Below are 57671 nucleotides of genomic sequence, written 5' to 3' on the forward strand. Positions count from 1 at the left end.
CGATTGGCGCGAGACGCAATTGATTGATAAATGAAAATTAGATTATAAATTTTAAGAAAATTGATGGTGTGTATATGCGATAACTAAAATCATAACCAAAAAATGAATGATGCCGCATTATGGGTAATTAATCATCATCATAAAGTATATAAACATATAAAAAATAAGGATTTAAAAGTGAAATCCATTCTGACAGCATTAGAAGCTGATATTGGACAAACTTCATTGCGTGACCAGTGGTTTTTGAATAAACGACTCCGCGGTGTGACAAAAATACACGATGAAAAATCACGTCAGGCCGTTCTTGAAGTAATAAAAACGGAGATTGAAACGGCAAAACAAAAAATTAGTATGAAACGGTTAAATCCGCCAAAAATTGTTTATCCTGAAAATCTACCTGTAAGTCAGAAAAAGCAAGCCATCCTTGAAGCAATTAAACAGCACCAAGTTGTTATTATTGCGGGCGAGACAGGTTCAGGTAAAACGACGCAAATTCCTAAAATTTGTCTTGAATTAGGATGTGGAATTCAAGGGTTTATTGGTCACACACAACCACGACGTTTGGCAGCTCGATCGGTTGCTGCACGTTTAGCCCAAGAGCTAGAGTGTGAAATCGGAACAAATGTAGGTTATAAGGTTCGCTTTAGTGATCATGTTGGTGAGAATACTCAAGTCAAATTGATGACTGATGGTATTTTGTTGGCAGAGCTACAAAATGATAAATTACTCCTGCAATACGATACTATTATTATCGATGAAGCTCATGAAAGAAGTTTGAATATTGATTTTATATTAGGATATTTGCGTCAATTATTACCTAAAAGACCTGATTTAAAAATTATTATTACCTCTGCAACTATTGATCCTGAACGTTTCTCTCGTCACTTTAATAGTGCGCCTATTGTTGAGGTCTCTGGTCGTACTTATCCGGTAGAGGTTCGTTATCGTCCTATCATGGGGGATGATAACGATAGCGAGCGTGATCAAATTGATGGAATTGTTGATGCCGTCAATGAACTTACGCTTGAAGGACCGGGTGACATTTTGATTTTTATGAGTGGTGAGCGTGAAATTCGTGATACTGCTGATGCACTTGCTAAATTACAGCTTCGTCATACAGAGGTTTTACCTTTGTTTGCGAGACTTTCAAATAGCGAGCAAAATCGGATTTTCAATCCTCATGGTGGCCGTCGAATTATTTTGGCCACAAACGTTGCTGAAACATCTTTAACAGTACCCGGTATCAAATATGTGATTGATACCGGTTATGCAAGAATAAGTCGTTATAGTTATCGAACTAAAGTACAACGATTACCTGTAGAAGCAATATCACAAGCATCTGCAAATCAACGGAAAGGGCGTTGTGGCCGCGTATCTGATGGTATTTGTATTCGTTTATATTCCGAAGAAGATTTTTTATCACGAACTGAATTTACAGATCCCGAAATTTTAAGAACTAATTTAGCTTCTGTTATCTTGCAAATGACCTCCATTGGGTTAGGTGACATTGCTGGATTTCCATTTGTTGAGGCACCAGATAAACGTAATATTCAAGATGGTGTAAAACTATTAGAAGAATTAGGGGCTGTTAAATCTCACCAAGATGTCAGTCGTGGTTATCAACTTACAGAAATAGGTCGTCAGTTAGCGCAGCTTCCAGTGGATCCTCGACTTGCTAGAATGGTGATTGAAGCAAGAAAACATGGTGCAGTGCGTGAAACTATGGTGATTGTTGCGGCGCTATCTATTCAAGATCCGCGAGAAAGGCCGCTTGATAAGCAACAGGCATCCGATGAAAAACATCGTCGTTTTCATGATAAACAGTCTGATTTTCTTGCGTTTTTAAACTTGTGGGATTATTTGAAAGATCAACAAAAAGAACTTTCAAATGCTCAATTTAGAAAAATGTGCCGCCAAGACTTTATCAATTACCTTCGTATTCGAGAATGGCAAGATTTATATACTCAACTTAGACAAGTCGTGAAAGAACAAGGCTTTGCGATTAACAGCATAGAAGCTGATTTTCGGAGTGTGCATGTTTCTTTGCTGGCGGGTTTATTGTCCCATATTGGGCAAAAAGATGCGGATAAACCTGAGTTTACAGGTGCAAGAAATGCACGTTTTACTATCTTTCCAGGCTCCGGTTTATTTAAAAAACCACCTAAGTGGGCAATGGTGGCTGAATTGGTTGAAACATCAAAACTTTGGGGCCGTATCGCTGCATCGATCGATCCTGAATGGATTGAACCGTTAGCAGAACATTTAACTAAGCATAATTACAGTGAGCCGCATTGGTCTAAATCTGAGGGTGCAGTAATGGCCTCTGAAAAGGTTACTTTATACGGTTTGGCTATTGTTGCGGCTCGTCAGGTTAATTTTGGTAATATTGACCCTTTGTTATGTCGCGAATTATTTATTCGACATGCGTTAGTGGAAGGTGATTGGGCTACTCGTCATGCCTTTTTTAAGGAAAACCTAAAGCTATTATCAGAAATTGAAGATTTAGAACATAAATCAAGACGTCGAGATATCTTAGTTGATGATGAAACACTATTTGCTTTTTATGATCAACGTATACCGAATGATGTTATTTCATCACGACATTTTGATCATTGGTGGAAATCAGCATCAAAAGAAAAGCCTGACCTGCTTAGTTTTGAAAAAAATATGCTCATTAAAGAGGATGCGGCGAATGTATCAGCACTCGATTACCCAAATTACTGGTATCAAGGTGATTTAAAATTTCGTCTGAGTTATCAATTTGAGCCGGGAACTGATGCGGATGGCGTCACTGTTCATATTCCATTGGCGGTATTAAATCAGGTACAAAATATTGGTTTTGATTGGCAGGTTCCGGGATTACGAGAGGAGCTGATTATTGCACTGATTAAGTCACTACCAAAACCAATTAGGCGAAATTTTGTTCCAGCGCCGAACTATGCATCTGCATTTTTGGAGCGAGTGCCTGCACCTGAAGGAAGCGTGCTGGATAAACTAGAGCGTGAATTACGTCGAATGACTGGTGTAACTGTCGATCGGGCATCATGGCAATTAGACCAACTGCCTGTACATTTGAAAATGACTTATCGTGTTATTGGCGATAAAAATAAAACAATCGCAGAAGGGTATGATCTTGATGCGCTAAAAAGTAGTTTGAAAGAAAAAGTGCAAGAAACTCTTTCTGAAGTTGTCGATGATGGTATTGAGCAAAGTGGTTTACATATTTGGAGTTTTGGTGAATTACCTCAACGTTATGAACAAAAACGAGGTGGATATTCAGTTAAAGCTTATCCTGCACTAGTTGATGAAAAAAGTAGTGTTGGTATTCGTGTATTTGAAACGGAATTTGAACAGCAGCAAGCTATGTGGGCAGGTGTACGCAGATTATTATTACTTAATATTCCATCACCAATTAAATATTTACATGAAAAACTACCAAATAAATCTAAACTTGGTCTTTACTTTAATCCTTATGGCAAAGTTCTAGAGTTAATTGATGATTGCATTGCTTGTGGTATCGACCAGTTGATTGCAAATCATGGTGGGGCCGTTTGGAATGAAGAACAATTTGAGCACTTAAAAGAGCTTGCCCGTGCAGAACTAAATGATGTTGTGGTTAATATCGCAAAGCAAGTTGAGCAAATTTTGACGACTGTATTTGCAATCAACAAACGATTAAAAGGGCGTGTCGATTTATCTATGGCATTGGCTTTATCTGACCTAAAAGCACAAATGTCAGGGTTAGCTTTCAAAGGATTTGTAACGGCTCATGGCTGGAAACGCTTACCTGATGTTCTGCGCTATTTAAATGGCATTGAACGTCGATTGGAAAAATTGGCTATTGACCCAAATAGAGATCGAGCTCAAATGAGCCGAGTTGAGCATGTGCAAAATATGCATCAACAATGGCTGTCAAAATTGACTCCAGTACAGAAAATGTTACCTGAAGTATTGGAGGTTCGTTGGATGATAGAAGAGTTGAGAGTAAGCTTATTCGCACAACAATTAGGCACTCCATATCCCATCTCAGACAAGCGAATTATCCAGACGATGGAAAGCATCGCACAACGATTATAATTTGTTGTGTAAGTAGTGTTATTTTAAATATCAGGCTCCTATCTTTTATAAAGGTAGGGGCCTTTTTTATAACATTACTATAAATTAAGGTTTTTTAGTTACAACATACTGTTGGTGTTCATAGAGATAAATAAACATCTGAGTTGCTTTTTATATCAAAAAGCTAAAAATGAAAAAAGAGGTAGGTTGTTAAATAAAGCAGATGGAATAGGGCGGAGGAATAAGTAAAAGAGCACTAAATTTAATCAAATTTAGTGCATATCCACATAGGCTTATTAAGCCATTAAATAATAAAGTGCTGGTATTGAGGTAATTGCTATGGCAAAAGCGGCAACTTTCTCAACTAATTTTAATGGTGATTTTGCTGTTTGCTGGGAGCGTGCATACAAGAAAACTAAAATACCAGGGGCGTATAGCACAACAGATAGCAGCAAATTGATTAAGCCGGAAGCATATAATAACCATAAACCATAAACACTGGCGACTAAGCCTACCGCTAATAATGGCTTATTGTGACGCTCAAAGGCAACCTTCATTAAAAATGCACCTACTAAAAAATAAGGTACTAATATCATCTCAGAAGCAATAGTAAGCAACGTGTTGTAATTGCTACCACTAAGCCAGATTAATACTAAAGAAAGCTGTACCGCGCTATTGGTTAACCATAGTGACGATGATGGTGCATCATTAGCGTTAAGTTTATTAAATATTTTTGGAAATGACTTATACTGTGCGGCGATGTATGGAACCTCTGCGGCCATTATAGTCCAACTTAAATAGGCGCCACAGACAGAGATGATGAGTCCTGCGGCGATGATAATATTGCCACTTGTACCAATTAAATTCACCATTAATGTTGCCATTGACGGGTTTTTAATATCAGCAAGTTCAGCCTGAGACATTAAGCCTAACGATAGTAACGTGACTAAAATATAGATTATTAATGCAGAACAGACTGCAAATACCGTAGCTAAACCAACATCACGACGATTTCTAGCTCTAGCTGAAACGACTACTGCGCCTTCAATACCAATAAATACCCATAAGGTAATTAGCATAGTGTCTTTAACTTGTTGCCAAACAGGGACACCAAGCTCAATACCACTAAAATCGGCATTAAAAATATCTAATTTGAACGCGATGAAAGCAAGAACAATGAATAATCCAAGTGGAACCAGCTTCGCCATTGTTGCTAATTTATTAATACCAGCAGCAGTTTGCACACCTTGTAAGACTAAATAATGAACAAACCAGAGTAGAATAGATTCACCAATTAAGGCCTGCCATGTATTACCATCACCAAAAATAATATTATCAGGAGTATCAGTAAAAAAGCTTATTGCAGCAAAAACAATCACTAAATAGGAAACATTGGCGACGACAGCGCATAGCCAATAACCCCAAGCGGAACAAAAGCCAACAAATTCACCAAATCCAACTTTTGCATAAGTAAATATCCCACCATCTAAATCCGGTCGGATTCTTGATAATAATAACAGTGAAAAGGCTAAAAAAAGGATACCAACACCGGTAATGCACCATCCAATAATCAGTGCCATTGGACTGGCCACTTCAGCCATATTTTGTGGAAGACTAAATACACCTGCGCCTACCATAGAGCTAAGCACTAAAGCGGTTAGGGCAGTGAGGCTTAATGTATTTTTCAATGTATATCCTGGTTGTTCTGCAATCAAAAGTTAAAATGACGTTAAAATAATCATTGTTATGAGTAATTAATCTATTCTGCCTTAAAATGGCAGTTAAATTGACTATCAAAAATTAAGAGTGGATTCTACGAATGAAATGGTTGAGATGCAATGGAAAAATATGCAGTTAATTAGCTATTTTATGCATATTAACGTTGTAATATTAATTTAGATTAAGTTTGTTAACTAAGTCATTGAATTGATAGCATGAGATTAATAAATACAAGCGCTAAAGAGTGGGTAGTGTAGGAAAATAGCGGGGGTTATTATATATGGAATTAGAAGGTAAAAAAAAACCAGTTTTTATAAACTGGTTTTTCATAGGTTATTGATTTATTATTTGAATAAATCCGCGCTAATGGTAACGCTGCCACCATTAGACTGCCATTCTCTTGTTATATGGAAATATTTAGCACCTTTAGCTTCAGCACGCTTTGCAATTTGATAACGTACTTCTGGTGTATTGGTGTAATAACCTGAGAAAGTAATTGAATCGTATGGCACCATTTGTGCCGCCGCAGTTTTGTTGATTTCTTCGATAACATAGCCGTTTGGTAGGGTTACACTTGTGCGGCCCGGTTGGCTACTTGATGTCTCAAAGAAACGGCCAACAGCAACTGTCGGTTCTTCAGAAGATGCAACACCTGGAATACGTACTTTCTTAGCAGCTTCGCCACCTTCAGCAAGTAACGCACGGCCTGCATCAGAGTCCGCAGGAATAACTGCTTCATCTAATTGAACTTGGCGCTTAGGTGCATCTTTTTTGTATATATAAGCAGTTGCTAATGTGTTACCACCATCATTCATCGCAATATTACGAACGACGTAGAATGATGCAGCATCTTTCTCTTTAGCTTTCTTAGCGATTGCTTCATAGAGGTCAGGTTGAGAAGGGTAAAAACCGCTTACACTGACAGTATCAAAAGGTTCATACTGGGCAGCATCGGTTTTTGACATTTCTTCAACACCACCGAATATACGGCGATTTGATTCTTCAAATTTAGGTGCGTCTTTTGCAAAAACATCAGCAACAACACGCATGTTGCCACTATCACCTATATCATCAAGGCTTTGAATGTAAAAGGCATACGCCCCCATTTTATCAGCCCTACGGGAGACCGCGTCAGATGCTTCATAAATAGCATTAAAGCGTCCAGTGACCGTTATACGCTCATAAGGTTTTAATTCTTCGGCCTGTTTTGGCGTTAACTCAACAGCTGCCTGACTAGCAGTAATACTAGATAATGATAACACCGCGGCTGCGATGACCGTAGTTTTCAGCTTCATACAAAATCCTTCCGCCTTGCGCAATTTATTATAAACGTGCTGAATCTTATTTGTACCACATGTCCATGATTATTACACGTAACTGTTCTTGTTGTCTCATGATTTTCTTTTTATGAGAAATAAATAATGATTGACTAGTCAAATTTACCAGTTATTTCAAAGTATCCAGTGTTTTATTGACCTAAAACTAAGATTTTCACTGCGAATTCCATTTACTGTTTAATAATCGTGATCAATTATGGATCAATAACGTTATTTTCAGTAGGTTATTAGCACATTTTAAAACTGTTTTATGCAGAAAATAGGACTTTTCCAAGAAAATGGTCATTTTTTTTGCAAACACCCTACATACAACATTACTTTAGGCTATAAAAGGGAACATTATGCGTATTGGTATACCAAGAGAACGACTTGCCAATGAAGCGCGTGTTGCTGCTACACCTTCAACAGTGACTCAACTTTTAAAGTTGGGTTTTTCTGTTTGTGTAGAGAAAAACGCGGGACATTTGGCCAGTTTTGATGATGCAGCATATGAGGCTGTTGGTGCAGAAATAGTTGATCGTGATGCTGCATTTGCAGCGGATATCGTTTTTAAAGTGAATGCGCCACTAGATGATGAAATTCCTTTATTTAAGGAAGGTTCGACGTTGGTAAGCTTTATTTGGCCAGCTCAAAATGCTGAACTAATGGAAGCGTTAAAAACACGCAATATTACTGTTATGGCAATGGATGCGGTACCTCGTATCTCACGTGCGCAGTCACTTGATGCATTAAGCTCAATGGCAAATATTGCAGGTTATCGGGCAATAGTTGAAGCCGCACATGAATTTGGCCGCTTTTTTACTGGACAAATTACAGCCGCCGGTAAAGTGCCACCAGCAAAAGTCATGGTGATTGGTGCAGGTGTAGCAGGTTTAGCAGCTGTCGGTGCTGCGGGTAGCTTAGGCGCAATAGTTCGCGCATTTGATACTCGTCCGGAAGTAAAAGAACAAGTACAAAGTATGGGCGCTGAATTTCTTGAACTTGATTTCAAGGAAGAAGCGGGCAGTGGTGACGGTTATGCCAAAGTCATGTCAGAAGCGTTTATTAAAGCTGAAATGGCATTGTTTGCTGCGCAGGCCAAAGATGTTGATATTATTGTAACTACTGCGTTAATTCCTGGCAGACCAGCACCTAAGCTTATTACTAAAGAAATGGTTGAGTCGATGAAACCGGGGAGCGTCATTGTTGATTTGGCGGCTCAAACTGGAGGTAACTGCGAACTGACACAAGCAGATAAACTCGTTGTCACTGATAATGGCGTGAAAATTATCGGCTACACTGATTTACCAAGCCGTTTACCAACTCAGTCTTCTCAATTATATGGTACTAACCTTGTTAATTTGATGAAGCTGCTATGCAAAGAGAAAGATGGTGAAATTGTCATTGATTTTGATGATTTAGTCATTCGTGGTGTTACTGTGATTAAACAAGGTGAAATTACTTGGCCAGCACCACCAATTCAAGTTTCTGCACAGCCACAAGTCAAACCTAAAGCAATAGAACGCGTCAAAGCTCCCGAGAAAAAAATGTCTCCAGCGGCTAAATATAGCTTGATGGCACTGGCTATTATTTTATTTGGTTGGTTTGCAAATTCGGCGCCAAAAGATTTTCTATCTCACTTTACTGTTTTTGCACTTGCGTGTGTTGTGGGTTATTACGTAGTTTGGAACGTCACTCATGCTCTGCATACACCATTAATGTCTGTCACTAATGCGATTTCAGGAATTATTGTTGTTGGTGCAGTTTTACAGATTGGTAGTGGTGGTTGGGTAAGTTTCTTATCCTTTGTTGCTATATTGATCGCAAGTATCAACATTTTCGGTGGATTTACAGTTACTCACCGTATGTTAAAAATGTTTCGTAAAGGGTAAGGGGTAACTTATGTTGTCGAGTGGAATTGTGACTGCAGCATATATTGTTGCTGCTATCCTATTTATTTTCAGCCTAGCAGGGCTATCGCGCCATGAAAGTTCTCAAAGAGGGAACGCTTATGGCATCGCAGGGATGGCAATTGCATTAATTGCTACCATACTTGGACCAGATAGTAGCAACATTAGCTGGATGATCATTGCAATGGTTATCGGTGCCGTTATTGGTATTCGATTAGCCAAAAAAGTTGAAATGACTGAAATGCCAGAGCTGGTGGCTATTTTACATAGTTTCGTCGGTTTGGCTGCTGTATTAGTAGGATTCAATAGCTTTATTGCTAGTGAAGGCCATGCTGATGCGGTTATGGAAAATATTCACCTAACTGAAGTCTTTTTAGGTATTTTCATCGGCGCGATCACTTTTACGGGGTCAATTGTCGCTTATGGTAAATTATCTGGAAAAATATCATCTAAGCCGATGATGTTACCAAATAAACATAAGCTCAACTTAGCTGGACTTATTATTTCATTCATTCTGTTAGTTATTTTTGTTAAAACAGAGAGTGTTGGTCTGCAAGTATTTGTTATGTTGATCATGACATTGATCGCATTAGCATTTGGTTGGCATCTTGTTTCATCAATTGGTGGTGCGGATATGCCAGTTGTTGTATCAATGCTAAACTCATACTCAGGTTGGGCTGCCGCCGCCGCTGGTTTCATGTTAAGTAATGACTTACTGATTGTCACGGGTGCGTTGGTGGGGTCTTCAGGGGCAATTTTGTCCTATATTATGTGTAAGGCGATGAATCGCTCATTCTTTAGCGTTATTGCGGGTGGTTTCGGTACTGATGGTACAGCATCAAGTTCTGACGAAGAGATGGGGGAGTATCGCGAAACATCGGCAGAAGACGTTGCTGAAATGTTGAAGAACTCAACATCAGTTATTATCACTCCAGGTTATGGATTGGCAGTAGCGCAAGCTCAGTATCCAGTACATGATATAACGGCTAAATTACGTGAACGTGGTATTAATGTTCGATTTGGTATTCATCCAGTTGCTGGACGTTTACCAGGTCATATGAACGTATTACTAGCTGAAGCGAAAGTACCTTATGACATCGTGCTAGAAATGGATGAAATCAATGATGATTTCGCTAATACAGATACAGTGTTGGTTATTGGTGCTAATGATACGGTTAATCCTGCGGCATTAGAGGATCCTAATAGCCCAATTGCTGGAATGCCAGTACTAGAAGTTTGGAAAGCGAATAACGTTATTGTATTTAAACGCTCAATGAATACGGGATATGCAGGTGTACAAAATCCATTATTCTTTAAAGAAAATACACAGATGTTATTTGGTGATGCTAAAGATAGTGTAGATGCTATTTTACGTGCACTCTAAAACTCAAAGGTGTTAACAGAAGGCTCTGCATGTAAATGCAGAGCCTTTTTTAGAGTGAAAACTGAACGAAATGTATGTAAATGTGAGTATTAGGCAGTCATGTAACTAAAATAAAGTGCTCGGACTTCGCTGCTATTCATCTGTTGGATTAATCGGGCATACAAATCCATCAGGTTTAATTGCCAGTAAATCACATTTTAGTTTATCAATGATGTGTTCGGCGGTATTACCGAGAAAAGCAGCTGAGATCCCCGTGCGCCCTAATATTCCTAGAACAACAACACCTGCTTCTAATTCTTCACACATATCGGGAATGATTTTTTCAGGTAGACCCTCGCGAACATGTGTGAATTTTTCATCGATACAGAATTTCTGCCGTAGTTCTTTCATTGCTATCAGATGTTGTCCACGTAATGCATTGTTATATAAGCTAGGGTCAAAATCAGGTAATTCAATTGCAATATTCATTGGTGCGACAGGATAGGCACTTACTAAATGAATATCTTGATCTTTCATAATCCGTTGAGCTAAATCTTTTGTTTTCTCGACCAGCTTAATATTAAGGTCGTCATGATAAGATTCTTCATTAGATAAATTAACAGCGACAACAGCTGAGCCATGGTCGGGCCAAATTTTATCTTTCACCATCCAAACAGGACATGGACATTTTCTTAATAAATGCCAATCAAGTGGTGTAAATATGATTGATTCAAAATTATCAGTTTGATGGGCCATTTTCAGTAATAAGTCATGTTCTCCGCCAATGACTTCCTGAATAATGGCTTCATAAGGCTTATTATGCCAAATGACTTTAATTTCAATATCAATTCCAGCTTCTAAATAAAAGTGTGCTTGTTGCTTTATCCATGCGGTTTTTTGGCTGATAACGCCTTTTCTCATTGCATGGCGTTCTTCAGGAGAGAGCAGCGTTGTCATATCGTAGGAAAGGTCATAGATAGGTAAAAACGCTTTTATCCGTCCACCATTACGCTGCACAATGTAGACAGCACGTCTCAATGCAGGTTGATCATCCTGATTTGGGTCGATCGCAACTAGGAGATTTTTGTAGTTTGCCATATTGAAATCCTCTCAACGTACGGATAGTTCCATAAGGATAAATTAAGTTATTGAGAAGAAATAGGCAAGAAAACTGAGGAAAAAAACAAAACCGAACCACAGAGATTGTGATCCGGTTTAGGATATTAGTTAGTAATAGCGGAAACTTTACCTGCGATATCAGTAAGTTTGGTCATATCTTCGATGGTAATATATTTACCTTTAACACTGAGCATACCACTTTTTTGGAAACGACCTAAAAGGCGGCTAATGGTTTCAACTGTTAAACCAAGGTAATTACCAATATCGCCACGCGTCATTGTTAACCTGAATTCTCTAGGTGAAAAACCACGCTCTGCAAAACGGTGTGATAGATTAAGAATAAATGCAGCTAATCTTTCTTCCGCATTTTTCTTGGATAAAAGGAGGATCATTTCTTGATCTCCTTTAATCTCTCCACTCATTAAGCGCATAATTTGTTGACGTAGATTAGGCATTTTGCCAGACAAATCATCGAGTGTTTCAAAAGGTATTTCACAAACCATTGAGGTTTCAAGTGCCTGAGCAAAACTTGGGTGCTGTGTATGAATAATTGCGTCAAAGCCAACTAAATCACCAGCAAGGTGGAAGCCTGTGATTTGCTCATCACCTTCCTCAGTAATAGTATAGCTTTTTATAGTTCCTGAGCGAATGGCATACAATGAACGTAGTTCATCGCCAGCCTTAAATAAGGCTTGCCCTTTTTGAATTGGTTTTTTACGCTCAATAATATTATCAAGTTGATCCAGTTCATGTTCATTCAGTGTGAAAGGAATGCAAAGTTGGCTAATACTACAGTCCTGGCAATGAATAGCACAACCACCAGACTGGATGCGACGAACAACTCTTTTTTCTGGGATCATATTAAATGCTCAATCAAGTTAGAATTATTGATATGAGTCAATTTTAACATAAGATAACGCGACTGGTAAGTAGTAATATAAAACAGAATTGACTTATTAAATAAAAAAGCAATAGATGTCAAAAGTAATAAGTTAATGAATTTAGAGGTAAATGCTTAATTAAGTAATATTATTAAATAATAAACTGGCTGTATATTAAATATAAAATGGCAAAAAATGAAAAAATGCTTTTAGTGTGTATTAAAATGTATTCATAAATTTAGGATTCAACCCATGTATACGTTAAACTAATTAGCATTAAATTAACACAAAAATAAACATATAAATATCAATTTTTTAAATAAACCCACAAAGGAAATCATAATGACAAACAATCAATTGCTCTTGCCTACTACAATGCAATTTGTCGATATTATAGAACCTGGGGGGGCGGATAAATTGCAATTAAAAGTAAAAGCATTGCCTCAGCTAGCTCCAGGTTATTTACTTGTCAAAGTTGAGGCTATTGGTGTTAATCGCCCTGATATTTTTCAAAGAATGGGTTCTTATCCGCCACCCGCAGATGCTTCGCCTATAATGGGGCTAGAAATTTCAGGAAGTGTTGTTGCTAAAGCTGATGACGTCACTGAATGGCAACTTGGCGATAAATTATGCGGTTTAGTTGAGGGCGGTGGTTATGCTGAATATTGTTTAGTGCACAAAAATATTGCGTTGCCATTAGGTCATTTATCTTTTATTCAAGGTGCCGCTATTCCAGAAAATTTTTTTACGGTGTGGGCAAATGTTTTTCAAATTGGAAAACTTAAAAAGAATGAAACAGTGCTGATTCATGGAGGCACCTCTGGAATTGGGAGTGTCGCGATTATGTTAGCGAAAGCCTTTGGTGCAACAGTTATTACCACCGTAGGTTCAGAAGAGAAAGTGAAAGCGGCGGAGTTATTAGGTGCAGATTGTGTGATTAATTACCATACAGATGATTTTGTTCAAGTCTCATTAGATTATACCTCATCTCGTGGCGTTGATATGGTTGTTGATATTATTGGTGGTGATTATGTCGCTAAAAATTATCTTGCAGCGGGGAAGTTTGGGCGAATTATTCAAATTGGCATGATGAAAGGAAATCCAATAAGTTTGAATATGATGCCATTAATGGTTAAGCGATTAATTTATACTGGTTCAACAATGCGATCTCGTACAATTGAAGAAAAAAGCCAGATTGCCGCTGAATTAAAGCAACAGGTATGGGGTATGTTGCAAAATAGTGAAATAAAACCAATTATTAACAAAGTCTATAAGTTAGAACAGGTTGCGGATGCCCACCGTCATATGGAATCAGGTGACCTTATTGGTAAAATTGTATTATTAAACAATTAATTAATTTTATTTCTTATGTGACTAATTAGTTGCAATATATTTTTATTTTGAGTGATCTTAATTTTTATTTATAACAAATTATTTACATTATCAAGTCTTTTTGGCGTAAATATCTCTTTATAGCTGACTAAATTTTGATTTTTTGTGCCTGACCACAAATCCGAATGAAATTATGCTGAGTTTATTAATATTTTAATGAATATAGATTATATCTATAGGCAAGTTGGTTTCTTAGCGGCTTGTCTATCAGTATTTAATTGAGGATTGATATTAAGAATAACAATGTTATTTAATAAGTTGTTGTCTTATAAAGACATATGTCCGTTATTGCACTTTCCAATGATAATAAGTTAATAAACTTAAAAGCAACTGACTTGGGTCAATTGTGAATCGAAGGTGTAGTGATAATGAATAATTTTAAAAATTCAAATATGAATGTGGATGCATTATTTCTTGGGCCAAAATCTGAAAATGCTGTTTTTTTCAAAGAAATGATGGAGTATGCCGTTTCTGAACACATGCATTGGCGTTCAGGCTATCACCCAGAAGATCCAGAGCTTATCTCAACCGTCGATAGGTATGCCCCCGAATATAGGGATACATTGTATCGTACAGAAGGCATCCTTAATCAGCTTTCTTCTAAGCTTAAAACAACATCCGTTCCTTGGTTTTCGCCTCGTTATATGGGCCACATGAATGCAGATACCTTTATGATATCTAATCTCGCTTATGTGATGGCAATGCTGTACAACCCAAATAATTGTGCACAAGAATCATCTCCCACGACCACAGTACTTGAAATAGAAGCAGGGCTCGATTTATGTGCAATGTTTGGTTATGACACACAACAAGCATGGGGTCACATTACGTCAGGTGGTACGGTTGCTAACTATGAGGGGTTATGGGTTGCTCGAAATATTAAAACACTGCCTTTAGCAATGGCGAAACATCCACAAGCACAACACTTATTAAAAGATAAGACAGCGCAAAGTTTACTGAATATGTCCACTGATGCAGTGCTTGATTTAATGGATGAGCTAAAAAAACAAGGTTTATTTGAACAGATCCGAGAAATGAGCTGTCGAGGTGAGGGAGTTGAACAGGGGCAATTAGGACAATTATTAGTCCCTCAATCTAAACATTATTCGTGGTTGAAGGCGATGGATATTTTGGGATTAGGTCAACAAAATATAACGCAATTACCTGTCGATGCTCATTATCGTACTGATATAGCAAAAATGCGTCAGATTGTATTTTCATTAATAGAGCAAGGTGAGCCAATATTAGCGGTTGTTGCGGTTGTTGGCACAACTGAAACAGGGGCGATTGATAATGTCGCTGAAGTTATCAAACTACGTCAAGAATGTGAAGAACGCTTTGGCGTTTCATTTTATGTGCATATAGATGCAGCTTATGCGGGATATGCATGTGCGATGTTCCGAGATGAAAATAATCAATTTCTTGATTATGAAATATTAATACAACGCTTCCATAGCGAAGGTGTTTTTCCAACAGATATTATTTGGCCACAACCTGATGTTTATGAAAGTTTTAAAGCACTGAGCCAAGCAGATTCAATCACAGTTGATCCCCATAAAGTTGGTTTTATTCCTTATGCGGCGGGGGCCATTTGTATGAAAGATAGGCGTATTGTTGATTTAATTTCCTATCATGCTGCTTATGTTTTCGAAGAAGTAGAGGAAAAAAACCGCAAATCGGAAAAACAGCATAATGTTTTATTAGGTTCTTCAATAATGGAAGGTTCCAAAGCGGGTGCCACAGCTGCTGCAATATGGGCTGCCCACCGACTTGTTCCTTTAAATCTTTTAGGTTATGGCAAGGTTATCGCTGCTGGGATCACCACGGCTAATTGGATGATTGAAAAAATTAATACCAGCAAACCTTATATTATTGATGGTCGAGAATTTCAAATTACCGTGATGCCGTCACCCGATTTTCACATGATAAATTTTATGTTTAGGGAGTGTGGAAATATATCGTTAGCTAAACAAAACCAACTTAATAAGCGTATATATGAATTATGTTCATATGCAGCAGGGCGCACGTATACTAATGATTTTTTAACATCATCGACTTCTCTGACTTATGAAGAATACGGTAATAGCCCACTGGAACTCTGTCGGAATGCAGGATTTACTGATGATGAATGGCATAAAGTGCGTTCAATCTATGTATTAAGAGCTGCAATCATGACGCATTGCCTACGTGATAAACAACATTTTGAGCGTTATTGGGTTGAATTGAGAAATATTTTTGAAGATAAATTACAACAGCTTATCGATGAAGAAAATAAACTTACTCATATTAATCAAAAGGTTTGTATTTAATTTTATTGGCTAGGATCTCAATATGAAAAATCGCACGCTAGGTAGTGTTTTTATTGTTGCTGGTACGACAATCGGTGCTGGTATGTTAGCAATGCCAATTGCAGCGGCTGGTAACGGCTTTATGGTGAGTTTGGCGATGCTGTTAGGTTTGTGGGCATTGATGTGCTATACCGCGCTATTACTCGTTGAGGTTTATCAGCATGAATCTCATGAAACAGGGATAGGTAGTGTAGCTGAGCGATATTTAGGCTCAGGCGGTAAATTTATCACCGGTTTTAGTATGATGTTTTTGATGTATGCTTTAACAGCAGCTTATGTCAGCGGTGCAGGGGAAATTATTACCTCTAATTTAAAGAGTAGTTTTGCAATTGATTTAGCTGATTGGCTAGGTATTGTTATTTTTACTGTTATTGGTGGTGGCGTTGTTTGTTTCGGTACGTCATCAGTGGATTTTATTAATCGTATTTTATTTGCTGCAAAAATTGTTTTTTTAGTGATGATATTGGCACTAATGATGCCGCATGTTGAGCAACAAAATTTATTATCCGCACCGACAGAAAAAATATTAATTTTATCTGCGATACCTGTTTTTTTTACATCATTCGGTTTTCATGGCAGCGTGCCCAGTATTGTGAAATATATGGGCGGAGATGTTAGAAAGCTACGCATAATATTCATTATTGGTAGTTCTATTCCGCTAGTCGCTTATATTTTATGGCAAATTGCCACATTAGGCAGTATTGGCACCACGACATTTGTAGGCATTTTATCTGAAAATGTCGGATTAAATGGGTTGTTAGATGCCATTAAAGACGTTGCTCAGTCGGGTAAAACAGAATTAATTGCTCAAATGTTTATGAGCCTAGCTTTAGCGACATCATTTCTTGGTGTGGCTTTAGGGTTATTCGATTTTTTAGCTGATCTATTTAAAAGACAAGATAATGCATCAGGACGACTACAAACGGGATTACTCACGTTTTTACCTCCGCTCATATTTGCTTTATTTTATCCTAAAGGCTTTATTATGGCGTTGGGCTTTGCGGCAATTGCCTTATCGATTCTGGCATTATTACTACCGAGCGCGATGGCTTTTAAATCAAGAAATATTAATTCACGTAAGTATCAGGTATTAGGTGGTAGTACTGCATTATTGATTGTGTTCCTTTGTGGCATAATTGTTATTGGTGTACAGCTCGGGATAGCGTTTAAAATATTACCTAATGTTGGTTAATTAACTGTCATTTGTTTTAGTCTTAGAAAGCCAGCCATTATAGGTTTTATCTGAATAATGGTTGGCTTTATTGTTTCTTTTTATCCTCTACTTAATAATGATTATCATTAGCACTTTATGCAAAAAACCGATATATCTAAAGCTGGTGTTTTCTGTAGAATATACTATTATATTAGATATATCGGTTTACTGTAGTAAAAACAATGCCAGAGAGTGTTAATGAACAGTATGCAACAGCCTGAAACATGCCTATGTAATGGCAAAAGTGTAAGGCGAATGTTTAATCCCAAACAACTACGTATCTACATTTTACACTTGCTTGCGGATGGGACCAATTACGGATACGAATTGATCAAAAAAATAAGTCAGGGTACTGCGGGTTTTTATTGTCCGAGTCCTGGTGTTATTTACCCAACGTTGACACTTTTAGAAGAATTAGGCTTTATTATTACAGGTAAAGATAGTGGGAAGGGGCGTAAATGTTATGCTATAACCCCAGAGGGCCGGTGCTTTTTATTACTAAAAGCAGATATCTTTGCTGAAGTTAAAATGAAATTAAATTATGCACAAGAACTTAAAGCAGGAAATCAATTTGCGAATGAGATTGAGTGTGCAGTAGATAAATTTAAATCGTTATTGAGGCATAAAATTGTTTTGCAGCAACTAACGACAGAAGAAACTGAAAAAGTGATTGAAATCATTAACAGAGCAGTTGATAGGATTGAACAGGTTAATGCCGTATTAGTGGCAGAGGATAAATAAGATGGCAAAAACTCATGATATTATTCAAGTGAAAGAGCATTTATATATGAACGAAATAATCAAACCAGTACAGAATAATTCAGCAGAAGAAACTAATGCTGAACAAGCAAAAAAAACAGCTACAGATGCTAAATTTAAAGAGGTTGTTTGCCCTAAGGTGCCGACATCTTATTTTAAGCGAGCAAAAAAACAAAAGGCTTAATATTAGAATTGATGGTTTACAAAATCTTTATTCATAAAGTGATTATCTCTAATGCATTAGAGGGAATTATTTAATGCGTTATAGAAAAACTTATCATTATTCAATGTTTATTTTAGCGATGAACTGCGTTTCTCATGAAATAAAGTGTCTGAAATATACGGACGAAAATGGAAGTGTTAAGTGTCATACGTATAGCTATTTTGTAAATTAAGTTAAATATCATTTACTAAATAATATCAAGTTTTCACTATAATTTCCCAACATTTGTAATCCCCTGACTACGCAAGGTAATCAGGGGCTATTTAAAAATCCAAATTATAAATCTAATTGTGATTGAATTTTAGCTATTTCATCAATCCACTGTTGTTGCAATTGTGGTTTTTGATGTGCCAACTTACGTAGTTTATCTGTCTGTAATTTTTCTTCTAATATCAATAGTTGTTCTAATAATTCATCTTCATGAGAAACATGGCTTTCACTTATTTCTGTAATTAAGTTAAGCGAATTATCTGCAATGAGAATATTATTCGATTGATGAGATTGTTGCTCAATTTGCTGATATATATCATCAAGATTGAGATACTCTTCCAAGCGATTATTATGGATATACCAAAATCGCTGACAACTATTTTCTATTAACCATTTATCATGACTGACGACTAATAAAGCCCCAGAAAACTGAGTAATTTGCTCACTTAGCGCTTCTTTACCTTCAAGATCAAGGTGGTTTGTCGGTTCATCGAGTAAGATCAATTCATATTGAGCAAGGCTGAGTCCAATAAAAAGTAATCTGGCGCGTTCACCGCCACTTAAAGTTGAGACTTTTTGCAGATGCCTGATATAGGGAAACCCTGCGCCAATTAAGGCCATTTTCCGTTGATCATCGGTTAATGGTGCAAAATTTCGCAATGCATCAAGTAAATTGTCATTGTCATTAAGCTGCGCTAATTGTTGGTCATAATAACCCGCACTAATTGCAGGATGAAATTTCAGTTGAGAACTATAACGTAGTTCTTGCTGATAATTTTGCCAAATTAATCGTAATAATGTTGATTTTCCACACCCATTAGCGCCAATAATAGCGATGTGATCGCCACTTTTTACTTGATGAAAACTTGTTGAAAATAAAGGTGTAGCATCAGGCGTTTTAATGCGTGCGTTATCGAATTCAAGCACTCTATTGGCGGGTATTGATTTGCCATTTAGCGCAAGTTTCCATTGATAACCCTCTGAAAGTTCAGTTTGTGCATCCTTCAAACGGTCAACTTGTTTTTCCATTTGCTTGGCTTTACTCGCCAGCCCTTCATTGTCATACACGCGTCCCCAAATAGCTAAACGCTTTGCACTTGAGGCGACACGATCTATTTCTTTTTGCTCTGCTTGGTGACGATGCTCGTCAGCAGCATCTTTTTCAATTAATGCTTTACGAGCAGCACTGCAAGGCAGCCGATAAAAATGCAATGTTTTATCACGTAATATCCAAGTACAGTTTGTGACTTTATCGAGTAACGATTGGTCATGAGAAACAAGGACAAAGCTGCCTTTCCATGACTGTAGGAAATTACCTAACCAAATCAGCGTTGGTAAATCCAAGTGATTACTGGGTTCATCAAGTAACAATAAATCTGGTTGAGAAATCAATGCACGGCCCAGTAACAAGCGGGTGTGTTGACCTCCACTGATTTCATTGGCTTTTTGTAACCATTGGTCAGAAGTAAAACCTAATTCAGATAACAGAACTTCAGCTCGCCAACGCTCTGATATCTTATCTTGTTCAGGCAATTTTTGTACTAATGCTTCAATTAATGTTAATCCAATAATATCATCAGGTAAGTGCTGTTCAATATAGGCAGTTACACAATGGTTGGCATAGGTAATGCTGCCACTATTTGGTAATAATTGATGAGTGATTAATTTTAAGAGAGTGCTTTTTCCGCTCCCGTTATGGCCAATTAAACCAATGCGATCACCTTGTTGCAAAGTGAATGTCATATCGTTTAATAGTGAACGAGTGGAAGTATCATAGTTCAATGATTTTACAGATAATAATGTGCTCATAGCTTACTCAAATTTTAGGCATAAAAATGCCAAGGTATCGTAATAACGATAACCCAGTAAGCTGAGGAAGTTTCCTTTAGTTAGTGTCTTCGCTCAGGCAGGATTATCGCAGTATAAAACTGTGAAAGCCTGAGCTTTGACGATTGCCAAAGAAGTGTGAATATTCAATTAGATCACACAACAGCATAGTTTAGCCTCCTTATTTTTAGGTTAAGTTGAACACTATTCTTATCATAGCAAATGATATCTTTTTAATGCAATAGCTATAATTGCGTTGTTTATTATTGGTTTATTGATTGCTATAACTAATTCTAATAATGGATATATTTAAATGAATTATATTTCTACTGCTAGTGAAATCGATGATAGCTATTTAAAATTGGCGCTCAAACTACAAGAGATCAAAAAATGAATATCGAAATAAAACCCGCTACTCTCGAAAATGCCACGTTAATTTTGGAGATGATTATCGAGCTTGCTGATTATGAAAAAGCGCGCCATGAAGTAAAAGCAACGGTTACGGACATTGAAAACTCACTGTTTGGCCCGAATTCAAAAACGGAAGCATTAATGTGCTATGTGGATGGGAAACCAGCCGGATACGCTGTTTTTTTTACAAGCTATTCAACATGGCTTGGTAATAATGGTATTTATTTAGAAGATTTATATATTTCTCCTGACTTTCGTGGAACGGGAGCAGGAAAGACATTATTAAAACATATAGCAATACTAGCCTGTGAAAGAAAATGTCAGCGACTCGAATGGAGTGTATTGGATTGGAATCAACCTGCTATTGATTTCTACAAGAGCATTGGTGCAGAACCACAGGATGAATGGGTTCGTTATCGTATGGATGAAAAAACAATTATTAGTTTTGCAAGTTAGTTATCACTTGAAATAAAGTCGACAAAGTTGGTTTATAATTCATACTAAATAGAGACCAAAATTTAGATGAAGCCACTAATTTTATAATAATTAGTGGCTTTGTTTTTTGTTTCTCCCTTTAAATCTATACAATTAATGCCTTATATACTCTTTTATATTTTTAATTTATTTTTTGTGATACATGCACTGTTACACCTAAGCAAAATTTTGATAAAATATCATTAAATTAGATAGATAGCTTTCTAGTAGCCTATAGGTGTTTTATTTTCAGGTTTGTGAAGAAAAATAATAATAATAAAAATTTCGAATTAAGTGATTATCCGTATCTATTTCATGCATAAACAGTCGTGTGGGTTTATTAATTCATCAGGTTAATAGTCAAAACTATTTTGTTCGTTATTTTCTTCGTTGAATGGAAAAGGAATAGTATGAAAATTAATAAGCAAAAAATATCTTTTTACATAGTTTTAATTTTAATTATTGGTGCGGGTGGTTTTTATTACTGGAATGCCAATTCAGGAGGATTACCTTCCGGTTTTGCACAAAGTAACGGGCGAATCGAAGCCACTGAGATAGATATTGCAACTAAAACTGCCGGTCGAATTGAAGTTATTACCGTAAAAGAAGGTGATTTTGTTAAAGAAGGGCAAGAACTTGCTCGAATGGATACTAGAGCCTTACAAGAGCAGTTACATGAGGTTCAAGCTCAGTTACGTCAAGCTATTAGTGCGGTGGTCACCGCAGAATCCAGTCTTATGCAACGAAAAAGCGAGAAATTAGCTGCACAAGCCGTTGTTCGCCAACGAGAAGCGGAGCTTGATGCCGCACAAAAAAGGCTCAATCGTTCAAAAATACTGGTGAGAACTAATGCAGTGTCACAGCAACAGGTTGATGATGACACTGCACAAATGTTAGGTGCAAAAGCTGCATTAGAAGCATCTAAAGCTCAAGTTGCGGCATCGACAGCGGCAATTGATTCTGCAAACGCGGGTATCGTACAAGCTAAAACTCGTGTTGAAGCCGCAACTGCAACCGAAAGACGTATTATTGCCGACTTAGAGGATAGCGTACTAAAAGCTCCGAGAAATGGGCGTATACAATATCGTGTAGCGGAGCCAGGTGAAGTGCTAGGCTCAGGTGGTCGGGTGCTTAATATGGTTGATTTAAGCGATGTCTATATGACGTTTTTCTTACCTACAGAAGATGCAGGGAAGGTTGCTCTAGGGAGTGATGTACATATTATTTTAGATGCAGCGCCTAATATTGTGATCCCAGCGAAAGCGACTTTTGTAGCAAGTGTTGCACAATTTACCCCTAAAACTGTTGAAACACAGAATGAACGCTTAAAATTGATGTTCCGTGTTCGTGCGCGGATCTCTCCTGAATTATTAGAACAACACCTTGAATATGTTAAAACGGGTTTACCGGGAAAGGCGTATATCCGTTTAGACGCCAATGAACCATGGCCTGCTGACCTTGAGGTGAGATTACCACAATGACCAACAAACTGATGGATGATGTGATAGTAGATATAAAGCATGTCAGCCAACATTATGGTGATAATTGTGCGTTGGATGACATTGTACTTTCTATTCCTGCTAAAAAAATGGTTGGGTTAATTGGGCCTGATGGCGTGGGTAAATCTAGCCTAATTTCACTTATTGCAGGTGCTAGAGCTATTCAACAAGGTAGTGTGATTGTTCTCGATGGGGATATGAAGGATGAGGAGCATCGTCGAGCTGTTTGCCCCCGTATCGCCTATATGCCCCAAGGTTTGGGTAAAAATCTTTACCATACGTTATCTGTTTATGAAAACGTAGATTTCTTTGGGCGATTATTTGGTCAATCCAAAGAAGAACGTGAATATCGGATACAGGATTTATTAGAGAGCACCGGCCTAGCGCCTTTTAAAGATAGACCGGCGGGCAAGCTTTCTGGTGGTATGAAACAAAAGCTCGGGTTATGTTGTGCCTTAATTCATGATCCGGATTTATTAATTTTAGATGAACCCACTACCGGTGTTGACCCACTATCTCGTGCGCAATTTTGGGATTTAATTGACCGAATTCGTGAACGTCAAACCAATATGAGTGTATTGGTGGCAACAGCTTATATGGAAGAAGCTGAGCGCTTTGATTGGTTAGTCGCGATGGATGATGGAAAAATTTTAGCGACGGGGCACGCCTCAGAGCTTAAAGCTCAAACTGCTTGTGACGATCTTGAAGCTGCTTTTATTGCGCTATTGCCTGAAGAAAAACGTAGTGGCCATAAAGAAGTCGTTATTCCGCCTCGTGATACCTCAAAAGATGATGTTATTGCCATTGAAGCGCAAGATTTAACTATGCGCTTTGGACAATTCGTGGCGGTTGATCACGTTAATTTTAAAATCCCGAAAGGGGAAATATTTGGTTTTCTTGGTTCTAACGGTTGTGGTAAATCAACCACCATGAAGATGTTAACGGGCCTTTTGCCTGCAAGTGAAGGGCAAGCCTGGTTATTTGGTCAAGAAATTGACCCAAAAGATATCGAAACACGCAAACGCGTAGGTTATATGTCACAGGCGTTTTCGCTTTATAGCGAATTAACTGTTGAGCAAAACCTTGAATTGCATGCGAAACTTTTTCACATTCCAGAAGCGCAAATAAAACAACGTTTAGATGAAATGTGTCAGCGATTCGAACTTAATGACGTACGCGATACAATGCCTGATGACCTGCCATTAGGTATTCGCCAGCGTTTATCTCTCGCCGTTGCCGTGATCCATAAACCCGAAATGTTAATTCTTGATGAGCCAACATCTGGGGTAGACCCCGTAGCGCGGGATATGTTCTGGAATTTAATGGTTGATTTATCAAGAAGTGACGGTGTCACAATTTTTATATCAACCCACTTTATGAACGAAGCGGAGCGCTGTGACCGTATTTCATTGATGCATGCAGGGAAAGTACTCGATTGTGATACCCCTGATAATTTGATTAAAAAACGGGGGCTTGAAACACTTGAAGATACCTTTATTGCTTACCTACAAGATGCTGTTGGTGATGCGGGTGCAGTGCAAGATAGTGCACCAGAGTTTCATGTTGACCCTGCATTAAAAGATAATGCCACGGAAGCATTAAAAAAACGGTTCAGTTTCCGCCGTCTGTTTAGCTATACAATCCGAGAAGGTATGGAATTACGTCGTGACCCTGTGCGTTCGACGCTTGCATTGCTCGGTACCGTTATTCTGATGTTTATTATGGGGTATGGTATTAGCATGGACGTGGAAAATTTACGATTCGCTGTGCTCGACCGTGACCAAACGGGACTTAGTCAAGGCTATACCCTTAATCTTGCGGGTTCTCGTTATTTTATCGAGCAACCACCAATTCAAGATTACGAGCAATTAGAATCAGGCATGCGCAGTGGACAGATTACTGTTGCCATTGAAATTCCACCTAACTTTGCTCGTGATGTTGCAAGAGGAACGCCAGTTAAAATCGGGGTTTGGATTGATGGTGCGATGCCAAATCGTGCAGAAACTGTTCGTGGTTATGTGCAGGCGATGCATCTGGCATGGTTAAGTACCATGGCGGCCCGTCAGCCTGCGGGCGTTGCGGGTACACCTGTCATTGATATTGAAACCCGTTATCGTTATAACCCAGATGTGCGAAGCCTACCTGCTATTGTACCTGCGGTTATACCGTTGTTGTTAATGATGATCCCTGCGATGCTTAGTGCTCTCAGTGTAGTGCGTGAAAAAGAGCTCGGCTCTATTATTAACTTATATGTAACCCCGATCACCAAATTAGAGTTTTTACTTGGAAAACAATTACCTTACATTGTGCTTGGAATGTTTAACTTTGTCCTACTATGTATTCTCTCGGTCTATTTTTTTGGTGTTGAATTTAAAGGTAGCTTTTTAACTTTATCGCTAGCCGCATTTCTTTATATCACTATAGCAACAGGAATTGGCTTGTTGATTTCATGTTTTATGAAAAGCCAAATTGCAGCAATATTCGGGACATCAATTATTACTTTGATCCCTGCAACTCAGTTCTCAGGAATGATTGATCCGGTATCATCACTTGAGGGTATTGGTAGATGGGTTGGTATGATATATCCGACATCCCATTTTTTAACTATCACAAGAGGTACTTTCTCAAAAGGTCTCAATTTATTTGATCTACAGGCATCGTTTATTCCACTATTGATTACGATCCCACTTGTGATAGGCCTGAGTGTTTACTTCCTGAAAAAACAGGAGTCTTAGTGATGATGCGTAAAATACAAAATATTTTAAATCTGGGTATTAAGGAATTACGTAGTTTGGGACGAGATAAAGCCATGTTAGGGCTGATTGTATTTGCTTTCACGGTTTCTATTTACTCATCAGCAACGGTGACGCCAGGCTCGTTGCATAATGCACCTATCGCGATTGCTGATCAGGATAAGTCTCAGTTATCGAATCGAATTATTAATAGTTTTTATGCACCTTATTTTTTACCTCCCGCGGATATTACGCCTAATCAAATTGATGAATTGCTTAATAGCGGTACTTATACTTTTGCACTTGATATTCCGCCCAATTTTCAACGAGATGTATTAGCTGGGCGTCATCCTGCAATACAAGTAAATATTGATGCAACGCGGATGAGTCAGGCATTTTTAGGCAATAGCTATATTCAAAACATTACGTTAGGTGAAGTAAATGAATTTTTAGCCAAGTCGCGCAGTAATGCCAGTTTGCCTGTTGATCTTGAGGTTCGTATGCGTTTCAATCCAAACCTAACGCAGTCTTGGTTTGGATCAGTGATGGCCATCATCAATAATATCACCATGCTTTCTATTGTACTGACGGGGGCTGCGTTAATTCGTGAGCGTGAGCACGGTACAGTTGAACACTTGATGGTAATGCCTTTGACACCTTTTGAAATCATGATGTCTAAAATTTGGTCGATGGGATTAGTGGTATTAGTCGCTTCGGGAGTTTCATTACTTTTAGTTGTGAAAACTTTACTTCAAGTGCCAATCGAAGGCTCAATACTATTGTTTATGTGTGGTGTGGCATTAAGTTTATTTGCTACAACATCTATCGGTATTTTTATGGGAACCATTGCACGCTCAATGCCACAGTTTGGTTTATTAATGATACTGGTATTGTTACCATTAAATATGCTTTCCGGTGGAATGACCGCTCGTGAAAGTATGCCGCAGCTAGTGCAAGATATTATGCAAACAATGCCAACGACCCACTTTGTTAGTTTGGCGCAAGCTATATTGTATCGAGGCGCTGGTTTTCAAATCGTGTGGCCCCAGTTTATTGTTCTGATGGTTATTGGTAGTGTGTTTTTTGGTCTTGCATTGATTCGCTTCCGAAAAACTATCGCAACTATGGCTTAGTAAAAATTAAAAAGCGCTTGCTGAATGTTACTGTAAGCGCTTTACCTTCGCATATAATATTAATATAAAACCTATCAATTAATATTTATTGATTCGGTTCTACCTATCAAATCAATAGTACCTACTGATTGGATTAAGATGCTTATAAACAGTAACTTAATAGGCAACCCAACAGGAGGACTTCAAATGTCACTAATTAATACAAAAATCAAACCATTCTCAAACCAAGCATTTAAAAATGGTGAATTCATTTCAGTTACTGAAAAAGATATTGAAGGTAAATGGAGTGTGTTTTTCTTTTATCCAGCTGATTTTACCTTTGTCTGCCCGACAGAACTTGGTGATGTTGCTGATCATTATGATGAATTACAAAAATTAGGTGTTGATGTTTATTCTGTATCTACTGATACCCATTTTACTCATAAAGCATGGCATTCAAGCTCAGACACTATCGGTAAAATCAAATATGCAATGATCGGAGACCCAACAGGCGCATTAACACGTAATTTTGAAAACATGCGTGAAGGTGAGGGCCTAGCTGACCGTGCTACTTTCGTTGTTGACCCAAAAGGTATTATTCAAGCAATCGAAGTCACAGCTGAAGGCATTGGTCGTGATGCATCAGATTTACTGCGTAAAATAAAAGCAGCTCAATATGTTGCAAGCCACCCAGGCGAAGTTTGTCCTGCTAAATGGAAGGAAGGTGAAGCGACTCTGTCTCCATCTTTAGATTTAGTCGGTAAAATCTAATTCGTTGATAAATCTATTCATAGATTAGTAATACGATAATGCAAATTGTAGGTAAGTGATAGTGATTATTAAGACACCTGCAATTTGCTATCTGACGGGTATATGTACCCGATTTTATCATTAAAAAGGGAATTACATGCTCGATAATAATTTACAGGCTCAATTGAAAGTCTATTTAGAAAAACTCACTAAGCCATTAGAGTTAGTTGCCAATTTAGATGACAGCAATAAATCAAATGAAATAAAACAATTAATTGAACAAATTGCAGCGTTATCAGACAAAATTAGTGTACGCATTGAACACAATAATTCATTAAGAATGCCATCTTTCTTAATTACCAACCCAGGTGTAGACCGCGGTGTACGTTTTGCCGGCTCGCCATTAGGACACGAATTTACATCTCTTGTGCTCGCATTATTGCAAGTGGGTGGACATCCATCTAAAGAAGCACAAGAGTTATTGGAACAAATTGAAGCCCTCGAGGGTGAGTTCCATTTTGAAACATACTATTCATTATCATGTCATAATTGCCCAGATGTTGTACAAGCTCTTAATTTAATGGCTATTTTGAATCCCAAGATCAGCCATACGGCTATCGATGGCGGGCTTTTTCAAAATGAAATTGAAGAGCGAAATGTGATGGGTGTACCAGCTGTTTACTTAAATGGTAAGGAGTTTGGTCAAGGCCGTATGACTTTAAGTGAGATTGTGAGTAAAGTTGATACTAATGCTGATTTACGTGCAGCTAAATCATTGACTGAACGTGAGCCATATGAAGTTCTGATCATCGGGAGTGGCCCTGCTGGCGCATCAGCGGCAATTTATACGGCACGTAAAGGTATTCGCACCGGTGTTATTGGTGAGCGTTTCGGTGGTCAAGTCATGGATACCGTTGATATCGAAAATTATATTTCTGTGATTAAAACAGAAGGTGCAACATTTGCGGGAGCGCTTAAAAATCACGTTGATAACTATGATGTGGATATTATTGATGGCCAGTCGGTGACTAAATTAATACCGGCAGAGAAAGAAGGCGGTTTACATCAAATAGAAACGGCTTCTGGCGGAGTTTTAAAATCACGCAGCATTATTATTTCAACGGGTGCACGCTGGAGAAATATGGGTGTACCGGGCGAACAAGAATATCGTACCAAAGGGATCACATTCTGCCCGCATTGTGATGGCCCATTATTTAAAGGTAAACGTGTTGCTGTTATTGGCGGTGGTAACTCAGGAATTGAAGCCGCTATCGATTTAGCAGGTATTGTTGAGCACGTGACAGTATTAGAATTTGCACCTGAACTTAAAGCTGATGCTGTTTTACAGCACAAAGCCCGCAGCATGAAAAATGTAGAGATCATCTTGAATGCACAGACCTTAGAAGTAAAGGGTGATGGTAGCAAGATGACGAGTTTAGAATATAAAAATCGTGCAGATGAAAGTGTTCATTCTTTAGCGGTCGCAGGTGCATTTGTACAAATCGGTTTATTGCCAAATACCAATTGGTTAGGTGATACGATTACTCGTAACCGTATGGGCGAAATTGAAGTTGATGCTCGCGGTGAAACGAATATCAAAGGTATTTTTGCCGCTGGCGACTGTACCACTGTGCCTTACAAACAAATCATTATTTCAGCCGGAGAAGGTGCAAAAGCCGCACTTAGCGCATTTGACTACCTAATCCGCACAAGTACCAGAACCGCTGAATAGTAGTATTTATCTATAAATTCAGTAGGTTATAGTCTAAAGGCACTCGGGGGCGAGTGCCTTTTTTTTGTGTGTATTTTAATCAAAAAAAAGGCTCAAAAGTGCACTTTAGTTAAAAGTCATTAATGAATATCTTCATGGCTTCTATAAATAAGTGACAATTCAGGGTGGTGCCATAAGCTGGCAGGAGTGACTGTCGTGCGTTCCCATGGGATCTGACCGATAAACCAGAATTTCCAGAAATTTAATTTTGCATTCGGATTTTTGCCTAATAATTCTTGAAAAGTTTCTTTTTTACCAACTTGAATATTGAGTGCAGTATCATAGAGTTCAAATACAAATTTTGAACAAAATTGTCTTGATGAATCATAATCAAAGCCCGTGTGGTAAAGCTTATTGAGTCTTGTAGGGACTTGAGATACTAATGCTAATTTTTGTTCTGTAGTCAGTGGTGTGGCTAAACGACGGATCCCATAACGGTTATTATTAGAACGTGAAATAAAACGTGAAAGGGTAGTTGTGGTGGATAATGGTATACGACTTTCTGCAATTAAATAATCTTCGCCATTATGCCCAATAATCATGCCAACGTGATTGCTCCAACATAATGAAGCAGATGCAATTTGGCGAAATAACTCGTTACCAATACTGGTAAAAATGATATCCCCGACTTCTAGGTCATAAGGGTAATTAATCTTTGTCATCAACACACCTCAAGGTGATTTAAAAAGCTGCATTGAGGTTATGTTATAAACAATTGGTGAATTGTCGCAATCAGAAAAAGGCTTAAAATAGCCCTATGTTTATATAGGGTATATGTTCCGTAATTTTTCGCTGAGTGCTTGAATACTATTTGTAATCTTTAATTCTGTGTGGGCAGCGTAACCAAATAAAATGGCATTATTTTTACTCTTGATGCAATATCTAGCTAGGGGTTGGGCACCAAAATTTAATAGGCGACACTGTTCTAAAATAACATGAAGGTCATAACCTTGTTTGATCCAACATACCGTATGGATCCCTGAATCTGTCATTTCTACATCAAATATATCGGGTAAATATAAGTTAATTGCCTTAAAAAAAGCATTTTGGCGTTCATAACATATTTTCCGTATTTTTCTGACATGCCGTGCGTAATGGCCTTCTTGAATAAATTGAGCTAAAGCGGCTTGTTCTAAATAACTACACTGACTGTCACTGTAATATTTCATCATAGTAAATGCATCACTTAGCATTCGTGGCACAATTAAAAATCCTAAGCGAAAACCGGGGTACATCATTTTTGAAAAAGTACCTGCATAAATAACCCGCTGATGATTATCGAGTCCTTGTAGTGCTTGAATAGGCTTAGATAAAAAACGAAACTCACTGTTGTAATCATCCTCAAAAATCCATGCATTATTTTTTTGAGCCCAGTCAAGTAAGGCTAAACGGCGGGGTAAACTTAATGTGCCACCAAGTGGAAATTGATGGGATGGTGTCGTATAAATAAGTTTAGCTTCAGGATGATGTGTTGCTCCATAGGCAATATTCATTCCTTCTTGGTCAGAGAATATTGGGGCTACTTCAGCACCTAAACCCGTTAAAATCGCCTTTGCACTATCATAACCTGGGTCATCAAGCCAAACTTTGTCTCCTTGTTTTAACAATACTCTGGCGGCTAAATTTATTGCTTGTTGTGTGCCATTTACAATAATAATCTGTTCTTCTGAACAGTGTACGCCACGGGTTGAAAGAACATAGTCGACCAATAGTTTTTTAAGAGGGGTATAGCCATCAGGGTGATTGTAAAGAGTAATGGCATGTTTTGATTTTCGCCAAACACGGCCTAATAATCGACCCCAAAGTTCATGCGGAAATTGATCAACGCAACCAATACCAATATTAAACATTTGGTGTTTATCCGTACACGGTCGTGATTGAACCCACGAATTGGTGAGATTATCGACAGTCGGACTAAGATTTAGTGCATGATATTTAGGTTTATCGAGGGCGTGTAGGCGATTATTGGTTTTGACTAACTCGTCAGGCAGGTTATTTGAAATATAAGTTCCAGAACCTTGCTTAGAATATAAATACCCTTCATCTGATAATCGTTCAAATCCTGCGATAACAGAATTACGTGAAATGGACATCATTTCAGCCAATGCTCTGGTTGACGGTAGTTTAATTCCTGCATTTAATCGCCCATCAAGAATAGCGTTACGGATAGTGTGATATACACTTTCTTTGATATTCCCTTCTTTTAGTAATCTTTCCTCTAAAAGTAGTAATGGAAACTGCGCTTGTGGTTTACGCCGCATAAAAGTGGACCCTATTTAAATGCTAAAAGTGTGTCTTATACAGTACCAAATTGATATGTACTATAACGTCATTATCTAATATGTCTACTAAAGGAAGGGTTATTATGAATAATGCAGCATTGCCTGTAACAGTTGAGTTTGCGTCACAAGAACATTATCCACAATGGTTAGTTTATTGGTTAAAGTATCAAGAATTCTATAAAGTAGATTTAGATGAAGATGTTACATTGAAAGCGTGGGAACGATTTTTTGATAATAATGAACCTATGTATTGTGCTGTTGCTCTTGATGGCGATAAAGTCGTTGGTTTTGTTAACTACACATATCATCGCTCAACATGGGCAAAAAATAATTTTTGTTACTTAGAAGACCTTTATGTAACGCCAGAAGTGAGAGGAAAGCATGTAGGCAAGCAGCTAATTGAATTTGTTCATGAACAAGCTCAACAACAAGAGTGTGGAAGATTGTATTGGCACACACAAGAAACTAATTTACGTGGACAAAAATTATATAATTGGGTGGCTGAAAAACCGGGTGTTATTGAGTATCGAATGCCACTGTAAGTATATAAAGTTAGTCGTTCTACCTACATTTCAGTATTTATTTTACTGACCCGTTGTTTAGGCTAACAACGGGCTTTTCGTTATTTGTTGGCTAGAAAGAATTTACTGTACCTCATTCATTATAGGACTTTACTTAAAAACTCGGCGGTACGTGGATTTTTCGGTGAAGTGAATAATTGTTGAGGTGTGCCTTCTTCTTGGATAATACCTTGGTCAATGAAAATAACACGGTCGGCAACCTCTTTAGCAAATCCCATTTCATGAGTGACGATAACCATGGTCATCCCTTCGGTTGCAAGGATTTTCATTACGGCAAGTACTTCACCTACCAGTTCAGGATCTAGCGCTGAAGTGGGTTCATCAAACAATAAAATAGACGGTTGCATTGCAAGTGCTCGAGCTATTGCCACACGTTGTTGTTGTCCCCCAGAGAGACTCGCAGGCCATGCGTCTATTTTATCCAATAAACCCACTTTGATTAAAAGTTGTTCTGCTTTTTCCAATGCTTGTGATTTCTTTAATCCTTTAACTGAGATAGGTGCCATAGTTAAATTATCAAGCACAGTCATATGAGGAAATAAATTAAAGCGCTGGAAAACCATCCCGATATTTTCACGCATCTTATTAAGGTCAGTTTTAGGATCATGAACATCAAAGCCATTGACTCGAATTTCACCGCCATCAGGTCTTTCTAAGGCATTTAAGCAGCGTAAAAAAGTACTTTTACCTGAACCTGAAGGGCCTATTACGCAGATAACTTCTTGAGGTTTAATCTCACAGGAAATTCCTCTTAATACGTGGGTTTCACCAAATTTTTTCTGTAAATTATTAACGTAGATCACTGCGGCCCAACCTTCTTTCCATATATTGCACGAGCTGAGCAAGGATAAATGTCAGCACCCAGTAAATTACTGAAATTGTTAAGTATGGTTCCCAATAAGTTGCATAAGCTCCTGATACTGTTCTTGCTGCGTAGGCTAAATCTGCTAAACCGATGGCAGAAGCTAAAGAAGAATCTTTAACAATAGCAATTGCATTATTTCCAAGTGGAGGAAGGATCCGGCGGAAGGCTTGCGGTAAAATGACTTTGCGCATTGTCTTCGCCCAGCTCATACCCAATGCACGAGAGGCTTCCATTTGCCCTTTATCAATAGATTGAATACCAGCACGAAAAATTTCAGAGACGTAAGCGCCTGAATTTAAAGTAATAGCAACAATACATGATAAAAACGCACCGTAATCGGAACGCAACATACGTGCTGTATCGACAGACATGAGTCCTGAAGTTACAAAAATTCCATCACGAGGATTGATAAATAAAGGAACTAATGCAAAGTGAACAACCATTATTTGTACGAATAGCGGGGTACCGCGAAAGGCGCTGACATAGAAACGAACGGGCCATTGAACACAATAACGTAAAATAGGTTTCCATACTCCTTGTTCTGCTTTGGCTGTACGTCCTAAACCAAGCGTTAATCCCCAAAGTGAACCTAAAATAACGCAAATAATCGTACATTTGATTGTCATCATTGCGCCCTCAACAAATAGCGGGGCGTATTCTTCAATTATTTCCCAACGAAAAGCAGACATCTTAATGGTCACCCTGATATAAACGAGAAAAAGCCACCCTTAGATGGCTTGAAACTAAATATGGTTATTGTTTTGGTAATTCAGGGACGTTTTCATCAAACCATTTTTGGTAGATTTTATTATAAGTACCATTTTCAACAATTTTATCTAGCCCATTATTTATTTTTTGTTGCAGCTCAGTATTTCCTTTTGCAACCGCGATACCAAAATATTGCTTCTCAAATTGGTTGTCGTAAACTAATTTGAATTTTTTTTCTGGGTGAGTCTTGATGTAATATTTAATGACACCGACATCTCCAACCGCGGCATCAATACCATCCTCGTACAATTCTTGTAATAGTAATGGAGTATTATCAAAACGTTTTATTGATGTGCTATTTTTGCCAATAACGTCAGAAACGACAATATCGCCTGTACTTGAATTGACCACACCAACATTTAATTTTTTCAAACTATTTAAATCAGTTACCGTAGACATTTCACCGATGACAATAGCTTGTTCCGCAGGGAAATAGGGTTTAGAAAAATCTACCATATTTTTACGTTTATCTGTGATCGTAATACCTGAGATTATAATATCTCTGTCACCGGTGGATAATGTGGCAAAAATACCCTCCCAAGGGGTATTAATGAGTTTGACATCAAAGCCCTCGACGTCAGCAATAGCCTTAATAATATCGATATCAAAGCCTTCGAGCTGTTTTTGACTATTTTCAAATTCAAATGGACGATAAGTTCCACCAGAACCTACGGTATAGCTCTCTTTAGCGTAAACATTCCCTGAGAATGCGGCGAGTGTCATACATCCCGCAAAAACTAATTTCTTAAACATACAAACCTCTTTTTTATGCATTTATAGTGAATAAAAATACATAAAATAATCACGGCAGGCAAATGTTATTTTAAATTCTAGATTAGATAATGTTTAACTCTATTAATTTTAGTTTAATTTTTATGCATTTATACGACGTTGAAAATAAAGGTGTACTTATTAATATTTAAATGTGATCTAGTTTTGATTACAAGGGAATAAATCAATACTCACTCATAAAGCGTATTATTAGCGCTTTTTTTACCTAACACTCACATTGCGTTAACGTTAAACTTAAAGTCTTTATTCGCTTAATACTATGAAAGAAATAAAATAATCGATTATGGAAAAGATTTTATTGGTGTTATGGCCATTGTTTGCACTTATTGCAATGGGGTTTGCTTTACGTCGAACGGCACTTTTTTCTGTTGATTTTTGGCCGAGTGCGGAAAAGCTAAATTATTTTATTTTGTTTCCAGCTTTGCTGATGAGTAGCCTAGCGACGGCGCCGCTTGATAATCCTAAATTACCGTTCTTAGCGAGCGCAATATTCTTTATATTAGCTGTTAGCTCCTTGTTAGTTTTAGTGAATAAATATTTATTTAAAATAACAATTGGCCGATTTGGTGCTTACATTCAGGGAGTCACTCGTTTTAATACTTATTTAGGTTTAGCGATAATTGCTGATTTGTTTGGCACGGAAGGGATAGCGATAGCTGCGGTTATCATGGCAATTTTAGTACCGAGTACCAATATTATTGCTGTGCTGTCATTAAGTGCGGGTAAGAAGGTCTCTATTCAACAGCTTTTTCTGCCGATAATTAAAAATCCATTGATCATTTCTTGTTTTCTCGGAATTTTATTAAACTTATCACCCATTGGTTTGCCATTTGGTTCTGATCAGCTATTAAAATTGCTTGCTGCGGCGAGTTTACCTCTTGGGTTGATTTGTATTGGTGGGGCATTACAAACGGCAACGTTAAAAAATGAGTTTAAGCCTATAATAGTGACGACACTAATTCGCTTATTGGCTATGCCTAGTTTAGCGATATTTACGGCTTATTTATTTTCATTACCCGAACTTGAAACGGTACTATTAGCGATCTTTTTTTCTATTCCAACCGCCCCAACAGCTTACATTTTAACAAGACAATTAAAAGGTGATAGTCAATTGATGGCGGGAATTATTACACTACAAACAATAACCGCAATACTGACATTACCTCTTGTTTTGACGTTAGTGATGCATTAGTTTCTTCAAAGATACAATCATGTTTTAAAAGTATTGAGATATATTTTGCAACCTCCTTACAGTTACACTATGTTATCGAGTGATGACGATATTTGAAAAGGAGTTGAGTGTGTCTTTGGAAAAATGCCAGAAATATGAAAACCTATCTATTGAGGATGTTTTAGAGAAACTTTCATCTTTATATTCGAGTGCGATTGAATCATTAAGAGATTCTATCGCAATTTACGTTAATGAAGGGCGTATACCAGACACAGAAGCCAGAGAAAATGGGTTGTTTGCTTATCCTGAACTTTGTGTCTCGTGGCATGGTAAAGTTGATCATTGTGAAAAAACTCGTGCTTATGCACGCTTTGTAAAGCGGGGTGATTACAGTATCACAATAACGCAACCTGAATTGTTTCGCGCTTATTTAGTTGATCAATTGACTATTTTACAGCAGGACTATGATGTTTCTTTTACTGTGCGTCCTTCCAAAATAGAAATTCCTTATCCTTTTGTTATTGATGGTTCTGACTTAGTACTTGATAGAAGCATGAGTAGCAGCCTAGCCACACATTTCCCTATTACTGATTTAGCCGATATTAGTGATGATATAACCGATGGTTTGTATCATGCTACGGATAAAATGCCGTTGTCTCATTTTGATGCTTTACGTGTTGATTTTTCATTGGCGCGGCTAAAACATTACACAGGAACACCGCCGGAGCATGTTCAGCCTTATATTTTATTCACTAATTATAATCGTTATGTGGATGAATTTGTGAGTTGGGCTTGTGAGCAGATTAAAGATCCAGATAGTCGTTATATCGCATTGTCCTGCGTGGGGCATAACTACCTTACTGATGAAAATGCGGATCCACAGATTGCAATATCAGATTTAACTTGGAAAAGATTCCAAATGCCTGCATATCATCTTATTGCAAAAGATGGCGCTGGCATTACACTGGTCAATATTGGTGTTGGGCCTTCTAATGCAAAAAATATCTGTGACCATTTGGCTGTTTTACGCCCTCATACTTGGTTAATGATTGGTCACTGTGGTGGTTTACGTGAAAGCCAAAAAATTGGCGATTATGTTCTTGCCCATGCTTATTTACGTGATGATCACATACTGGATGATGTATTACCGCCAGATATTCCTATTCCAAGCATAGCGGAAGTACAACGTGCTTTATACGACGCAACCAAGCAAGTGAGCAACATGCCCGGAGAGTTGGTTAAACAGCGTTTACGCACGGGTACCGTTGTTACTACGGATGATCGTAACTGGGAGCTGCGTTTTTTTGCAACTGCACGTCGTTTTAGCTTAAGTCGAGCTGTTGCTGTCGATATGGAAAGCGCAACTATTGCCGCGCAAGGTTACCGTTTTCGTGTACCTTATGGCACTTTGTTATGTGTTTCTGATAAACCGTTACATGGTGAAATTAAATTACCAGGGCAGGCTAATAGTTTTTACGAGGGCGCTATTTCTGAGCACTTACAGATAGGGATCCGAGCCATTGATTTATTAAGGCAGGAAGGGGATAAATTACACTCTAGAAAATTGCGAACCTTTGATGAGCCACCTTTTAGATAGTGCGGAGAAGTAATTAATGGATTTTATTCCAGTCGTTGAAACAGAACGTTTAATTTTATCAAAACATGAGCTTAATGATTTTCCTAGTTTAACTCGACTTTGGGCGAGTAATTCAGTGGCTGAATTTATTACAGGCGTTCCATCCACCGAGCGAGAATCTTGGATGAGAATGCTTAATTATGGTGGTTTATGGCCATTGTTAGGATTTGGATATTGGGCCGTACGTGATAAAGCGACAGGGTTATATCTTGGCGATCTTGGTTTTGCTGACTTTCATCGCGTTGTCGAACCTTCAGTAAAAGGGATACCTGAGGGGGGATGGGTAATTGCACCAGAACATCATGGGCAAGGATATGCCACTGAAGCCATGAAGGGCGCATTGATATGGCTAAAATCACAAAATAAATTCGAACAAACCATTTGTTTTATCGATCCGGATAATACGGCTTCATTGCGTGTTGCTAAAAAAGTCGGTTACGTAGAAGAAAAGGAAGTTTTCATGAATGGTTCTATAACAATACTCTTACGCCAAAAGTTAAATTGAATCGTCTTAATCTTAATAAGTTAGGTTATAACATGATGAACGATGAACTCGATATTTCCCAAGTAAGTCAATTATCGGGTCTAGCGCCTTCAACTCTTCGTTATTATGAAGAGAAAGGGTTGATTAAGCCTATTGGCCGTAAGGGACTTAAACGTATTTATCATAGTAAAAATGTTATGACCCGTTTAGCATTAATTAGCATGGGGCAACAAGCTAAATTTTCTCTCGATGAAATTGGTAAAATGCTAAACCATAAAGATGGCCTTAATATAGAGCGTGCCAACTTAATGACGAAAGCCGACGAAATTGAAAAGACAATTGCCAGTTTGACTGTATTAAAAGACGGAATATTACATATTGCAAATTGCCCTGAAGAAAATCATTTACTGTGTCCTAATTTCCAAAAAATAATGGAAACAAGTTTGAAAATGAATCGCAAAAAAACGTAACTGTGATTGGTACATTTTTATTATGCCATTATTGATAACAATTAATCCTATATTCTGCTATAGAATGGGATGGAATATCTGATTATACTCTTCAAATTGCATTATTGATTTTAAGGTTCCTATGTCTACTCAATTTCTTGCTTTTGAAAAACCGATTGTTGAACTTAATGAAAAAATTGATGCATTAATTGCATTTAAACAATCGGGACACCCATCTGAAATTAAACTCGAAGAAGAAATAAAGCTGCTTAAAAACAAATGTCATGCGCTAACTAAAACGATATTTTCATCGTTAGGCGCGTGGGAGGTCGTGCAGCTTGCGAGGCATCCTCTCAGGCCTTATACCCTTGATTATGTTTCTTTGATATTCACGGAATTTCAAGAGCTTGCAGGCGACCGCATGTTTGCTGATGATAAGGCATTAGTGGGAGGATTGGCGCGATTAGATGACAAGCCGGTGATGGTTATTGGCCAGCAAAAAGGGCGCAGCACTAAGGAAAAAGTCATGCGTAACTTTGGTATGCCATCACCTGAGGGATATCGAAAGGCACTTCGTTTAATGAAGATGGCCGAGCGCTTTCATTTACCTGTGATTATTTTTATTGATTCTGCTGGCGCATACCCTGGTGTTGGTGCCGAGGAACGTGGGCAAGCTGAAGCAATTGCCCGTAATATCATGGAGATGTCTTGCTTAAAAACGCCGATTATTTGTGTCATTACGGGAGAAGGTTGCTCTGGTGGTGCATTGGCAATTGGTGTGGGTGACCGTATAAATATGTTGGAATACAGTACTTATGCTGCAATTTCGCCAGAAGGTTGTGCATCTATTTTATGGAAAGATGCTCAAAAGGCACAGATTGCCGCTGAAGTGATGGGACTTACGGCAACTCGGCTTAAAGAGCTTGGTATTATTGATACTATTATCCCTGAACCACTTGGTGGTGCTCATCGCGATTATCAGCAAGCGGCTAAAAATCTGAAACAACAATTGCTAGCAGATTTAATGGCACTAAACCAGCTTGATATTGATACTTTATTGGCTGAACGTTATCAAAAAATTATGGCATTCGGCTATTGCTAATGTTATTAATTCAAGTTGGTATAAAGCAAATTGTTGGGTATTGAGTGATGTCAGTGGATCTGAATTTATTAAAGATATTTGTTTCTGTCGCCACATTAGGTAGTTTTGTCCATGCAGCAAAACAGCTTTCTATGCCAACATCTAATGTAAGCCGTGGAATTAAGCAGTTAGAAGAACAATTAAGTTGCCGATTGATTGAACGTACGACTCGACGTATGCGGTTAACCGAACAAGGTACTATGTTGTTACAACAAAGCCAAAAACTGTATATTGAACTTGATGAAACTCTTCAAAAAATTCGTCATCCTCAGCGATTAACAGGGATGCTGCGCTTAACAATTCCTAGCGAATTTGGTAGTCAATTATTAGCCGATGTACTTGCCAAATTTGCATTAGCTCATCCTCAGTTAGCTATTCATTGTGATACTCAATTAATGCCTCTCGATGTAATTAGTGATGATATAGATCTCTTGCTGACCTTTCATCGAGGTGAGTTGAAAGACAGTAGTTATCATTCACGGTTAATTAAATCATGGGAAAGTGTTGTCGTTGCCGCGCCAGAACTTATTTTAAAGACAGGTAAGCCTGAAACTACTGAAAAATTAGCAGATATGCCTTGTATTTCCAGTTTCAGTGCATTACAAGGTCAACCTTGGATTTTTATTGATAAAAATGGATTACAAAAAAAAGTTAATATTAATAGTCAATTTCGAGTGAATAGTGGGATATTGGCTAATGTAGCGGCTTTAAACGGTGTTGGTTATGCTATTTTAGCGTTAGAGCCTTGTCAGGCACAGATAAAACAAGGAAAGCTCAAAGTTATTAGCTTTATAAATTATAAGCCAGCACCGATTGAATTGAGGGCGATTTATGCAAGTAACCGTGCATTATCTCCGAAAATTGATGCATTTTTACATTATCTTATAGAACACATCTAACTTGTTGTTAGTTAAATTCAATTATTTGAGCCTAGGATCAAAGTTAAAATCAAGGGGCTTAACGTTTTGAAGAGCCTTTGCAAACTGCGGATGGTTTGGATTAATAATGGCATTGTATTCATAGGGAATGATACCCGAAGGAACAAGTAGTACAAGGCTATCTTGGTTATTCAACCAGGTTGTCCCGATATCAATTGTGGAGGTTGGTGCGGGGTCTTGTTGCCAATCTACAGGTAAGTTTTCTATTGATAACTTCATGGCTTGTTTGTCATTTATTTCAATAGAAAACAAACTATAACGCTGTAATAACTGCTCTTGGTTGATGTGTACCAGTATTTCTAGTGCGGCTAATGAAATTTGTGTTGATGCATAAACCGCAGGTGTTCCTTTGTGGTTCCAGCGCCCACCATATAGTCGAGCACCTTGCCCAGACCACGCGTCATGGGCAAACTCTGATTTGATAAGCCGATATAAAATCATGAAAATACGCCATGCTCGATGCGACCAATTAAATCGATAACCTCAAGAGCGCCACTTTCAGTAGCGATGAGTTCAATTGGGCGTATATGCCCCAAACCTTTTACCGGTTGATTTAGCCAATTTGTGGCAGCCGTTTTATCACCGTTAAATAGGCGTACTGCGGCGTCAAATACACGGACTAAACGTGCTATCCGCTCACTTTCATCAATATTCAGTGGCTGACCTGCATTTTTACGTCGAGAAATATTGCGCTCGTTAATACCTGAGATCCGTAATAATTCACTTTTAGTCATGCCAGACCATTCTTGGATATCGTCTAATACGCTGACTGACAGTCCTTGACGTAAGAAGTGGGTAAGCTCAATGCCACGCTCAGCAGGGAGACCAGCAAAACGCCATAACGGCTTGATTGCCAGTGCAATATTTGACGTAGGGGGGGTAGGGATATAGTTTCTCATTTTAATCTCCTCCGACATTTGTCTTATATAGTATAGACAAATGTGATGGAGGAGTAAAATATTCAAATTCGTATTGAGTAAGATGTAGCAATATTAATTTGATTTAAGATGGATTATTAAAATTATCGATTATTTTGTTGTAGGTGGCAGGCCACGCAGACGAATGGTTAGACCATTTAGAAAATATCTCAGTAATTGATCACCACAATTGCGATAGTTTTTATGTCCTGGCTTACGGAATACCGCATTAAGCTCAGGTTTAGATACGCGAAAATCAACGAGTTGGAAGATTTCAATCATATCAGTGTCTTTCAGCTCGAAAGCAACACGTAATTTTTTGAGCATGATATTATTATTAATACGCTCTTCGACTTCAGGTACAGGGTGATTTTCATCTTTTCCACGGCGATGGAAAATTAAGCCATTTAAAAAATGACCCATAACATTATCATTACATTCAGCATAGTCATGGTCAGTTTCTTTTTTTAGCCACTTGACCATTTCTTCTTTAGTGACAGTGAGGCCTGCGAGTTCTACGATTTTGACCATTTGAGCATCACTCAAATCCAACATATAGCGAACACTTCGTAAAACATAATTATTCAACATGGTTATAATTTATCCATTATTTGTTAATATTATTAACAATAAAATTGGTGCAGTAATAAATAGAATCAACGGTAGCCTTCACCGCTATTAGACTTTTCATTGCGAAGCTTTTCATCGTAAGACACGAGGGAACTGTTTGATGAGAGGTTTTATTATGTAGGGAATAATGCGATAAAGCAAAGGTTTACGCCTTTGCTTCATATATTCAAATATAGGTGCTTGTATTTAAGCCATAAAATAAATCAGCCCATAAAAAAAGATGAGTGTGAGCCCGACCGTTAATAGCATATTTTTTAGTAATGATGCTGCAACAACACAAAATAGTGCACCCCATAAATAAGGATTATCAGGAAAACTGCGCATTTCATTATTTTCTAATAAAATGACGGGTGCACAGATTGCGGTAAGCAAGCAAGGTGCTGAATAGCTTAATGCTTGACGAATAATTAATGGCAACCTAACGGGTAATTGTGGAATTAAAAAAACATAACGTAAGGAAAAAACAATTACGGTTAAGGTAATAATCAGAGCCCAGATCATTTTTCTTCCTTAAGTAAGCGAGAAATAGCCACAGAAATAAACATACCACCGACTCCGGCTATAACGATTGCACTGCTAATAGAATAGGCAGATAGCACGACAGCCGTAATTAAAGAGAATAATACGCCACAAACAGTGCTGATTTTTTTTGTTAGTGGAACAACAATCGCTAATAAAGTCGCAACAACGGAAAAGTCGAGATGCAACCGACTAAGATCGCTGACAAAATTGGCCATGACAATCCCACAAAAGCTGGTGACTATCCAAACAACATAGAAACTAAAACCTACTCCAAATAAATAGGGAAAAGTAAGGGCTTGTCGTTTTGCTGCGCTGATAGCAAAAAGCTCATCAGTGAGTAAAAAACCAATGCCGATCCGTTGAGGTGTAGTGAAGTCTTTCACATGGGAGCGCATGGTTAACCCATAAAGCAGATGCTGTGAGGTAATAAAAAAAACAGAAATAATAATAGTAATGTATCCAGCCCCTGAATTAATAAGCCCTAGAGTGACAAGTTGTGCGGCGCCAGCAAAAATCATCGCTGACATAGCGATACTTTGCCAAAAATCAAAACCGGCTTCCACGGCCATTGAGCCAGCCAGAACACCCCATGGAATAACTGCAAGATGCAATGGCGCTGCATGAACGGCTCCATCGATCATTTCACGCTGCCAATTATTTTTTTGTTGAGAATCCATATTAAACTAACACCTATTAAGCTTTGTTTTTGATTTAAAATACGTATTTCATTTTGATGATACAAGTAGCCCAAATAACCTGATGAGTTATAAAAAAACAATAAAGAATGCATTAATTCATAAAAACCACCTTCAATGTTATATCTCTAAATTTAAAATAATTCACTAAGACTATTTAATCGTTAGTTTTGGCGTTTTTAATCGCCTAGCTAGCTTTTTTTGAAATTTTTAACTGGTAGAAATTCTTTTTCAGTACACTGCTATTTTATGATTGATTTTTAGTTTTATATTCCGATTTTGTAATCATGGAATTGCTAGATAACCTGTTTTTGTTTTGATTTATAGTCAAATATCTCTTAGTTGTTCATTTTGCTGGTGGTATCTTTCGCTAAAAATAAATTCAATGTATTATAGTAACCATGCAGAAGTAATGTGAATTTTTTGTTATAACTTTTATTGGGTTAGCGAGTTTCTTATGCTTGAAAATTTCGGTATTACAAACTTATGGACTTATCTTATTGGTGTGATTTTTATAACACTAGTGCCAGGTCCTAATTCTTTATTTGTTCTAACTAGCAGTGCAAAATATGGTGTAAAGAATGGTTATAAAGCGGCATTAGGTGTCTTTACAGGAGATGCATTGCTCATATTTTTATCATTTTTAGGTGTGGCTTCATTAGTTAAAACATCACCAGTATTTTTTAGTGTGATTAAATATGCTGGTGCCGCTTATTTATTTTATTTAGGGATAAAAACTTTATATTCCGTATTTCATAAAAAAGAGCAGGGTACTGATGTCGATAGCATTATTTTAGCGACGAAAGGTACGTACAAAAAAGCGGTATTTTTAAGTTTACTAAACCCTAAAATGATTATTTTTTATGTCTCATTTTTTATTCAATTTATTGATCCTGCGTATCCAAGTGCAGCAGTGCCATTTTTTATTCTTGGCGTGATTTTAGAGTTCTGTAGCATGATTTATTTATCCATGTTGATATTTGGCGCAATAGCCGTCACCAATATGGTTAAGCATAATAAAACACTGTCCAAATTCTCAAATAGTTGCATCGGTGCCGTTTTCTTAATGTTTGGCGCTAAACTTGCTTTAACTGCATAAGGTATCCTCAATTCTGCACAAAATAGCCAATGTTTCATGTTGGCTATTTTTGTGTCGGACAAGATTAACGTTTCATGTTTCCATTTGAAAAAGTGCTAACTTGCTGTTTAATTTTTTTAAATGAATTCGATATCATGAGCTTTTGCCTAATAAAATCAATTTTAAATAATACGTTAATTATTGGATAGCCATCGCGCTTTTTGTGCAGTTTAACGTGTAAACCATTTAGAACCCGCTACACAGATAATCACGCCGCAAGTAGAGGCAATCATGACACCGCTCACTGTTTCATTTAATAACCAAGCAGAAAAAAGTAAGCCAAAAAATGGCTGGAATAATTGAAGCTGACTAACCCCTGTAATTCCCCCTTCTGCTAATCCTTTATACCAAAAGAAAAAGCCTATTAGCATACTAAATAGCGAAACATAGATGAGTCCAATCCATGCATTTATTGGAATATTGGTTAAATTTTGAGGCCATAAAATAATACTCAGAATTAGCATGAGTGGTAATGATATGACGAGAGCCCAGCAAATCACTTGCCAGCTACCTAGTTGTTTGGAGAGAACTGCACCTTCAGCATATCCTAAACCACAAAGGATAATAGCGCTTACCATATACACATCACCGATAATAGAAATTTCCCCTTTTTGCATTAACGCGAAACTCATGACAAGCAGGCTTCCTAAAACAGCGAAAAACCAAAATATTTTGTTAGGACGTTCACCTGCACGTAGAGCACCAAATAAAGCTGTAATTAAAGGAAGTAAACCTAGGAATACAATTGAGTGAGCAGAACTAACATGTTGTAAAGCAAGTGCAGTGAGAAAAGGAAAGCCAATAACAACACCTATTGCAACAATAGATAAAGGAATTAATTGTTTTTTATGTGGAATATTTTGTTGTAATACCATTAAAATAATTATCGCTAAAACGCCTGCAAAAATAGCTCTTAGAATAGTTAAAAAATCAGGAGGGAATCCAGCGATAGCAGCCTTTGTTGCTGGAAGTGAACCACTAAAAATAACGACACCTATAAAGCCATTCACCCATCCCCGAGATATATTTTTTTTATTGCTAATAATTTTATCTGTACGTGCCATTAAATCGATTACCTATTGTTATTCCACTTGAGGTTAATAACGCTAATCCACATAATCATGACAATCAATAAATTGTCATGGATACAATTTCATGAATCAACCTCGTTATCAGCAATATATAGATGAAATAGCAGCAAAAATTAGGGATGGAAAGCTAAAGCCGGGGACTCGATTATTAACTCATCGTGAATTCGCAAAACAAGAGCATATTTCATTGGTGACAGCGTCACGTATATATCATGGACTTATTGAGTTAGGTCTTGTGAGTGGTGAAATAGGAAGAGGGACTTTTGTTCGTGATATCAACTTATTACCTACTTTGAGTATTGAGCAGGATGTCACTGCTGAAATGCTAGATTTGAATTTTAGTTATCCAATTGCAAAAGAACAAACTCAACTTTTACGCAAATCTCTGCGTAAGCTCTCAGTTGGCGGCGATTTAGAAGGTTTACTATATTATCAGCAACACACTGGTCGTTTTCATGAACGTGCAGCTATTGCTAAATACCTCGTTCAGCAAGGGATAAAGCAGGCTTGTGCAGAGTCTACGGTACTTGTCAGTGGTGCTCAACATGGGCTTGTAACTATTGTATTAGGACTGTTTAATCCAGGGGATACTATTGCGGTAGATGCATTAACTTACCCAGGATTTAAAGCATTGGCAGATATCTATCACATTAATTTAGTCGCAATTCCAATCTTAGAAAATGGGCCAAACTTAATAGAATTCGAGAAAATATGTCATCATCGTAAAATACAGGCTTATTTCACAATGCCGACACTTCATAATCCCTTAGGATGGGTAATGAATTTGGCATCACGTAGAGCAGTTGTTAAGTTGGCAAGAAAATATAAATTTTTTCTAATAGAAGATGGTTCTTATGCCTTTTTACATCGTCCAATACTACCCCCATTAGCGTCTTTAGCGCCCGATATTACTTTTTACACTACGGGTTTTTCAAAAAACATTGCGACAGGCTTACGTGTTGGTGCTGTTGTTGCGCCAATTCAATATATTGAAAATATTGAGCGAATTATTCGTATTACTACATGGAATACACCTGCATTAACGACCGCAATTATCTGTGATTGGATAGAAACTGGACAAGTTTTCAAGATTGAACGAGACAAACGACGTGATGCCCGAACTCGACAGGTAATTGCCAAGCAAGTTTTGGGTGAACTGCATTATATTGCACACCCATGCAGCTATTTTATTTGGATCCCATTACCTGAAGGGGTTCGTTCTGAAATGGTGATGAGTGAATTAAATCAACGAAATATTGCAGTAAGTAGTGCCTCATCTTATTGCTCTACTGCTGTTGTCCCGCAAGCGCTTCGTGTTGCGATTAGTACCCTAACGTATGAAGAATTAACGTTGGCGTTACAAACTGTTAAGTCAGTCGTGGAGTATTCAATTGATTTGTAATAGCGCATTATCGGTGTGATAGTCTCTCATTTATTACTGCATACTAATGAAATTAGACAATAAATAAGTAGAGAATCCTTATGTTGAAACACCTTGTGGCTATTGCGAGCCAATACGCAAAACCGGCTACATTTAATGGCTACATTGAGTGTGGACATGTAGCCGCGGCATTAGAAACAGAGGACGGCTCAATATATAGCGGGATTAGTATTGATTCTGCTTGTTCTCTGGGCTTTTGTGCCGAACATGCGGCAGTGGCTGAAATGTTGAAAGAGGGGAAGTCGGTCATAAAAGCGATTGTTGCGGTTGATGCATCCGGTAGTATTATTCCTCCTTGTGGGCGTTGTCGTGAATTATTGAGTCAACTATCGAATAAAAGCAAAGATACAATAGTTGGTGTAAATGATACAACTCAAGTCACATTAGGGCAGTTAATGCCTTATGATTGGAAAAAAGAACGACTTTAACATTATGGAGGACAAACCGATGAATAAAGAGGTTAAGCATTTCACTGCAACAGCAATGATCCGTAATACTAATGGTGATTTTTTGTTACATGAACACCGTAAATTAGGTTTCTGGTTACCACCAGGGGGGCATATTGATCCCAATGAGGAACCTCAGGAAACGGTAGTTCGTGAGGTTTTGGAAGAAACCGGTCTTATGTGTCGTGTGATTAATTGTGGGCATCCTTTTAAGCATCAAGTGAGTAATTCATCTCATACACAATCGTTACCAATGCCGCTGGCTATTTTAAAAGAATTTATTGCGGATAAAAAAAAGGGCGACCATTGGCATATTGATATGGTGTATTTATGTGAATTGAACTCTTATGATGAAAAGCCTGCTGATGAATTTCATTGGGTACCATTTCATGAACTCGCTAACTTAAACATTCCTGATGATGTTATTGAGTTAGCGAATATGGTGAATGAGTATTATCAAAAGTGATAAAACAGGCTATTGAATATTAAAAAAGAGGAGCGAAATACCTAGTAATATCAATAATAAGCCAATTATTTTATCTACAATAAATTGATATTTTAATATTTTCACTCTAATAAGTGGTGCCGCGAAAAATATTGCGATAAGACTAAACCAAACCCAATGAACAAAAGAGATAAATAAGCCATAACTGAAATTTAAGAGTAATGAATTTCCGGATTGAATCACTTGAGTATAAACAGAAACAACAAAAAACATTGTTTTCGGGTTCAATGCATTCGTGAGGAAGCCATTTTTAAAGGCAGCGAATACTGAGAGTGAGGATACGGTTTCATTAGTAGCACTGATTTTGGATTTGTTGGTAAATGATTTAAAACCAATATAAATCAGATATGCGACACCTAATAATTTAATGCCAAAAAATAGCATAGGTGAATTCATAATGATGAGCGTAACACCAAAAATAGTATACAACACATGAACTTGAACGCCAATGGCAATACCTAATGCACAAATTAAACCTATTTTTGTTCCATAGCTGTAACTGTTTCGTGTCACCATAGCGAAATCAGGCCCAGGGCTTATCACGGCTAAAATAGTGATAGTGGCTACTGCAATTATTTCATTCATATTACGTTCCTAAAGATGATGAAAACTGACCTAATTGTTTAGTTAAATGAATCATATCGAATTATTTATTGTTTTTATTATCAATGGATTGAAGTTATTTGAAAAACGATTTATTCTGACACAAACCTGTAAGTTTTTGTTACCGATAAATGATGAAATTACCTCCTCTAGCTTCACTACATTTTTTTGATGTTGCTGCGCGCTGTGGTAGCTTTGTAAAAGCAGCGCAAGAGCTGCACGTCACGCATAGCGCTATTAGTCGGCAAATTAGGCTATTAGAAGAGCACTTAGGATTTGCGTTATTTGAGCGACGAAATAGAGCTGTATTTCTGACATCAGAAGGGAAACTGTTGTTTCAAACTACCTCGAGTATGTTTGAGCAGTTGAGTGCAACCGTTAACTTGCTCAATGAGAAAATCGAATCGAATGTTGTTAGTTTGTCTTGTGAGCCGACAATTGCAATGAAATGGCTTATTCCACGGTTGACCGATTTTTATCAACAATATCCACATATTACTGTGCATCTTATTGCTGCTGGTGGCGCTATTGATTTTACCAAAATAGGTGTTGACCTAGCGTTAAGGCGTAATGATTTTAAATGGCATGACGATATTTATGCCGTTAAAGTTTGTACTGAACGAATGGGATTAATCCAACGACCTGATTATAAAAATAGCAATTGTTCAGATGATATGACGTTGCTAAGTACGACATCTAGACCTAATGCATGGCAAACTTGGCAACAACTGACAGGGATCGATTTTAGTCAAAATAAAAAAATCGCTTATGAGCATTTCTATCTTTGTATCCAAGCTGCACTTGCTGGGCAAGGTGTTACATTAGCGTCGTTCTTAATGGTTGTGGATGAAATTGCATCAAAGCAATTAATTGCGCCAGTAGGATTTATTGAAGAAGGTTCCGCTTATTATTTATTAGCGCAAAAAGCGCCCCCACCTGATAGTGCTATCGAGATTTTCATGAAATGGTTAACCGAACGTATTAATGAAAGTTTGTTTATTACTATGAATGATAAGTATCAAAAAAAATAATTATTTGGTTATATATTCAGCTAATCTCCCTGTAAAACAAAGAATTTATGACATAACCATTTCCGAGCGTGTTATTATTTCTCTATTACGATTTGGTGTCTTTACGTTGGAGTTAATAATGAGCAAGTTACGGGTTGGTGTGATTTTTGGTGGTAAGTCGACAGAGCACGAAGTTTCTCTGCAATCAGCCAAAAATATTATTAATGGTCTCGACCGCAATAAATTTGATGTATGCCTTCTTGGTATTAATAAAGAAGGTCAATGGCATGAATACAATGAAACAGATTTTTTATTGCATGGTAATGACCCGTCCCGTATCGCTTTAAACACGCCTAAACGCAGTGTTGCTATTGTTCCTGGTAAAACCTGCGATCAGTTTATTTCGCTAGAAGATGCTAAACCGTTACCGCAAATCGATGTTATTTTTCCTATTGTTCACGGTAACTTAGGTGAAGATGGCTCGTTGCAAGGGCTTTTACGTATGGCTAACTTACCTTTTGTTGGCCCCGGCGTATTAGGCTCATCGGCTTGTATGGATAAAGATGTCACAAAACGATTATTAAGAGATGCGGGGCTAAAAATAGCACCATTTATTACCATAGCGAAAAATGAAAGAGAAGCCATTAGCTATGAAACAACGGTATCTAAGCTTGGTTTGCCTTTATTTATCAAGCCTGCAAATCAAGGCTCTTCAGTGGGTATTAGTAAGATAAATACTGAAAAAGAGTTTTACGAAGCACTTGATTTTGCTTTCTTATTCGATATTAAAGTCCTGATTGAAAGTGCAGTAAAAGGGCGCGAAATTGAGTGTGCAGTGTTAGGAAATGATGAACCATTGGCCAGCCCATGTGGTGAAATTGTTCTGCATGATAGTTTTTATGCCTACCATACTAAATATATTGATGAGAATGGTGCCTCTGTTGTTGCGCCGGCTCAGCTAGATGATGTTGTCAGTGAGAATATTAGAGCAATTGCTTTAGCGGCTTATCGTGCGCTTAATTGTCGTGGAATGTCTCGCGTAGATGTATTTTTGACTGAAGATAATGATGTTATTATCAATGAAATTAATACACTGCCAGGATTTACGAATATCAGCATGTATCCTAAACTCTGGCAGCAAGGCGGTATGACATACCAACAGCTTATTAGTCGCTTAATTGAGTTGGGTATTGAAAGTTATCAGCAAACTGCATCATTAAAAACCGTCTGCGACCCTCAATAGTTTTTATTATATTGCCGACTTTTATTAAAATAAGTCGGCAATAATTTCAATTTTCTAATTTATTTCTATGAACATTGTGGTTGCCAATGATCTGGAACGGTAACTTGTCGGTGTTTTATCCAATCAATAATAAAGGCTAAGGAATTTGATGTATAAGCATCACGGCCTAAATAAAGAAAATAAGTTTGTTTCCACCAAGGCCATTGTTCCACTAATTGATAATTAAACCAAGATGCATTGAGTAAGCCGTGGGTGCCATTTTTAATTAGTACAACATCACTATTAGGATGATTTGCTAATAAATATTTATAACGGCAAGCGTCATTTTTTGCAATTAACAATCATGAATGGTTAAGGTGCTGTTGCATAAGCTGTAGAAATAATTGGGCTTCTTTCTTTGATGTTAGACGAACAAATTGAATATGTTTATATTGTTTATTAGTACTATTATAAATGTACTGTTTTCTATTCTTTCTATATGTTTTTAACATCCAAAAGATAATTGAATCACGGCTAAAAAAAGCTTTTTTCCATGTATCTTTGTTATTCGTATTTGGCCAAAGTTCTCTTTGACTCAAAATCCGTGAAACTGTTCTTTTAACAGACTGATAAAATGTTCGTATAAAAGAGTAATCAAGAAAAATGACAATATCTACATGTTGCCATTTAATTGGCTGAGTTCTGCTATAGTTACCATCTAGCACCCAGCCATTAACTGCATGACTTAAGGCGTTAGATAACTTCTGATTAAGTTCTTCATCAGATGATATTTGCCAATTTTTTTTCCAAAAGAGTAAATCCAGCTCAATATAAGGCACATCTAAAAGTGCGCTGAGTTCTTTGCTGAATGTACTTTTTCCACTACCACTAGTGCCAGTAACGTTAATTTTCATTAGATTAAAAAATATATAAATGAGAGCTGATGTTGGAACCAATGAATAACTCATGGTTCCAACAAGGAGATGTCATATAAATCAGATTAGTTTAAATGACTATTTACACCAGACGTAATTGATATAGCGGAAGAGGGGTTCAAAACCAAATTTCTTATACAAATCAAACCCAGCTTCGGATGCATCAAGGAAGCAGTGTTCAACACCTTGTTGGCGGCAAAATGCTAATGCATAGTCAATAAGTTGAGACGCATAACCTTTGCCCTGATATCTAGGCTCTGTTCCAATATCATCAAACCGCGCGAGTGGTCCTTCAATCGTCACTGTCATCGAGGTGGCAGGTTCTCCATCTACAAGCAGCACTAAATGGAATTGTGATGCGCCTTGCTGTAATGCATCTTCGTGATAACGCACATACTCATTAATAACTTGATCATGTTCTTCGGATAAATAAAATGCAGAAACAAGAGGTTTAGCCCATAAAGAAAGATCGTGATTGGCAACGACGATATCGACCTGATTAGCAGGCAAGGCTACTTCACGTTGTTTATCTAAAGATAATGCCATTGCTGTTGTGACGCTGTCACGTTCATAGTTTAACGCTTCGGCTTCAGTAATAACTTGTGGCAACATTTCTTCAGGAATAACCAAAGTATGGTTTTTCTTTTGTGCAACAAATAGGTTATGCGCTTGCATAAAGGTATGAATAGTCGAATCTGGCTGCAAATAAATAAAGTTAAACGCTGGGGAGTTTAACGGTGTCAGATAACAAATAGTATGCTGTTCAATCTGAATGCTGTGCTCACAAATGGAGCTCCAAAATGTTTTTTCAATAGATTGGTAGTGTCTTAAATAGTAAAGCGGAATATTCATTCTCAGTTACCTGAAGCAAAACGTGTTAATCGATATGGGCTTAATGCAGCTTGTTTAATCCCATCTATGATCTCTTCTTTCGCTAATTTACATATCAAAGGGGCTAAAGTTATGGCCGCATGCATACTGATAATATATAAACCCTCGAAATCATCAACATTTCCGACAATTGGCATCTCATCTTTTGGCATAGGTCGCATTCCTATGTAAGCTTTTTCAAGATTAAGGGCATCCGTACCTATAAAGGATTTCTTTATTGTTGTTAAGGCATTTTGTGCGATAACAACTTCACTGTCTTCAAGGCGGTCACTAATAAAATCTTCAGCGCACAGAATTTTACTTGATGATACAGGGCGTAACTCCATTTCTGGTGTTGAAATAATGTGATTAATAAAAGATTGTTCAGTTGGATTATTATAATGGACAATGATTGATGGTGACGCAGTTATTGGAAGTGAAACTAGTAATGACTGAGCTAATTCAATTGCGCCAACACCAGCGGTGATAATAATTTGATCGGCGCTGAACGTACCTTTGTTTGTTATCGCTCCATGTATTTTATGATTATGGTGTTCAAGAGCTAGAACTTCATGTTCTGGTAGGTAATTTACACCTCGTGCAATTGCTTCAGTTAGCAGCGTCTGGGTAGCGTGTACAGGGTCAACAAAACCTTCATCTGCTGAAAATGCGGCAACTTCAGGCAAAAACAGTAACTGAGGTTCTATTAACTGTAATTCACTTTTAGTTAGCGCTTTAATATTAAACCCTGTTTTCTGGTGGCTATGAATGAACTCATGGGTCGCCGCATCTGTTTCGTGCCAACTTATGGCGCCAGACCAATTAATATTAAGTTTACCCTGGGTAAGACTGTCAAGGTTTCGCCATTCTGTTAAGGCTTGCTGACGTAATTTACTGTAACCGTCAGGGCGGCCATAGGAGACATTTAACCATGCAAAAGAGTGCTGTGTTACACCTTCAGCCGCTTGCTGTTTGTCTATCAGCGTAATTTTACCTTTATAGTGATGGGATAAATACCAAGCGAGCGTGGTTCCTACAATCCCTGCACCAATAATAATTATGCTGTTATTTTGTTTTGAAATCATGTGTTACCTGAATATTAAGGGCCAAATTAATGAGCAAAGCGTTTGGTCATTCAACCTGCGCATTTTTTTATTAATTATATGAATAATCAGTCTGTTATTATATCAACAAAGCATTAACCAGGCTGGTATTATTATTTAGGCGTAAATTGCAACCATAAGTTAAATAAGGTAAAAATGAAATTTCTATTTGAACAAGTCACCGTTTTTTCAGATAAAAAGTTGGATGGTAATCCATTAGCCGTTATTGTCGGTGCAGATAGTCTAACTCATCATCAAATGGAACAGTTTGCAAAATGGACCAATTTAAGTGAAACCGTTTTTCTATTGCAGCCAAAACATCCCGATGCTGATTATTTCGTGAAAATTTTCACTGCCGAGGGTGAATTACCTTTTGCAGGTCATCCAACGTTGGGCAGTTGCTTTGTATGGCAGCAAATCTATGGGCAGCAGAATAAATCAACTATCACTCAACAATGTGAAGCTGGCTTAATTAATATTAAGCAAATAAATGGTCGTTTAGCTTTTATGGCTCCGCCAATGATCCGTACTGGTGAACTAGAGGAAAATGAACGAATTAAAATATTCAATGCGCTTGGACTTACCGATAATGATGTCGAAGCTTGCCAATGGTTAGATAACGGCCCGGGTTGGTTAGGTATACAGCTTAAATCTGTGGCTACATTACTTAGTGTCAAACCAGATTATGCACAACTGAAGGGTTATGACATCGGTTTATGTGCAATTTATCCAGAAGGCGATGATAAACAACTTGAGGTTCGTGCTTTTTGCTGTTCAATTGCAGAGGAAGATCCGGTTACTGGAAGCTTGAATGCGGTATTTGCTCAATGGTTAATACCTCAAGGAAAACTACCGAAACACTATGTAGCAGGGCAAGGCCAATGTGTTTCACGCAATGGGTTAGTTTATGTCTCATCGGACGAACATGGGATATGGGTGGGCGGTGACGTTGTCAATTGTATCAGTGGTACAGTTGAATTTGATTAATTATCAGTTGATTCAGGTTACCGAAAATAAGAGATAACCTGAATTAACTATCAAATTTATACTCGAATAAATCGAGTCACAAAAGCAATCATAACTAATAGAACTGAAATGATGAGCAATGCAGTGGCGAGAGAAAATTGAAACGCCACAAAACCAATAGCTGCGGGACCCGCTAAAATCCCTAAATAACCTAGTGTTGAAACTGCTGGAACAGCAAGGGCTTCAGGCATTGTGTTTTGTTTTCCTATCGCTGAAAACATCACCGGTACAATATTAGAGCAACCGGCCCCAACTAAGGCAAATCCTGCAATCGCCAAAGGTAGGTAAGGCGACATAACCGCAATAATAAAACCAAAACATGCGAATAAGGCCCCGAAGAATACTACGCGAGCAGAACCGACTCGCATCACAATTCGGTCACCAGTTAGTCGACCTATAGTCATTGTTGTGGCGAATGCCGCAAATCCTAGCGCACCTAATGTTTCGTTTAAACCATGGTGTTCAATTAAAAATACAGCGCCCCAATCTAATACGGCACCTTCTGAAAGAAATACGGCAAAACAAACAATACCAATAACGAGTACAATTCCTTTAGGTACCGCAATTAATGGGCCTGATGAGACATTAGCATAGTTTAGAAAACCATTATAACTGATTGCCAATAACACTAATCCAATAGCAGAAATGATCATGGCGGCAAAGACGGTAGGAACGCCGAGGAGCAAAATAGCACTCATTGAACCGGCACCCGCAATTCCACCGATACTGTAAAATCCATGGAAACCTGACATAATTGGTTTATCTGAGGATTTTTCGACAATAACGGCTTGTATATTCATGGCACAGTCTGTTAAACCAATAAAAACACCAAATAAAAATAACCCAACAACTAAAAAGCTGATCTGTGACAATGACGGTAACATGGGTAATAAAAGACTAAAGGCAATGGTAGAAACAGCCATTAATTTGCGACAACCAAATTTTGCTGCTAGTGCGCCGGTGACTGGCATAGCAATTAGTGCACCGCCACCAAAGCACAGTAATAGCATGCCTAGAGTCGCATCATTTGCCCCTGTATTTGATTTAACATAGGGAACTAGTGCTGCCCATGCGGCAGTCGCGAAACCTGCAATGAAAAAAATAATACGTGTCGAAATCTGCTCTTTTTTAGCAGGTGCTGAGATAATGTTATTGTCTAGTTGTTGAGTTGATTGCATATTTTATATTTTCAATGAATTAAAAGAAACTAGCCTTGGTTGAGGATAGTCAGAATTTGTTCATGTAATATTGGGCAGCCTGTCGCTAGGACTGCACCACCGGCTTCAGCTCTACCACCATCGAGAGTTGTGACTACGCCACCAGCTTGTTCAATAATAGGGATTAATGGCACAATGTCATAAGGTTCTAGTGCGTATTCAAAACAAGCATCAATTCTGCCTGCTGCTAACATTGCCATTGCGTAGCATTCCCCACCATAACGTGTCATTAAAACTTGTTCCGTTAAAGAACCAAAATGAATGTCTGGATGTGTTGCAATGGGTTCTGGTGAATTAGTGTGCAAAATAGCTTGATTAAGTGCGATATTTTTACGCGTTTCTAAACGAAAGTGCCCATGTGCGCTACTCGTCCAGCTGCCGCTAGCATCGGCCCAAAAACGTTCACCAATATAGGGTTGGCTCATCATTCCCATTACTGCTTTTCCGTGATGTGTTACTCCAATTAAATTAGCCCATAAAGGTAGGCCACATAGAAAAGGGCGTGTCCCATCAATCGGGTCGAGCACCCATTGAATAGATCCACTTCCACTAATACCGTACTCTTCACCTATGATAGCGTGATCAGGGTAAGCCGCTGTAATATATTCACGCATCAGTTTTTCGGCGAGTTTATCGGCTTGAGTAACCGGATCAAATCGATAATCTGCTTTTGGTTTATTCTGTAAAACTGTCAGCTCATTTGTTCGGTAATGCTCTAATGAAGCTTTACCTGCAATGTTCGCGAGCTCATGTAAAAAAAAGCTATCAGGAAGTAGGTTGTTAGTCATTTTTTATCCTCAGTCATTTTAGTAATCATAAAGTTTGACATCCGTTATTGCTCGATTATGATAGTTTAAATCATTAACAGGAACACTATATGCTCGATTATGCCGCTTTTCCAGATCAAAGACAAAATAAAATTCGCCAGCTACTTAATGAAAATGGTCGAGTAATATGTACCGTACTAGCGCGAGAGATGAGCGTATCAGAGCATACAATTCGTCGAGATTTAAATGAATTAGCACAAGAAGGTGTATGCCGACGCGTGCATGGTGGTGCGGTGAGTGTCTTAGTCGGTGCTGGCTCATTCGAGCAGAGAATCGAACAGAATCAAGCAGAGAAAGCTAAGATCGCGCAAAAATGCGCCAGTCTGATCAAAGGTGCAGGTTGTATATTTATCGATGCAGGTTCAACTAATTTAGAAATCGCACGTTGTATACCTGATAATTTAGCGGTGACGGTCATTACTAATTCGCCGACTATTGCCATTGAGTTAATGAAAAAATCAATAAGTGAAGTTATTTTAATAGGCGGAAAATTAAATACTCAAATAGGTGCGAGTGTAGATAGCTCAGCAGTTAGGCAGATTAGCCAAATCCATTTTGATCAATGTTTTCTTGGCGGATGTGCACTTGACCCTCAAATAGGGATCTCTATATTTGATTATGAAGAAGCTGAATTTAAAAAAGTGCTAATTGAACAAAGTAGCCAGGTTATTATGGGACTGACTGTTGATAAATTGCCGGGTGTAGCAAGGTATACTATTGCTGATTGTGACCAATTATCAATTCTCGTGATGGATAAACAGTTACCTAAAGAAATAATTCAGTTATTTGATAATAATTCAGTGAAAATCTTGTTTTCAGATTAGTTATTACACTAAATTACGCTAATTTAGTGTATTTCAGTATGCGATTTATGAACATCATGGTTGATAAATAATTAGAGCAAACATGAGAATAGGAACTTCATGAAAATCAAAGCGATTTCACTTATTTTATTATTATTTCCATTTAATAGTATTGCTGAAAATTATTCTTATCAAATGCAAACTCAACCACATAATGGTAAAGAAATTCATTATTATCTAATCCAAAAGGGAACGGCTAAATCTAAAAATTTGTTAGTTTTAATTCAAGGTTCTGACTGTAAAAGTGTGGTTAATAATCCCGATATGGTCAAAAATTTTGGTGCTGCTTTTCCAAATAATGACATTTTGTTAGTTGAAAAAACAGGTTTGACTGATCAAATCGGTCAAAATGACGAAGAGGTTGAACAAGCTAATTGTCCGGTGGAATATATGAAGAATGATTCTCCACTTGAAAGAG

Annotated in this window: 53 protein-coding genes (1 of these 53 only partly in view); 30 read left to right on the plus strand and 23 right to left on the minus strand. The window is 37.8% G+C overall.

The window, feature by feature from the left end:
- Nucleotides 1-177 precede the first annotated feature (177 nt).
- Nucleotides 178-4077: an ATP-dependent RNA helicase HrpA gene (hrpA, locus tag ACTH6U_RS02075; RefSeq protein ID WP_441831473.1), complete on the plus strand. Its 3900-nt coding sequence runs from the start codon at nt 178-180 to the stop codon at nt 4075-4077.
- A 275-nt stretch (nt 4078-4352) separates the two neighbouring features.
- Here hrpA and ACTH6U_RS02080 read toward each other — a convergent pair whose 3' ends face one another.
- Together ACTH6U_RS02080 and ydgH are read right to left on the minus strand one after the other, a co-directional pair.
- The gene (locus ACTH6U_RS02080; RefSeq protein WP_434719624.1) at nt 4353-5693 is read right to left on the minus strand and encodes a basic amino acid/polyamine antiporter; all 1341 of its coding nucleotides are present in this window, start codon (nt 5691-5693) and stop codon (nt 4353-4355) included.
- A 426-nt stretch (nt 5694-6119) separates the two neighbouring features.
- Nucleotides 6120-7070: a DUF1471 family protein YdgH gene (ydgH, locus tag ACTH6U_RS02085; protein ID WP_294103538.1), complete on the minus strand. Its 951-nt coding sequence runs from the start codon at nt 7068-7070 to the stop codon at nt 6120-6122.
- A gap of 383 nt (nt 7071-7453) precedes the next feature.
- Here ydgH and pntA point away from each other — a divergent pair, with 383 nt between their 5' ends.
- Nucleotides 7454-8983 carry a Re/Si-specific NAD(P)(+) transhydrogenase subunit alpha gene (gene pntA, locus ACTH6U_RS02090; protein ID WP_441831474.1) on the plus strand — a complete coding sequence of 510 codons (1530 nt, stop codon included), beginning with the start codon at nt 7454-7456 and terminating at the stop codon, nt 8981-8983.
- 13 nt (nt 8984-8996) lie between these two features.
- On the plus strand, nt 8997-10385 hold the full coding sequence (gene pntB, locus ACTH6U_RS02095) for a Re/Si-specific NAD(P)(+) transhydrogenase subunit beta (protein ID WP_294103881.1): 1389 nt from the start codon (nt 8997-8999) through the stop codon (nt 10383-10385).
- 132 nt (nt 10386-10517) lie between these two features.
- On the opposite strand, the gene uspE is transcribed toward pntB, so the two are convergent.
- Nucleotides 10518-11462, minus strand: a complete 945-nt coding sequence (uspE, locus tag ACTH6U_RS02100; RefSeq protein WP_294103542.1) for a universal stress protein UspE — start codon at nt 11460-11462, stop codon at nt 10518-10520.
- Nucleotides 11463-11587: 125 nt separating this feature from the next.
- Nucleotides 11588-12343, minus strand: coding sequence for an FNR family transcription factor (locus ACTH6U_RS02105; RefSeq protein WP_294103545.1), 756 nt, complete (start codon nt 12341-12343; stop codon nt 11588-11590).
- 363 nt (nt 12344-12706) lie between these two features.
- On the opposite strand from ACTH6U_RS02105, the gene ACTH6U_RS02110 reads away from it, so the two are divergent.
- From ACTH6U_RS02110 to ACTH6U_RS02130, 5 genes are all read left to right on the plus strand, one after another.
- The gene (locus tag ACTH6U_RS02110) at nt 12707-13717 is read left to right on the plus strand and encodes an NAD(P)H-quinone oxidoreductase (RefSeq protein WP_441831475.1); all 1011 of its coding nucleotides are present in this window, start codon (nt 12707-12709) and stop codon (nt 13715-13717) included.
- A gap of 407 nt (nt 13718-14124) precedes the next feature.
- Nucleotides 14125-16065, plus strand: coding sequence for a pyridoxal phosphate-dependent decarboxylase family protein (locus tag ACTH6U_RS02115; RefSeq protein WP_441831476.1), 1941 nt, complete (start codon nt 14125-14127; stop codon nt 16063-16065).
- Nucleotides 16066-16147: 82 nt separating this feature from the next.
- Complete coding sequence (gene tyrP / locus ACTH6U_RS02120; RefSeq protein WP_441831569.1) at nt 16148-17296, plus strand: tyrosine transporter TyrP; 1149 nt, start codon at nt 16148-16150, stop codon at nt 17294-17296.
- 228 nt (nt 17297-17524) lie between these two features.
- Nucleotides 17525-18058, plus strand: a complete 534-nt coding sequence (locus ACTH6U_RS02125; RefSeq protein ID WP_441831477.1) for a helix-turn-helix transcriptional regulator — start codon at nt 17525-17527, stop codon at nt 18056-18058.
- A gap of 1 nt (nt 18059) precedes the next feature.
- Complete coding sequence (locus tag ACTH6U_RS02130; RefSeq protein WP_441831478.1) at nt 18060-18260, plus strand: DEAD/DEAH box helicase; 201 nt, start codon at nt 18060-18062, stop codon at nt 18258-18260.
- Between the two features lie 315 nt (nt 18261-18575).
- Here ACTH6U_RS02130 and ACTH6U_RS02135 read toward each other — a convergent pair whose 3' ends face one another.
- A complete protein-coding gene (locus tag ACTH6U_RS02135) occupies nt 18576-20318 on the minus strand; it encodes an ABC-F family ATP-binding cassette domain-containing protein (RefSeq protein WP_441831479.1) in 1743 nt (580 codons plus the stop codon).
- A gap of 408 nt (nt 20319-20726) precedes the next feature.
- On the opposite strand from ACTH6U_RS02135, the gene ACTH6U_RS02140 reads away from it, so the two are divergent.
- From ACTH6U_RS02140 to ahpF, 6 genes are all read left to right on the plus strand, one after another.
- Nucleotides 20727-21203, plus strand: a complete 477-nt coding sequence (locus tag ACTH6U_RS02140; protein WP_441831480.1) for a GNAT family N-acetyltransferase — start codon at nt 20727-20729, stop codon at nt 21201-21203.
- A gap of 428 nt (nt 21204-21631) precedes the next feature.
- Complete coding sequence (locus ACTH6U_RS02145; RefSeq protein ID WP_441831481.1) at nt 21632-22702, plus strand: HlyD family secretion protein; 1071 nt, start codon at nt 21632-21634, stop codon at nt 22700-22702.
- The gene (rbbA, locus tag ACTH6U_RS02150) at nt 22699-25455 is read left to right on the plus strand and encodes a ribosome-associated ATPase/putative transporter RbbA (RefSeq protein ID WP_441831482.1); all 2757 of its coding nucleotides are present in this window, start codon (nt 22699-22701) and stop codon (nt 25453-25455) included. Before ACTH6U_RS02145 ends, rbbA begins: the two co-directional genes overlap by 4 nt.
- 5 nt (nt 25456-25460) lie before the next feature.
- Complete coding sequence (locus ACTH6U_RS02155) at nt 25461-26585, plus strand: ABC transporter permease (protein ID WP_294103887.1); 1125 nt, start codon at nt 25461-25463, stop codon at nt 26583-26585.
- Nucleotides 26586-26771: 186 nt separating this feature from the next.
- Complete coding sequence (ahpC, locus tag ACTH6U_RS02160) at nt 26772-27335, plus strand: alkyl hydroperoxide reductase subunit C (protein WP_441831483.1); 564 nt, start codon at nt 26772-26774, stop codon at nt 27333-27335.
- A gap of 136 nt (nt 27336-27471) precedes the next feature.
- Nucleotides 27472-29046 (plus strand): alkyl hydroperoxide reductase subunit F, encoded by a 1575-nt coding sequence (gene ahpF / locus ACTH6U_RS02165; RefSeq protein ID WP_441831484.1) that lies wholly within the window; start codon nt 27472-27474, stop codon nt 29044-29046.
- A 119-nt stretch (nt 29047-29165) separates the two neighbouring features.
- Here ahpF and ACTH6U_RS02170 read toward each other — a convergent pair whose 3' ends face one another.
- Nucleotides 29166-29747: a YebB family permuted papain-like enzyme gene (locus tag ACTH6U_RS02170; protein WP_294103673.1), complete on the minus strand. Its 582-nt coding sequence runs from the start codon at nt 29745-29747 to the stop codon at nt 29166-29168.
- Between the two features lie 99 nt (nt 29748-29846).
- Nucleotides 29847-31346 (minus strand): MocR-like pyridoxine biosynthesis transcription factor PdxR, encoded by a 1500-nt coding sequence (gene pdxR, locus ACTH6U_RS02175; RefSeq protein WP_441831485.1) that lies wholly within the window; start codon nt 31344-31346, stop codon nt 29847-29849.
- A gap of 104 nt (nt 31347-31450) precedes the next feature.
- Here pdxR and ACTH6U_RS02180 point away from each other — a divergent pair, with 104 nt between their 5' ends.
- Entirely contained in the window at nt 31451-31909 is a 459-nt protein-coding gene (locus ACTH6U_RS02180) for a GNAT family N-acetyltransferase (protein ID WP_441831486.1), read from the plus strand.
- Nucleotides 31910-32028: 119 nt separating this feature from the next.
- On the opposite strand, the gene ACTH6U_RS02185 is transcribed toward ACTH6U_RS02180, so the two are convergent.
- The 3 genes from ACTH6U_RS02185 to ACTH6U_RS02195 form a co-directional block, all read right to left on the minus strand.
- Nucleotides 32029-32751: an amino acid ABC transporter ATP-binding protein gene (locus ACTH6U_RS02185; protein WP_294103679.1), complete on the minus strand. Its 723-nt coding sequence runs from the start codon at nt 32749-32751 to the stop codon at nt 32029-32031.
- A complete protein-coding gene (locus ACTH6U_RS02190) occupies nt 32738-33502 on the minus strand; it encodes an amino acid ABC transporter permease (protein WP_434718925.1) in 765 nt (254 codons plus the stop codon). Before ACTH6U_RS02190 ends, ACTH6U_RS02185 begins: the two co-directional genes overlap by 14 nt.
- Nucleotides 33503-33566: 64 nt before the next feature.
- Nucleotides 33567-34334, minus strand: coding sequence for a basic amino acid ABC transporter substrate-binding protein (locus ACTH6U_RS02195; RefSeq protein ID WP_434718926.1), 768 nt, complete (start codon nt 34332-34334; stop codon nt 33567-33569).
- Nucleotides 34335-34656: 322 nt separating this feature from the next.
- Here ACTH6U_RS02195 and ACTH6U_RS02200 point away from each other — a divergent pair, with 322 nt between their 5' ends.
- From ACTH6U_RS02200 to ACTH6U_RS02225, 6 genes are all read left to right on the plus strand, one after another.
- A complete protein-coding gene (locus ACTH6U_RS02200) occupies nt 34657-35565 on the plus strand; it encodes an AEC family transporter (protein WP_441831487.1) in 909 nt (302 codons plus the stop codon).
- A 109-nt stretch (nt 35566-35674) separates the two neighbouring features.
- Nucleotides 35675-37141, plus strand: a complete 1467-nt coding sequence (locus tag ACTH6U_RS02205) for an AMP nucleosidase (RefSeq protein WP_434718928.1) — start codon at nt 35675-35677, stop codon at nt 37139-37141.
- A gap of 16 nt (nt 37142-37157) precedes the next feature.
- Nucleotides 37158-37685 carry a GNAT family N-acetyltransferase gene (locus ACTH6U_RS02210; protein WP_336429089.1) on the plus strand — a complete coding sequence of 176 codons (528 nt, stop codon included), beginning with the start codon at nt 37158-37160 and terminating at the stop codon, nt 37683-37685.
- Between the two features lie 32 nt (nt 37686-37717).
- Complete coding sequence (locus ACTH6U_RS02215) at nt 37718-38134, plus strand: helix-turn-helix domain-containing protein (RefSeq protein ID WP_336429092.1); 417 nt, start codon at nt 37718-37720, stop codon at nt 38132-38134.
- A gap of 121 nt (nt 38135-38255) precedes the next feature.
- Nucleotides 38256-39215, plus strand: coding sequence for an acetyl-CoA carboxylase carboxyl transferase subunit alpha (gene accA / locus ACTH6U_RS02220; RefSeq protein WP_294103685.1), 960 nt, complete (start codon nt 38256-38258; stop codon nt 39213-39215).
- Nucleotides 39216-39262: 47 nt separating this feature from the next.
- Entirely contained in the window at nt 39263-40153 is an 891-nt protein-coding gene (locus tag ACTH6U_RS02225; RefSeq protein ID WP_441831488.1) for a LysR family transcriptional regulator, read from the plus strand.
- A 21-nt stretch (nt 40154-40174) separates the two neighbouring features.
- Here the strand turns inward: ACTH6U_RS02225 and ACTH6U_RS02230 are convergent, their stop codons facing one another.
- From ACTH6U_RS02230 to ACTH6U_RS02250, 5 genes are all read right to left on the minus strand, one after another.
- Complete coding sequence (locus ACTH6U_RS02230) at nt 40175-40633, minus strand: RES family NAD+ phosphorylase (RefSeq protein ID WP_294103689.1); 459 nt, start codon at nt 40631-40633, stop codon at nt 40175-40177.
- Nucleotides 40630-41091, minus strand: coding sequence for a type II RES/Xre toxin-antitoxin system antitoxin (parS, locus tag ACTH6U_RS02235; protein ID WP_336429096.1), 462 nt, complete (start codon nt 41089-41091; stop codon nt 40630-40632). Before parS ends, ACTH6U_RS02230 begins: the two co-directional genes overlap by 4 nt.
- 129 nt (nt 41092-41220) lie before the next feature.
- Complete coding sequence (locus tag ACTH6U_RS02240) at nt 41221-41700, minus strand: DUF1456 family protein (protein ID WP_441829556.1); 480 nt, start codon at nt 41698-41700, stop codon at nt 41221-41223.
- 225 nt (nt 41701-41925) lie between these two features.
- The gene (locus ACTH6U_RS02245; RefSeq protein WP_294103692.1) at nt 41926-42240 is read right to left on the minus strand and encodes an AzlD domain-containing protein; all 315 of its coding nucleotides are present in this window, start codon (nt 42238-42240) and stop codon (nt 41926-41928) included.
- Nucleotides 42237-42938 carry an AzlC family ABC transporter permease gene (locus ACTH6U_RS02250; RefSeq protein WP_336429100.1) on the minus strand — a complete coding sequence of 234 codons (702 nt, stop codon included), beginning with the start codon at nt 42936-42938 and terminating at the stop codon, nt 42237-42239. The genes ACTH6U_RS02245 and ACTH6U_RS02250 overlap by 4 nt, the downstream gene beginning before the upstream one ends.
- Before the next feature lie 475 nt (nt 42939-43413).
- On the opposite strand from ACTH6U_RS02250, the gene leuE reads away from it, so the two are divergent.
- A complete protein-coding gene (gene leuE / locus ACTH6U_RS02255; protein ID WP_294103697.1) occupies nt 43414-44055 on the plus strand; it encodes a leucine efflux protein LeuE in 642 nt (213 codons plus the stop codon).
- Between the two features lie 209 nt (nt 44056-44264).
- On the opposite strand, the gene ACTH6U_RS02260 is transcribed toward leuE, so the two are convergent.
- A complete protein-coding gene (locus ACTH6U_RS02260) occupies nt 44265-45158 on the minus strand; it encodes a DMT family transporter (RefSeq protein ID WP_294103699.1) in 894 nt (297 codons plus the stop codon).
- Between the two features lie 91 nt (nt 45159-45249).
- Here ACTH6U_RS02260 and ACTH6U_RS02265 point away from each other — a divergent pair, with 91 nt between their 5' ends.
- The 3 genes from ACTH6U_RS02265 (at nt 45250) to ACTH6U_RS02275 (ending at nt 47538) form a co-directional block, all read left to right on the plus strand.
- On the plus strand, nt 45250-46587 hold the full coding sequence (locus tag ACTH6U_RS02265) for an aminotransferase-like domain-containing protein (RefSeq protein ID WP_294103700.1): 1338 nt from the start codon (nt 45250-45252) through the stop codon (nt 46585-46587).
- Between the two features lie 80 nt (nt 46588-46667).
- The gene (locus ACTH6U_RS02270) at nt 46668-47054 is read left to right on the plus strand and encodes a cytidine deaminase family protein (protein ID WP_294103702.1); all 387 of its coding nucleotides are present in this window, start codon (nt 46668-46670) and stop codon (nt 47052-47054) included.
- Between the two features lie 19 nt (nt 47055-47073).
- Nucleotides 47074-47538: an NUDIX hydrolase gene (locus ACTH6U_RS02275; RefSeq protein WP_336429104.1), complete on the plus strand. Its 465-nt coding sequence runs from the start codon at nt 47074-47076 to the stop codon at nt 47536-47538.
- A 9-nt stretch (nt 47539-47547) separates the two neighbouring features.
- Here the strand turns inward: ACTH6U_RS02275 and ACTH6U_RS02280 are convergent, their stop codons facing one another.
- Nucleotides 47548-48162, minus strand: coding sequence for a LysE family translocator (locus ACTH6U_RS02280; protein ID WP_434718935.1), 615 nt, complete (start codon nt 48160-48162; stop codon nt 47548-47550).
- A gap of 152 nt (nt 48163-48314) precedes the next feature.
- Between ACTH6U_RS02280 and ACTH6U_RS02285 the strand changes: the two genes are divergently transcribed.
- Both ACTH6U_RS02285 and ddlA read left to right on the plus strand, forming a co-directional pair.
- On the plus strand, nt 48315-49211 hold the full coding sequence (locus ACTH6U_RS02285; RefSeq protein WP_441831570.1) for a LysR substrate-binding domain-containing protein: 897 nt from the start codon (nt 48315-48317) through the stop codon (nt 49209-49211).
- A 118-nt stretch (nt 49212-49329) separates the two neighbouring features.
- Entirely contained in the window at nt 49330-50433 is a 1104-nt protein-coding gene (ddlA, locus tag ACTH6U_RS02290; RefSeq protein WP_294103710.1) for a D-alanine--D-alanine ligase, read from the plus strand.
- 65 nt (nt 50434-50498) lie between these two features.
- On the opposite strand, the gene ACTH6U_RS02295 is transcribed toward ddlA, so the two are convergent.
- Genes ACTH6U_RS02295 through ACTH6U_RS02310 form a run of 4 tightly spaced genes read right to left on the minus strand, consistent with a single transcriptional unit; the run spans nt 50499 to nt 53302 of the window.
- Entirely contained in the window at nt 50499-50774 is a 276-nt protein-coding gene (locus tag ACTH6U_RS02295) for a hypothetical protein (protein WP_441831489.1), read from the minus strand.
- Complete coding sequence (locus ACTH6U_RS02300) at nt 50775-51380, minus strand: AAA family ATPase (protein WP_441831490.1); 606 nt, start codon at nt 51378-51380, stop codon at nt 50775-50777. It abuts the gene before it with no gap.
- Nucleotides 51381-51425: 45 nt separating this feature from the next.
- Nucleotides 51426-52199: a GNAT family N-acetyltransferase gene (locus ACTH6U_RS02305; protein WP_441831491.1), complete on the minus strand. Its 774-nt coding sequence runs from the start codon at nt 52197-52199 to the stop codon at nt 51426-51428.
- Nucleotides 52200-52201: 2 nt separating this feature from the next.
- Nucleotides 52202-53302, minus strand: coding sequence for an NAD(P)/FAD-dependent oxidoreductase (locus ACTH6U_RS02310; RefSeq protein ID WP_441831492.1), 1101 nt, complete (start codon nt 53300-53302; stop codon nt 52202-52204).
- A 174-nt stretch (nt 53303-53476) separates the two neighbouring features.
- Between ACTH6U_RS02310 and ACTH6U_RS02315 the strand changes: the two genes are divergently transcribed.
- On the plus strand, nt 53477-54307 hold the full coding sequence (locus ACTH6U_RS02315) for a PhzF family phenazine biosynthesis protein (protein ID WP_441831493.1): 831 nt from the start codon (nt 53477-53479) through the stop codon (nt 54305-54307).
- Nucleotides 54308-54363: 56 nt separating this feature from the next.
- Here ACTH6U_RS02315 and ACTH6U_RS02320 read toward each other — a convergent pair whose 3' ends face one another.
- Nucleotides 54364-55524 carry an MFS transporter gene (locus tag ACTH6U_RS02320; RefSeq protein ID WP_294103716.1) on the minus strand — a complete coding sequence of 387 codons (1161 nt, stop codon included), beginning with the start codon at nt 55522-55524 and terminating at the stop codon, nt 54364-54366.
- A gap of 29 nt (nt 55525-55553) precedes the next feature.
- Entirely contained in the window at nt 55554-56351 is a 798-nt protein-coding gene (locus ACTH6U_RS02325) for an inositol monophosphatase family protein (RefSeq protein ID WP_441831494.1), read from the minus strand.
- An 89-nt stretch (nt 56352-56440) separates the two neighbouring features.
- Here ACTH6U_RS02325 and ACTH6U_RS02330 point away from each other — a divergent pair, with 89 nt between their 5' ends.
- Nucleotides 56441-57214, plus strand: coding sequence for a DeoR/GlpR family DNA-binding transcription regulator (locus tag ACTH6U_RS02330; protein ID WP_441831495.1), 774 nt, complete (start codon nt 56441-56443; stop codon nt 57212-57214).
- Nucleotides 57215-57313: 99 nt separating this feature from the next.
- On the plus strand, nt 57314-57671 hold the 5' portion of the coding sequence (locus ACTH6U_RS02335) for an alpha/beta hydrolase (RefSeq protein ID WP_441831496.1). The gene runs 563 nt beyond the window's last position; the window shows 358 of its 921 coding nt (coding positions 1-358); its start codon is at nt 57314-57316; the stop codon falls past the right edge of the window.

This window comes from Providencia sp. (genome assembly GCF_052096715.1).
Lineage (GTDB): Bacteria > Pseudomonadota > Gammaproteobacteria > Enterobacterales > Enterobacteriaceae > Providencia.

Excerpts from the sequence above, each read along its gene's own strand:
- ACTH6U_RS02130 (WP_441831478.1), top strand. The coding sequence starts at position 18,060 with ATGGCAAAAACTCATGATATTATTCAAGTGAAAGAGCATTTATATATG.
- ddlA (WP_294103710.1), top strand. The coding sequence starts at position 49,330 with ATGAGCAAGTTACGGGTTGGTGTGATTTTTGGTGGTAAGTCGACAGAG.
- ACTH6U_RS02200 (WP_441831487.1), top strand. The coding sequence starts at position 34,657 with ATGGAAAAGATTTTATTGGTGTTATGGCCATTGTTTGCACTTATTGCA.
- ACTH6U_RS02245 (WP_294103692.1), bottom strand. The coding sequence starts at position 42,240 with ATGATCTGGGCTCTGATTATTACCTTAACCGTAATTGTTTTTTCCTTA.
- ACTH6U_RS02300 (WP_441831490.1), bottom strand. The coding sequence starts at position 51,380 with ATGAGTTATTCATTGGTTCCAACATCAGCTCTCATTTATATATTTTTT.
- ACTH6U_RS02260 (WP_294103699.1), bottom strand. The coding sequence starts at position 45,158 with ATGGCACGTACAGATAAAATTATTAGCAATAAAAAAAATATATCTCGG.
- ACTH6U_RS02215 (WP_336429092.1), top strand. The coding sequence starts at position 37,718 with ATGATGAACGATGAACTCGATATTTCCCAAGTAAGTCAATTATCGGGT.
- ACTH6U_RS02270 (WP_294103702.1), top strand. The coding sequence starts at position 46,668 with ATGTTGAAACACCTTGTGGCTATTGCGAGCCAATACGCAAAACCGGCT.
- ACTH6U_RS02285 (WP_441831570.1), top strand. The coding sequence starts at position 48,315 with ATGAAATTACCTCCTCTAGCTTCACTACATTTTTTTGATGTTGCTGCG.
- ACTH6U_RS02225 (WP_441831488.1), top strand. The coding sequence starts at position 39,263 with ATGTCAGTGGATCTGAATTTATTAAAGATATTTGTTTCTGTCGCCACA.
- ACTH6U_RS02250 (WP_336429100.1), bottom strand. The coding sequence starts at position 42,938 with ATGGATTCTCAACAAAAAAATAATTGGCAGCGTGAAATGATCGATGGA.
- tyrP (WP_441831569.1), top strand. The coding sequence starts at position 16,148 with ATGTTAGCAATGCCAATTGCAGCGGCTGGTAACGGCTTTATGGTGAGT.
- ACTH6U_RS02105 (WP_294103545.1), bottom strand. The coding sequence starts at position 12,343 with ATGATCCCAGAAAAAAGAGTTGTTCGTCGCATCCAGTCTGGTGGTTGT.
- pntA (WP_441831474.1), top strand. The coding sequence starts at position 7,454 with ATGCGTATTGGTATACCAAGAGAACGACTTGCCAATGAAGCGCGTGTT.
- ACTH6U_RS02140 (WP_441831480.1), top strand. The coding sequence starts at position 20,727 with ATGAATATCGAAATAAAACCCGCTACTCTCGAAAATGCCACGTTAATT.
- accA (WP_294103685.1), top strand. The coding sequence starts at position 38,256 with ATGTCTACTCAATTTCTTGCTTTTGAAAAACCGATTGTTGAACTTAAT.
- ACTH6U_RS02240 (WP_441829556.1), bottom strand. The coding sequence starts at position 41,700 with ATGTTGAATAATTATGTTTTACGAAGTGTTCGCTATATGTTGGATTTG.
- ACTH6U_RS02115 (WP_441831476.1), top strand. The coding sequence starts at position 14,125 with ATGAATAATTTTAAAAATTCAAATATGAATGTGGATGCATTATTTCTT.
- ACTH6U_RS02280 (WP_434718935.1), bottom strand. The coding sequence starts at position 48,162 with ATGAATGAAATAATTGCAGTAGCCACTATCACTATTTTAGCCGTGATA.
- ACTH6U_RS02145 (WP_441831481.1), top strand. The coding sequence starts at position 21,632 with ATGAAAATTAATAAGCAAAAAATATCTTTTTACATAGTTTTAATTTTA.
- ACTH6U_RS02080 (WP_434719624.1), bottom strand. The coding sequence starts at position 5,693 with ATGGTAGGCGCAGGTGTATTTAGTCTTCCACAAAATATGGCTGAAGTG.
- ydgH (WP_294103538.1), bottom strand. The coding sequence starts at position 7,070 with ATGAAGCTGAAAACTACGGTCATCGCAGCCGCGGTGTTATCATTATCT.
- ACTH6U_RS02310 (WP_441831492.1), bottom strand. The coding sequence starts at position 53,302 with ATGATTTCAAAACAAAATAACAGCATAATTATTATTGGTGCAGGGATT.
- parS (WP_336429096.1), bottom strand. The coding sequence starts at position 41,091 with ATGAGAAACTATATCCCTACCCCCCCTACGTCAAATATTGCACTGGCA.
- ACTH6U_RS02230 (WP_294103689.1), bottom strand. The coding sequence starts at position 40,633 with ATGATTTTATATCGGCTTATCAAATCAGAGTTTGCCCATGACGCGTGG.
- ACTH6U_RS02305 (WP_441831491.1), bottom strand. The coding sequence starts at position 52,199 with ATGAATATTCCGCTTTACTATTTAAGACACTACCAATCTATTGAAAAA.
- ahpF (WP_441831484.1), top strand. The coding sequence starts at position 27,472 with ATGCTCGATAATAATTTACAGGCTCAATTGAAAGTCTATTTAGAAAAA.
- rbbA (WP_441831482.1), top strand. The coding sequence starts at position 22,699 with ATGACCAACAAACTGATGGATGATGTGATAGTAGATATAAAGCATGTC.
- ACTH6U_RS02265 (WP_294103700.1), top strand. The coding sequence starts at position 45,250 with ATGAATCAACCTCGTTATCAGCAATATATAGATGAAATAGCAGCAAAA.
- ACTH6U_RS02315 (WP_441831493.1), top strand. The coding sequence starts at position 53,477 with ATGAAATTTCTATTTGAACAAGTCACCGTTTTTTCAGATAAAAAGTTG.
- ACTH6U_RS02125 (WP_441831477.1), top strand. The coding sequence starts at position 17,525 with ATGCAACAGCCTGAAACATGCCTATGTAATGGCAAAAGTGTAAGGCGA.
- uspE (WP_294103542.1), bottom strand. The coding sequence starts at position 11,462 with ATGGCAAACTACAAAAATCTCCTAGTTGCGATCGACCCAAATCAGGAT.
- leuE (WP_294103697.1), top strand. The coding sequence starts at position 43,414 with ATGCTTGAAAATTTCGGTATTACAAACTTATGGACTTATCTTATTGGT.
- ACTH6U_RS02135 (WP_441831479.1), bottom strand. The coding sequence starts at position 20,318 with ATGAGCACATTATTATCTGTAAAATCATTGAACTATGATACTTCCACT.
- ACTH6U_RS02110 (WP_441831475.1), top strand. The coding sequence starts at position 12,707 with ATGACAAACAATCAATTGCTCTTGCCTACTACAATGCAATTTGTCGAT.
- ACTH6U_RS02275 (WP_336429104.1), top strand. The coding sequence starts at position 47,074 with ATGAATAAAGAGGTTAAGCATTTCACTGCAACAGCAATGATCCGTAAT.
- ACTH6U_RS02330 (WP_441831495.1), top strand. The coding sequence starts at position 56,441 with ATGCTCGATTATGCCGCTTTTCCAGATCAAAGACAAAATAAAATTCGC.
- ACTH6U_RS02210 (WP_336429089.1), top strand. The coding sequence starts at position 37,158 with ATGGATTTTATTCCAGTCGTTGAAACAGAACGTTTAATTTTATCAAAA.
- ACTH6U_RS02155 (WP_294103887.1), top strand. The coding sequence starts at position 25,461 with ATGCGTAAAATACAAAATATTTTAAATCTGGGTATTAAGGAATTACGT.
- ACTH6U_RS02320 (WP_294103716.1), bottom strand. The coding sequence starts at position 55,524 with ATGCAATCAACTCAACAACTAGACAATAACATTATCTCAGCACCTGCT.
- ACTH6U_RS02190 (WP_434718925.1), bottom strand. The coding sequence starts at position 33,502 with ATGTCTGCTTTTCGTTGGGAAATAATTGAAGAATACGCCCCGCTATTT.
- pdxR (WP_441831485.1), bottom strand. The coding sequence starts at position 31,346 with ATGCGGCGTAAACCACAAGCGCAGTTTCCATTACTACTTTTAGAGGAA.
- ACTH6U_RS02325 (WP_441831494.1), bottom strand. The coding sequence starts at position 56,351 with ATGACTAACAACCTACTTCCTGATAGCTTTTTTTTACATGAGCTCGCG.
- ACTH6U_RS02195 (WP_434718926.1), bottom strand. The coding sequence starts at position 34,334 with ATGTTTAAGAAATTAGTTTTTGCGGGATGTATGACACTCGCCGCATTC.
- ahpC (WP_441831483.1), top strand. The coding sequence starts at position 26,772 with ATGTCACTAATTAATACAAAAATCAAACCATTCTCAAACCAAGCATTT.
- ACTH6U_RS02180 (WP_441831486.1), top strand. The coding sequence starts at position 31,451 with ATGAATAATGCAGCATTGCCTGTAACAGTTGAGTTTGCGTCACAAGAA.
- ACTH6U_RS02170 (WP_294103673.1), bottom strand. The coding sequence starts at position 29,747 with ATGACAAAGATTAATTACCCTTATGACCTAGAAGTCGGGGATATCATT.